The organism is Pleionea sp. CnH1-48, assembly GCF_024124665.1.
GTDB lineage: Bacteria > Pseudomonadota > Gammaproteobacteria > Enterobacterales > Kangiellaceae > JAMXSB01.
In genome coordinates this window covers 57672-115342 of the sequence record NZ_JAMXSB010000006.1, presented here as the reverse complement: position 1 = coordinate 115342, position 57671 = coordinate 57672, and the positions used below count along the sequence as shown (strand labels likewise).

The following is a 57671-nucleotide window of genomic DNA, read 5'->3' as shown; positions in this document are numbered from 1 at the left end:
GCGCCTTTTGATATTCGCCCCTTAAGAGGAAGCCATATTGTTATTAGTGCCGATCGACTAAAAGTACAAGGCTCGCTCACTCTGCTTCACGCCAAAGATAAACGTCCTTTTTATATTTTTCCATGGGAAGGCGCAACACTGGTGGGAACAACCGATTTAGATCACACACAAAATCTTAACGACGAAGCCTGTATTACCGAAGAAGAAATTCATTATATGTTGGCGGCTGTTAATGAACGCTTCCCTGATCTCAAGATAACGCAAGACGATGTTATCTCTTGTTTTAGTGGTGTTCGTCCGGTGATCAGCAGTGGTAAAAGTAAAGACCCGTCGGCGGAATGCCGAGAGCATATTTTGGTCAAAGAACCTGGATTGATCTCTATGTCTGGTGGCAAGCTCACCACTTTCCGTTTGATGGCAGAAGAAGCTTTAGATAAAGCAACATCGGATTTACCTGAGCGAAAACAATTCGCAGCTTTTATTAGCGAACCTGATATTAATGTTGAAGAGCTTGAACTTGATAACGCAACACAAGCACATCGTTTGTTAGGACACTATGGCTCTTATGCAAACGAGCTGCTTGAGGATGCACACGAAGAATACAAAAAGGAAATTGGTAAAACGGCATATTGTTTGGCTGAGTGTCGTTGGATCTTACGTAATGAGTCTGTGGTTCACTTAGATGACTTGTTGTTACGTCGCACTCGATTGGGTTTGTTGTTACCTGATGGTGCAAAAGAGTTGTTCAAAACTGTGCAAACATTATGTCAGCAAGAGCTGAGCTGGAGCCAACAGCGTTGGGAGCAGGAGTTAGAACGTTATCAACAGATATATCGCAATTATTATTCGATTTAGCAAGTCAGTTGTAATAGAGTAGTTGGCAACTAGAGGCCAATTTTCTCCAATGGTTAATGAATATTAATCTAAATGCTGCTGGCGCATCCTTGATTAGCGATGCTGTTTTGACTGCTCAAATTGAGTATTTAACAAAGGAACAACAGCTGGGAGGCTATCAGCTAGCAGAGCAGCACGCGGAAGATTGGCTTCTGTTGTATCAATTATCAGCGCAACTTATTCATGCGCAACCCCATCAAATCGCCTTGCAAGAGAGCGCCTCTCGTGGTCTGGTCAATGGCTTATTATCGATCCCCTGGCAATCCGGCGATGAAGTGATTGTCACCGAGCATGAGTATGGCGCTAACTATGTCGCCTTGCTACAGCTTCAACAGCGATACCAGTTGGTCCTTCGTATTGTCAGTTGCAACGAAGGGCAGGTTCGTGTCGAAGATGTCCTTGAGCATGTCAGTGATAAAACCCGTTTAGTATTGTTAACCTGGATACCATCGCACAATGGGGTGATAAATCCTGCGTACGAGCTCGGTGAGGCACTGAGTCGCGGCGGTTTTTCTGGTTATTATATGGTGGATGCTTGCCAGGCTGTCGGACATATTGATGTCGATGTTAAACGCCTTCATTGTGATTTTTTACCCGCAACGGGTCGCAAGTTTTTGCGTGCTCCCCGAGGTACCGGGTTTTTGTATGTCTCTCAAAAAGTATTGGATGATGGTTTGTTCCCTCAATGCAGTGATCATTTTGCCGCGCGTTTAGAGTCTCGTGAGCATTATGTATTACGAGATGATGCTCGTCGCTTTGAATTGTGGGAAGCAAACTGGGCGGCACGAATGGGGTTAAAGGTCGCCATAGAGAGACTCATTGAGCAGGGGCCTGAGCAGCAGTATCAGAAAATTGCGTTGTTAGCGGCAACCTGTCGGCAAACTCTTGCTGAGCTCGATGAGATTGAGTTATGTGATACAGGCATATCGAAATCAGGAATCATTACTTTCCGTCATAAAAACATTCATGCTAGAAATGTCTTCCTGCAACTGCTTAATGACAATGTGGTCACCAGCGTAGTCAATAAAGACTCGGGTTGGCTCGATATTGAGCGTCGCCAATTGCCAGAACTCAACCGAGTTTCTGTACACGTCTATAATAAGGTAGAGGATTTTGAACAATTGGCAGAAGGGTGTCGCAAGCTGAAAAAATAAGCGAAATGCCAAGCTTGTCAAAATTATTCAAGATTTCGGGTTATCATATAACCAATAGTTTGCAGGTCTGATTTCGATCCGCTTGCGGTTAAGGCTACAATGCTAAAAATTAGGTTAATTCACTGAATGGTAAAAGAAGATGCCATTGGGTGGTTCTCAATAAGCAAACAGGAAAAGGCTAAAAAGAAACTATGTCTGACCAAACTTCATCCAAGCGCCCGTTATACATTCCGTATGCTGGTTCTGCGTTATTGGAAACGCCTTTATTAAATAAAGGCAGCGCATTTACTGAGTTTGAACGCCAACAGTTTAACCTCGAAGGGCTATTACCGCGCACGATAGAGAGTATCGAAGAACAGATGGTCAGATGTTATCAGCAGCTACAACATTTTGACGATGATCTCGATAAGCATATTTATCTGCGAAATATTCAGGACACCAACGAAACGTTATTTTGTCGTTTGGTAACTCAATATACCGAAGAAATTATGCCGCTCATTTATACACCTACCGTTGGTGCTGCGTGTCAGGAGTTCTCTAAAATCTATCGACGCAAGCGGGGATTGTTTATTTCCTACCCTGATCGTGATCGCATTGAAGATATGCTACAAAATGCAACCAAGCATAATGTGAAAGTCATCGTAGTAACCGATGGTGAGCGTATTCTTGGTCTTGGTGATCAAGGCATCGGTGGCATGGGGATTCCGATTGGTAAGCTGTCACTTTATACCGCTTGCGGAGGGATTAGTCCCGCCTATACCTTACCTGTTGTACTCGACGTAGGCAGTAATAATCAAGAGCTGTTGGACGATCCAATGTATATGGGGTGGCGTCACGAGCGCATCAGCGGTGATGAATATTATGAATTTGTGGATCAGTTTATCCAGGCAGTAAAACGTCGTTGGCCAGAAGCGTTACTTCAGTTTGAAGATTTCGCAGCGACAAATGCAACGCCGTTACTCGAGAAATATCGAGATGAGCTTTGCTGTTTTAATGATGATATTCAAGGTACCGCATCGGTAACCGTGGGTACTTTGTTGGCGGCTTGTAAAAATTTAGATCAGCCTCTTAAAGATCAACGTGTATTGTTCTTAGGTGCCGGTTCTGCAGGTTGTGGTATTGCCGAGCAAATTATTGCGCAGATGAAGCGCGAAGGTTTGAGCGACAGCGAAGCTCGTGAGCGTATTGCCTTGATTGATAGCCGTGGGCTGTTAGTAGACGATCTGGACTATTTAAAGAGTTTTCAGTCTCCATTAGCGCAAAAAGCCGAACGAGTAAAAGATTGGCCAACCAATGACAAAGGTCGCATAGATTTTATGACCACGCTAAAACATGCTCGCCCAACGGTTCTGGTCGGGGTTTCTGGACAGCCAGATACCTTTAATGAAGAAGTCGTACGTACCATGAGTGAGTTTTGTGAGCGGCCTGTTATTTTGCCGTTATCGAACCCTACGTCTAAAGCAGAGGGGATTCCTGCTGATATTCTACGTTGGACGGACGGTAAAGCTATTGTGGCAACGGGCAGCCCATTTGAGCCTGTTGAGCTTAATGGTAAGCAGTATCCTATTGCACAATGCAATAACAGCTATATCTTCCCCGGTGTGGGTCTGGGCGTTATATCGGTTAAAGCACAGCGCGTAACAGACAACATGCTGATGGCAGCCAGTGAGGCTTTGGCACAATGTTCACCCTTGGCGACCACAGGTGAAGGCCCCTTATTACCTGCGCTCTCTACTATTCGTGAAGTGAGTAAGTTCATTGCTAAAGCCGTTGCCAAGCAGGCCATGGATGATGATGTGGCTGTGACGATTTCGGATGTTGCTCTGGAAGAAAAAATAAACAAGAACTTCTGGGAACCCAATTATCGCAATTATCGACGCACGTCATTTTAATGATGCAAAGGCTTTGAGAAATCAAAGCCTTTTTTCTTTCTCTTCATTTTATCTTTACTCTCTAGAAACGCTCCTTTTGCCTCAGTGGGCGAATCTGGCTTTTCCCGCCAAATGTGCTTAAATACTATAAAGCCATGCTAATTCCTTCTTTTTCAAGGGATTAGCATGGAGCAACCGAGGCGAGGCCATGAACAATGAGATAGAGGCGATTGACAGCGCGATGCTATACCCCATTGCAGAGTCTGTGTTTAAGCAGCTCTTTGATGTTGTGGTTATGCCTGAAGGATCAGCAGAACTGAATGCTGATGATCGCTTAATTGCTGTTATTGATGCCTCGGGTAGTGTTGATATGTGGGCTTTTCTGGCTGGAGCTAATTCGGTCATGGCTGAACTGGCGGCCCCTGTTTATGGCAAACCCGCAGAGTCGGTGAGTGAGACTGAATTTCAGGATATTTTTAAAGAAGCGCTCAATTTAATGTCTGGCGAATTGTTTAAAAAACTCAACGAACCTTACAAGCCAGGTATTCCTTATATTGAAGCTGCTCCCAAAACCATTAACGACGAGCCGTTAGCCGTTACCTGCTTTTATATTAATGAGCGGTGTTTTTCTTTTAGTGTGTATATAAAGAATTCAGATGGGTGATTAACTGTGAGATTTCTTATTGTTGATGATAGCTTGGCAATGCAGTCTATTGTAAAGAAAATTCTAATTCATGCTGGCTATCATGATTGTGAATACCAAGGTGCAGAGAACGGTCGGGTTGCTTTCGAAATAATTAAAGTCTGGAAGCCCGATCTGGTATTGTGTGATTGGCACATGCCAGAAATGACTGGCTTAGAGCTGTTGCAAAAGATACAACAGTGCGAGCTAGAAGTTAATATTGGTATGGTCACCACAGAAACTTCTGTTGATAATTTACAAGCAGCAAAAGAAGCCGGTGCTCTGTTTATTGTTAACAAGCCTTTTACATCTGCGTCACTTAAAGAAGCCATACTCCCAATTCTTGCTGGGCGTGAAAAAGAAGAAAAAATCGCTCCTATCTCTTTTCCTCAGCAATTAACATTGAATAAAATTTTTGGCGCTTTTATTAAAAATGATGTGGAGGTATTAGAGCAAGAAATCCAACCTTTGGATGAAGGTGCAATGCCATTTGCGGTTGGCTTGTTTTCTGATAACGACAAACGTATTCGTTGCGTCAGCCTGATCGACTTTCAAGCCGCGTGTCGCATCAGTGGAGCTTTTTTAGGCGTGTCTCCATCAAAAGTAGAAGCTGTTATTAAAACAGGTGAAGCTACGCCTCAGATGATAGATGCACTTGAACGCATTATGAATATATTTAGTACACTGATTGTTGATCCCGAAACAATGGACGAGATGTCTCTTTATCGATTTCAATTAGTGACTAAGTCCTTCCCTAAAATCACCAGCCTTAATAGCAAACCATCAAGCAAAAGGAAAAATTACTACATCGAAATTGATGAGTATGGAGGTGGTCAGTTTTTGTTTGAGGCGGATGTATAGGTCATTCGCTTTTTGCTTATTCCTAAGTAGTTTTAAATGCTTGTATGTTTTTTGTTTAGGAACTAACGATGTTCATCGTTAATAAAAATAATCAAGAACCAAAGATTCTAACTTATGGGCTTAGATACTTGACCTTGATATCTCAAAGGATATAATGTGAACAAATCGGTGGTTAGTTATTTTTTTAATCACTGAGCTTGATGGAGCAATGAATGCTCCCTTATTTAGCAGACTGATGATGAAGACAAACGGATTATTTTTCAGTCGGAATATTTAAATCGTTTTTTTGATTATTTAATTTTTTACAATTTTACAAAGAGAATTTATCTCCATGAATCGACGCATCCCCTCGATAATGCTATCGGGTGCTTTGCTGTTGTGCGCGAGTGTGCATGCTGCATCGCCATCCCCTGCCACCAATGTTTCCGTTCCCAGTTCCAGCACTTCTGGAAATTACACGGTCCAATGGACCGCGCCTAAAGTTGTTCCTCAGTTTTATCGCCTTTTTGAAAGTAAAGACAGTGCCGAGTTCACGGCGATTAATCAATGGGTGGGTCAAAACACTCAGTATTATTTAAGTAATCGCACCGCAGGCAGTTATCGTTATCGAGTGGCCAGTTGTAATGTGGAGTTTTTTAACAGTCAAACCGTGTGTGTGGATTCGGCTATTAGTAATACGATTGTTGTTGGGGCAGCTCCCGTTGCACCGGCCGTACCTTCAAAACCGACAGGACCTTCAACTTCGGATTCAGGGGGTTTCTCTATTAGTTGGACACAACCGTTAGGCACGGTGAATTATTATCGAGTGCAAGAGCAACAAGATGGCGGCGCCTGGGTGATGCTCGATGGCCATCGCACTTCAACCAGTGTTGCTTTAACCAATAAAGCCAATGGCGTGTATCAATATCGAGTGAGTGCCTGTAATACGGCATCCACTTGTTCGAACTACAGTGAAGCGTTGAGTGTCACCGTTGCCCGTTCCATGGAGCATTTAATTCCTGATGCGGTATTAAAAGCGGATGTGAAACCGACTCATGAAAACATCGGTGCCGTTGAGGGAGCAGCGGGTGTCTCCGGTGGTTCGGCAACCTATTCGATGCCGATTGCCATCGCACCTGGTCGGTTGGGGATGCAACCGAGTGTGTCGTTGAATTATTCCTCGCGTAACGGCAATGGCATTGCAGGGATGGGTTGGAGTCTTTCCGGTGGTTCATCGATTCATCGTTGTGGCAAGACTTTAGCCATTGATGGTGGTTATCGTTCAGTGACCTATTCGATGGAAGACCGTTTGTGTCTGGACGGTCAACGCTTGTTGAGTGTGTCGGGGGAAAATACTTACGGGTTATCCGGTACCTCGTATCGAACAGAGTTGGATGGGTTTGCACGCATTACTCAGTACGGTGGTCATCTTAAATGATGCCCCCGTCATTGGTTACTGCTTAACAACCAATGCGTGGAACGATTATGTGTCGAATGCTGAAATCTTATTGGATTCGAATCCTTACGACAGTTTTGGTGGTATTTATGCAGTGAGCTGGGATAATTCAGCGGACTTCACCGACCTGTCGTATTGTACGGGTGGTATTGCCAGTGATGGCGATTTGTTTGCCCGAGGCTTTGGTGCCGCCGATAGAAGTGTGTATTCAGTGAAAGTGTTTGAGTTCAGCTTAAACGCCAGCAAGCAGTTTGCCTTAAGTGTAAAAGACAACACGACCTATTTAAAAGCCAACAACGTACGTTGGAACAGTGATTTCAGTGGCGATGGCTTAACGGATTTATCCTTCCGTTTTGGTCATGCCAATGCGTTCACGCCTTTACAGACGTTACCAAGTAATGTCTCTGGTCTCGGCAGTTATTATTATCACAGCCGTGGTGCGAGCAGTACGGGCGCCATGAACCAGCCGGATGTGTTGAACAAAGTCACCAATGGTTTAGGTGTTATCAGTGAATGGGACTATGCGCCCTTATCAAGTAATGCCAATCGCAGCAGCAATGAACTGCCTTTTTACACTGCACAGGCGGTGGGTACTCCCGGTCGTTATGCGGACGATAACCACTTCCGGTTTACGTCCTCCATGTATGCGGTCTCTGATTTCCGACAAAGCAATGGCGTTGGTAGTTTAAACACCACCCGTTACAGTTATCGTGATGCGGTCTACAACAACAAGGGTCGAGGTTTCCAGGGATTCCGAACGGTGATTGTGGACACGCCCACGAGTTTGAATGCACAGAACGAGGTGAATGACTGGCTGCGTTCGGTCTTCACCTTCCATCAGTTCCATCCGTTGGCGGGTAAGATTGAAACCCTAAAGACTTGTTTAGCCAGTGACAACGATGCGTTATGTGACACCACGCCCTTATCAACAACAGAAGTGAAATACACTTCTGCCTACACCAATGTGAACACCAATCAGAAAGTCTTATGGGTATACCCTCACGAGTCGGTGGAAACTACGTTTGATTTAAACCAACGTGGCACACAGCTGTCCAAAACCACTTCCCGCATCACCAATGTGGACCACTTTGGGAATGTCTGGAACAGTGAGACGGAAGTGGATAATGGATTTGGGATTCACAAAACCGCGGTTGCAAACCTCTACGTACGAGACACCGCCAACTGGTGGGTGAATAAACTCACGTCAAGCACGACCACAACGGATTCTGTGGCTTCACGTATTAACACCGCGAACATTCCGGCTGGACTCGATTCAGAAAAAGTCGTGGAGGTCACGACCTCCTGGACCACAAGCCGTCAGCCTGATGTGATTACCACCAAAGCGATTACGGGCGGTGGTAAAACGGTCTCAATAGATACGGATTACAACGACAAAGGCTTACCTGAGAAAGTTTCGACCCTCAGTGCCGGTGAAACCACACGCTGGGTGGAGACCACTTACGATGGGGAGGCTTACTTTGTTGCCAGTACCAAAAATCAGAAAGGCCACGACACCCTGTCAAACATCTCGCCTTATCATGGTCAAGCACTGAGTGTGCGTGATACGAATCATCAACGGGTGGACAGTACCTATGACGCTTTTGGTCGACTCATTCAGGTGCAGACGCAAGGCCGTCTAAGCAGTGAAAAAGAGCCTGCGGCTTACACGGGCTATCAGTCCTGTGCCAGTGGCTGTCCCACCCATGCCGTTTATAAAGCCGTGACTCGTCAGGTGGGCTCACCCCGTATCATTCAATACAAAGACAAACTCAATCGCGTCATTAAAACTGAAACACAAGGTTTTGAAGGGACGGATTCCAATGCCAATACGATTGTGCAATGGGTGAAGTACGATGCCTTAGGACGAATCATCTATGAGTCCATTCCATCCTACACGGATACCTACAACAACATCGGAGCCAGCAAAGGGACTCAGTATCAAAGCTTTGATACCTTAGGGCGTTTAACGCAAAAGACGACCGACCAGGTACAGAATCAGAGTTTATCGATTACTTACAGCTACAGTGGTTTTGACACCGCGATTAATGCGGCGGGTTTATCCCTATCTCGTACGTACAGTGGTTCGGGTCAGTTGATGTCGACCACGGATGCCAAAAACGGTGTGACTCGTTATGCCTACGATGGCATGGGGAACCCCATTGTGCTCGAAGATGCGAACGGCAATCAAATCACGGCCACTTACAATGCCTTAGGTCAAAAGCTTTGGGTAGATGACCCTAACATGGGTAAGAAGACTTTCACCTACACAGGCTTTGGTGAAGTGAAAACAGAACTGGATGCCAATGGCAATACCACGACTTACACCTTTGATGAGTTAGGTCGATTAAAGCAACGCGATGTCAGTGGACCCAATGAAATCTCGACCTCAAGCTTCAACTTTGATAGACCCATTGGGGCCAATCAGGATGAATGTCAGGGTTTACCTTATCGTGAAGCCAAAGGCACCTTCACTAAAACCTATCACTACGATACCCGTTGTCGTCTGAAGGAAACCAAAACGACCATTGATGGTAAAACCTACACCATGAGTACCTATTGGGATAGCCATTATGGTCGACCCAAAGGCATGACTTATCCATCGGGTTTAACTTTGAAGTACGACTACGACACCACGGGCATTGTCAAAACGACTTCAAACGCATTAACCAATGAAACCTATCGCACCATTGATGAAATGGATGCCTTAGGGAACTGGACGGAAGCGAGTATTGGAACAGGTAATGTCAGCATCAGCCGTCAGTTTGATGTGACCACGGGTCAACTGCTGTTAAGTAGTCTGATGCAGAACACCACTCGTCAGCAGCAGTTGGCTTACACCGACTTTGATGAGTTCGGTAATCTGAAAAAACAAGGCGTTGAAAACCGACTCGGCGGTGGTCAGTACACCTCCTGGGAAAGCTATCAATACGACACCTTGCATCGTTTAACCAAGGCGACGCGTATCTATCACGACCAACAGCAAACGGTGGTGGATTACGACTACGACAGTGTGGGTAACTTTAAATACAAAACCGATTTCAGTACGCAAAGTGCCAGTGCGTATCAGTATGGTGCACAAGGCAAAGCGAATCCAAGCAACGCCGGACCCAATGCAGTTAAGAGCATAGCGCTTGCCAACAGCATTGGTACTCGCAGTTACTTCTACGACAACAACGGTAATCTGACGTTCGATGGCCTACGTAACATCAGCTACAACGGATTCAACAAGCCCAAAGTGATTGATTTAAATCCAGGCAATAAGCTGAATCCTTATGACCAGAGTACGACAGGTGATATCACTCTGCACTTTGACTACGGCCCAGACCAGATGCGCTACAAACAGGTCAAAGCCGGTGGACAAAGTGTGACCACGATTTACATTGGCAAAGCCTATGAAGAAATCATCACAGGCACCAAGGTTGAGAAGAAGAGCTACATCGGTGACATCGCCATTCATACGGAAACTACCGACAATGGCCAGAAAACCAACACGACTCATTACTTCCATCGTGACCGTTTAGGCTCTATGACGGCTATCTTCGATGACAATGGCACTATCATCGAGCGACACAGCTTTGATGCCTTTGGTAAACCCAGAGACGGGGAATACCGAGACCATGCTACGGCTATCATGAACTCGGCCATCACCACCCGAGGCTTCACGGACCATGAGCAACTGGATGACGCTCAACTTATCCACATGAACGGACGAGCGTACGACTACAACCTTGGGCGATTCCTGTCTGTAGACCCCTTTATACAGGAGCCGGGTAACAGTCAAAGCATGAATCCTTACAGTTACATTATGAATAATCCGCTGGCGGGGACTGATCCGAGTGGGTATGTCAGTGTGTGTAACAAAGGCGTTAAGCGCTCTAACTGTGGTTCTTATCGACCTGATAGTGTAATGAATGGCGCGACAGGACGTGTTGCTCGAACAAATGGAAAAGATTTAAAGACATCGGCTGGTATTTCGAATGGCGCTGAAAAGGCTGAAGATATCCTCAACGCTCCACAGCGTGGTGAAGCAGGATATCCTGGCAACCCCTACTGTGACCCTGATAATTGTGTTAGTCACTCTAAGGGGGAAAGTGGTGGAACTGGAGAAGTAGGTCTTGGTTCCAAATTAAAAGAAACATTCTTCCCTGCTATAACTAACTTCGGTGAAAATGGCGAAGAAGGAAGTCTCTTGGATGACATAAAGGGATTCTTTAAGGAAGGTTGGAATGTTTCTAGAAACACTATGGTTTATCTTCCTGGTATTGGGCCTGGCTGGCTTCTCGTTCCTGAGTTAGGGGTTAACTCTAAAGAAGCCCTTGGTGCTGCTACTTTTGAAGGTGCTTTTTTTATAGTCGGCGGGGCAGAAGTCGCCTTATCTAAAGCTGGTGGAAAAGCTGCAGCTGGAATAGTTAGGTTGCTAAATAAAGCTGGCACCAAGGGCACCACAAACATCCCGGTTATTAGAGTTGGTACATCGTCTAAAAGTGTAGTTGAAGTCCCATTAAGTGAAATTTTGCCATTGCATCCTGTTCCTAGACCTTCGATGCCAGAGAACCACATTGCGAATATAGCAAATAGTATTGGCTCTAATGGATATGATATTATGCATGCAATACCTATATTGAGATTACCTAGTGGTAAATTAGTGTCTGCTGGGGGGCACCATCGTGTGGCCGCAATGAAGTTATTGAATGAAGCATCAATCCCAGCGACTATTCGCGAGTGGTCTTCTCTTAGTTCTAAGGCGCAACAAAGAATGCTAGATAATAAAGTGTGGGGAGCAACTCTTAGAGGATATTTAAATGAATAAATGGTTTTCAATCGAAAGTGAAGATAAGTTGAGTTGCTGCAACTGTGGCGATGTGTTCCCTAAGAATATTGGCGGATTAGATCATCACCCTTCGATTTGTACTAAATGTGGAATAGAGTGTGTTCTATTTGAATGGAGCAAGTTGGTTCAAATCCACACTCAAGCTGCTCCCTCTCCTATTAGGCGCTTTATTCTATGGGCACAACATGAATTGGATGAGCTAGAGTTCATAGAGCTTCTCAGTAGCTTTGAGGAATTGGGAGAGGAAATTAGCAATAAATCTTAGTGTTGGGGCTTAACGAAGGTTTCTACTATATCTTTATAAAGAAGCTCCAAAAAATGAGGTTTGAAGCTTCTATCTTTCTTTATGATAAGTTTGCTCATATAGAAAGTGAAGAGTGGGCTTAAAAGTGAGCTAATAAGAACATTAAAACATTCGGAACTACTGGATGCGACCTTTGACCGAAAGCAAACTTTGTTAAAGAGAGCTTTCTGTTCATTTGACTTGCAAGATTTAATTCTCACAACGAAAGTAAGTGACTTCTATACAAGTTGAATCAGAAAAACTTGTAGTGATTTATGGAATGCTCTCAAGTTTATAGCATCAAAAAACAGTTAATTGATTTAATGTACCCGAAGTGATAAATCTTACCAGCAGCCTGCGCAGGGACTGCCGGTTTACTGCGCAGGTTACTTCGGCACAGTGCGCATTTTGGGTCAGCGCCTAACAGATCAAAGGCTAGAGTTGGGGCTTATCAGGATGGAGCATATGTTGAGCATGATGCGCCAAGCGGTCCAATTCCTACAAGAGGTATAGGAGGCGTTGGTACAAATACCGGGCAGCTCCCCAAATCAACTCCTTTGCCTTTAGATAACTTAAACCCTACCTTTGTGACAAGATCATGGTGGAGCAGGCTATTTGATGGGAGCTAATCGTGGATAAAGAATGTTTATCATACAATTTTAAAGTCGGACTATATGCTTATTTGGTGCAATGTGAGCGATCTGTACAACGCTCACATCATTCACCTTGGAATAACTTTATTAAGTATTCTAATGAAAACATACCAAGCCCTAGTATAATTATTGAGGCATTAAGGCAGGACGGAGGGATTAAAACTCTTGATTTAACAAGCGAGCTTCTTCTTGATATCGAAAATTATTTAAGAGAAAGGGCTTCAAAAAATATGGTTTTAAAATATGTTTACGGGATGCAAAGCAAATTACCACCATTAACTGAGGAAGAGATTGTTTATATTTCTAGCGCTCTAAAAGCACTTGAAGGAATATTAAATAGAGACCGTCCAAGTGTTGAAAAGATAATACAAGTTAGAAAAGGTTTGCTTTTAGCTTCTTTTATAATGCAATCAAAGTTTCTGCCTTTGTCAAAGGTGGTAGAGCGAGTCAATAAAGTGACACACTTTAATCAAAGCCTATACTTAGAATGTTTGACAATAAGAAATATAATAGGTGAAAAGTGGCTTTATTAGAGTAGTTAATAAAATAAGGAATAGACATATTGCAACTAAGGTTAGCCGGAGAAAAGCGTATGACGCTCAGGTTGAAGTAAAAAATTTGTGCCAATAAAAACAGACGCGGAGGATACAGGTGGAGCTATAGGTTCAGTTTTTAGAAGAGCACTTGTAGCATATGTAGGGTTTAAAGTATTGAAGTTATCGACCGTACCGACATATATAGGGCCAAGAAATACCGGTATCATTCGCTATGGTAAAGCTATCAAAATACCATTAGAAGGAATGAAAGCGACTTTCAATAAACAACCTTGGTGGGAAGGTTTATTTTAACCATGAAAAAAATTTACTTAGATAGAAAGTTCCTGTTTGGTTTATATTGCTATGTAATTCAGGTTCAGTTATCGATTGATAGGGCTCTACATGCAGACTGGGAATATTGGGTTCTTTACTTTTCAAAGAGAACTAGCGTTGAAGATGTACTGAAGAGTCTTGAGAGAAAAAGTACAGGTGAGCTTGACCCTGCTTCATTAGGTAGTCTAAATACAGCAGTTCATAGTTCCTTATTTTGTCGGTTAATGGCTATTTTCAACAAGGACTTTCTAACTAGTAGGGAGCTAGAGGCTATTTATTCAAGGCTTTATAAATTTAATGAGCTGTTAAAGATGCCTGAAGTACAAGATGAAAATACTTTGGTAAAATTAAGAATGGACTTATGCTTTATTGGGAAAGCTATCCAATACCATATTAGAAGCACTGACCTAAAGAAAATAAAGTATGTAGAGCACTTTAATCAAAATGAGATGTTTGATGAAAGAAATGTTTCTATTGAGAAGGTTGTTGGAGGTGAATGGTTAGAGTAATTCGAGCATTCAGTAATTAGCTGACAAGGAGCCTTCCTAGAAGTGGGAAGCTAATTAGCCAACAAATGAGAGTGTACAGACAGTAACTTATGAGCTAAAAAGCATCTATATGATCGATCTGGGGCTTGATATGCTAGGCTAGATAAAACTATGTTGAAGCTCATCCGAAAGATGAGCTTTTCTTGATCAGGCAGTACTGATTTAATTCTCTCAAGATAAGTACTTTGTGGGGCATTGAATATCGAAGAGTGACTCTCCTTTAGGATAAAAATATGAAGGTAAAAGTGAACTAAGATATGAGCAAATATTACTTCGAATGACGCTTTTTGTTGGGAGTTTGCCTTTATTTTCAACAAATAAGATTATCCCTTGATCGCTCTGGAGGTGAATGGGGGCATCTTGTTGATTATTTAGATAAGAGAACTAATCACAGTGATGTTATACATAAACTTCAAGAGAAAGTAGATAATATAAAGGAAGTTAACATCTATGAGTGTCAGAGTAACTCTAGTACGTCTACTTCTAAAAAATTAGGAGGCGTTGCAAGCTACCTAGATGAGAAAGATATTTCGTTTATGGTATCTTTAATTGACGAGTTGTTCTTTTATATGAATGAGGGCCACCAAAAAAGAGAAGTTAGTTGATGGTGAAGTGTATCCTAAGAAAGCTCGTGATTTAGGAAAAGCACTCCTTCATGCTATTGATATAATTGAAGATAAGTTTCTGTTTAGGTCTCGACTTAGAGCAAATGTAGAGCACTTTCACCAGTCAGAGCATGTGAATTGTCGTTCAATAGAGGAAATTGTTGGAGGCATTTGGCAAAAGTGACAAAGAATGAAGCTGGTAACTTTGAGCTGGGCTTGTACTGTTCGAATGTATCTTCCCAAAAAACACCCTTGTTTAGGCAATGAAAGTAGAGTCAAGGGTAGCACTATTTAACGGTTGCATTAGCTAGCTGCGATTGTGTGTTTATCTATATCAGTCATAATATTTGAGTTTAAACTCGAAAGCGAAGTGCTTATTCCCATAATACAGCTATGGATTTGTCTATGCTCTTCTCTTTACCTATTGTGTAACAACCTTAAAAAGTGAGTTAAGTGAAAATAAAAAGTAGCTTATCTAGAAGCTTGAATCGTGAGATCTGGTTTCGCTGCTCAAGCTACACCGATACGTAGGAAATCGAAGTTTAAGTTATTGGTGTATATAAAATTAGTTCCTTTATTACATCAAAATGGTGTGTTAGATGTAGGATAAGTAGTTTTGTCTGAGAGGTTCTGGAGAAGAGAACAGAATGGAAAATAAGCTTAATGTTTTTAAAATGACATTTTATCTTATTTATAAACATCAGATTCGGAAGTCAGAAGATGCTGTTTCCGCATCTGGATGGGCAATAGGTGTAATTGTACTGGCACTTGATTTGTATTTATTTTCTACACTGAGCATGTTAGAGCACTTCAACTTTCCTGGAATAGTGTATATAAATGATGTTTTCTTTGATGGCGAAAGCGGGAAGCTTTTTCTTTTAGTTGGAAATTTTATTCTTTTTCTCTACTTCTATTTTTCTTATAGTGCAAATGGAAAACTTGAGGAGTTATGCAAAACAGCCGAAAGTGAGTCTGTTGGTATGAAAAAAATAAAAAGGGTGTCACTCACCTTTTTAATTCTATCTCCTTTATGTCTATTAATATCAGGTTCTTTCTACCTATAGGCTTAACTTAATAGCTTGCATACTTCAACAAATACTAGGCGGACAAGAATGTTCTAGCGACAATGAAACAAATTAGCATATTGAAAATAATATTTTATTGCATCTATAAGTATCAAATGAGGAATACAGATGACCATGTGTCCGGAGCTGTTTGGGCAGCAATCCTCATTGCACTATCTATAGATTTATATTTCTTCTCAATCATAATGGCATTAGAGCATCTTGGTGTAAGTTTTATGGGGGAGTTTAATGATTTCTTTTTTGATGACGGTGGAAAGTTAATTGTTATTGTTGGAAACTTGTTTGTTGGACTAAAAATTCTGTTTTCCTACTGCCTGAATGGGAGGTTGGAAGCGTTATGTTCGCAAGTTGAAAGTAGCGGGGTTAATGAAATCTGGTGGAACAGAGCTACCTTAGCTTTCTTAGTCATGAGTTGCATTTTATTTATGATTGTGACTTATCTCTACTTTTGATTTGGTTTTAAAGCATTATTTATTGAATAAGAGATGAAGGCATACTTACAACATCGATACTAGAGCAGTGCTGTCGGTAGGCTTCACTACAAAACTTCCGTTCTATTTCTACCGCAGTGTTTGGCTTTATAGACGGCTTTGTCAGCGATATTGATTGCATCACTAATCTCTTGTTCCTTATTACATGCCGTGAGGCCTATACTGACTGTGATATTTAAGTCAGAGTTGTTTCTGAGGGAGTCGTGTATTCTATTAGCTATTTCTACTGCTGAGTCAATGGTAGAGTTGGGTAGATAAACAACAAACTCTTCTCCGCCGTAGCGACAAACCATATCACCGGCTCTAATGCTCTCCTGAATTGTCGAGGCTAGTGCTATCAATACTTTATCGCCATATTGATGGCCTTTTGTATCATTAACCTGTTTGAAGTGATCGGCATCGATAAACATGACTGTTGAGCTATCGTATTCAAAAAAAGAATCTGTTAGTGCTTCACCAAAAGCCTTTTTGTTTAAGCAGCCTGTTAAAGGATCCAGTTGGGTCTGCTTTTTGAGTGATTCTACATGATGCTGATGGGTATAGCGTTCTAGCTCAACAGCCGCTCTTGCCGAGACAAATTCTAATAGTGAAGAATAGAAAACTTCATCTTCGACTTTTTCAGGATCGAGCATGGCTACCAGACCTTGCAAGTTCTTTCCAATAATCGTAGGAGCGCCTATATAACTTTCTACACCCATGTCCACTAACATTTTATCTTCAGGAAACTGTTGTGCTACACCATCGGCATGGATACATACTCGCTTTCCGGTAAAAACATTGTGGCAGGGAGTGCCTTTGAGATCATATATAAAATTATCGGACAGCTCGCCATCGATAAGCACAACCACGGTTTGAATTTTCGTTTGCTCTGGTTTAATGGCATAGCCAATAAGTACGTACTTGAATTCAAATGCAGTGTATATATTGGTGGCAATTCGTTTTAAGTATTCTATGCCAAAATAATCAGGAGAAATGTCGAGTATGGTACTTGCGAGTTCAAAGGCGTCGGCTGTTGTATAGGTGTGCTTCATTCTACCTTCCATTTTAGAGTTATCACTCTGTGAACTAAAATGAGGGCTCAATATTATGTATGGAGGTTTAGCTCCAAAATCAGTACTTACACTATTAGACAAGTATTAGACAAGATTAGCCGAGATGAGGAAAAAATCAACCGTAATGCTTAGGCTTTGGTTAAGCTTAAGGTCAATATAACCCTACTTTTATAAGACTTATTTCGAATAATAGTAGGTGAGTTTAATGCCTATTTGTTCTTTTTCTCTGACAAAGTAACTTTTGAATTAATGTGAGCCGTTACTTATTTTATTCTTATTCCCTAGGTAAAGCTCTTCTACTTCTTCTGCTGGTAGAGGTTTACCAAAAAGATAGCCTTGATACTCTTCGCAAAGAGAGCTCCGTAAGAAGTCTAATTGATAGTTGTCTTCAATGCCTTCTGCTACAACTCTCAAGTCTAAGCTGTGAGCCATATTAATAATCGCTTGTGATAACTTTGCCGCTTTTGAAGAGTGCTCAAGTTGGGTGATGAAGGAACGATCGATTTTAAGTAGATCAATAGGAAACTGTTGTAAGTAAGCTAATGAAGAATACCCAGTCCCAAAGTCATCGAGTGCAATGCGAACTCCTAAGTTTTTTAACCGAATGAGCAGGCTTCGAGTTAGCTCAAGGTTTTCTATAAGAGTGCCTTCAGTAATTTCGAGCTCAAGCTGATCTCCGGGCAGCTGATATTTTTTTAAAACGGCTTTAACATCGGATGTCAGGTCACTTTGTTTAAATTGAAGTGCGGCTATATTAACGGAGATAGTTCCAGACCAGCCTTGTTGATGCCATATCGATGCTTGTTGGCATACGTCATTTAATACCCAATTACCAATCTCTAATATTTGCCCTGTTTCTTCAGCAACAGGAATAAAATCAGCAGGGGAGACCATGCCTTTTTCCGGGGAGAACCAGCGTATGAGTGCTTCAAAACCTAGTATTTTGTTGCTGTTTACACAGACTCTGGGTTGATAGTAAGTTTTAAACTCACTATTTTTTAACGCTTTCTCAAGCGCTTTTTCCATATCAAGACGTTTGACTAGCAGTGCGTTCATTTCTGGTTGGAAGAACCGGTAGTTCTTTTTACCCAGTCGCTTTGCTTCATACATCGCAATGTCCGCATGCTTTAAGAGATTGGCTGGCGTATCTCCATCGTCCGGGTAGAAAGCAACACCGATGCTGGTTGAAGTAATCGCTGTCTGGTTGATCAAGTGAAATGGGCGAGATAGATCCTCTATTACTCTTTCTACTTGTGGGACAACATTGTCTTTTTTACTTACCCTTTCGATAATAACTGTGAACTCATCACCACCCAGTCGTGCAACATTGTCTGTTCCTCTCAGGCACTTTTTAAGTCTTAATGCAACAGCCTGCAATAACTGGTCACCCACACCGTGTCCCATAGAGTCATTGATTAATTTAAAGCCATCAAGATCCAGAAACAATAGAGCAACTTTTTCATCATAACGGTTAGCGAGGTTGATAGCATGTTTCAGATGCTCCAGAAACATGGTTCTATTAGGTAGGCGAGTCAACTGATCATAGTTTGCCATACAGCGTAGTTGATCTTCAGTTTGTTTCAGTTCGCTGATGTCTTTGGTCGTCCCTGCTATTATTTGGGGCGCGTTGTTGGCGTCTCTTTCTACGATTCTTCCTTTGGACAACACCCATCGCCAAGCATTGTATTCTTTGCTAAGTATTCGATATTGCGCTTCACAGTATTGTTCTTTTCCTTTCAAGTAAGCTTCTACTGTTGCTTTGACCAGATCCTGATCTTCTGGGTGAATTCGAGAAAAAAGTTGCTTATAGCTTATAACACTTTCATTGGCAGTATCACCATGATTTACGTTGTTGGTTCTCCAAACCTTATTGGACTTAAGATCCCAACGCCATAGTTCGTCACCACTTCCCCAGAGTACATCTCTAAGACGGGATTCGCTGAGTTTGATAGCTTCAACGGATTTTCTTTCGTTTTCCTTTTTCTCTTTCACTGCTCTTAGATACATCCATAGAGCGGTAAGTATGAGAGCGATATACAGCGTATATGCATAACCACTTCGCCATATTGGAGGGTAGACTCTAACATCAATAGTCGCTTTGTTTTCGCTCCACTTTCCGTCTCGATTTGTTCCTTGAACAACGAAACTAAAGCGACCACTTGGCAGGTGGGTGTAAGTGGCATGATTTTCTGTACCCGGTGTCAGCCACTCTTTATCGACACCACGTAGTTGATAGCGGAATCTATTTTTTTCTGGAAAGGCATAATCCAAACTGGCAAATGATATTGTGACAAGGGTATCTTCCGGATAAAGCTCTAGCCGATGTGTAGAAGCAAGCGCTTTAAAATCTTTTACGGCTTTAAAAACACTCTGTATTCCAGTGATTTTAATGGGAGGAATATAGTCGCTTTCTTTAAGCGCTTCGGGCTTAAAGGTTCGCATTTGACTACCGCCTAGATAGACGTAGTCATTGTTTCCGTATAAAGCTGCACCGGGCGAGTAGGCTTCTGCTTGAGAGTTTAAGTTGTTGTAAACTTTTATCTCGCCCGTGTGTTTGTCCAGACGGCCGAAGTGGCTATTTGTTGTAAAGTAGAGGTAGGGCTCTGGTCCCATCAATAAGTTGGTGACTGTATTGGATGGTAAGCCCTTTGAACGGTCGTAAAAAGTGATTTGTGAGCGGTGGTTTTTATCTACTCTGATTTTATTGATACCTCCGGCCGCCGTCGCTACCCAGATATCACCGCTTTTATCTTCGAGTAGAGAATAGATAACATTACCACTTAATCGATTATCAAGGTTATTGGTAGAGTAGGTAATAATTGTTTTCTTCGTTAGATCGTAACGGTAGAGCCCCGTTGTACTTCCTAGCCACAAAGCGCCATCCTGACTGGGTAATATGGAATTAAAGTACTCAGACTCTCGGGTTTCAGCATGAGCTCTGGCATCAAAGATTAGCTCGGCTTCTTCGGTATGAGGTTCAAGAAGATGGATAGTCGAAGCATTACTAGCGACATATATTTTATTGCTTGATGCTTGAGCCATCGAGTAAAAAGCAACACTTAGTGATTTTCCTTCACTGGATTTTAAGTTGCGGATATGTCTTACCGCTTTAGACTCTATATCAAGAATATCAACGCCCTTGTCAGTCGCCAGGAGTAAGTGTTTTTCATCTATCTGCTTTATATTCCAGATAGTTCCTGCTGTTACGCTCGTATCGTCGCCAGGTTGATGGTAGTAATGGGTGATTGTATTGGTATCAGGCTTCCATTGCTCAAGGCCATCTTCTGTTCCTAACCACACTGTGCCATCAGGGCTTTGATGAATAGACCAGATATTGGAGTCGTTAATACTCTTCTCATTCGTCTTGGAGTGAGTCAGAGTAGTTATCAACAGGGTTTCTGGGTTAAACCATGCTGCCCCTCCTGTGGTTGCTATCCAAATAAGCCCTGAGTGATCGGCGGCAATTTCTTCTATCGAATTGCCCGGTAAACTATTGGGGTCATCTGGTTGACTGCTTAGTTGTCGCGTCATCTTTGTCTTCGGATCAAAAACCGACACGCCTTGGCTCCAATAGCCAATCCAGATAAGCTCTGAGTCGTCTTGAAAAAGTGCCCAGATATTATTACTTTTAAGGGCGATCTTACTCGTTTCTTTATTTTCGAAAACGATTTTTCGGGTTTGAGCGTCAACTCTATAGATGCCGCCACTGTCTGCGCCCAGCCATACTTCTCCTGACTTAGATACAAAGCCAGAGGTGAAGTATTTTTCTTCGGTAATTCCTTTTACTAAATTCAACTCCAGATTGTTGAGGTCAATGTAGTACAGGCCTGCAATGGTGCCAACCCAAATGCGCTGGTGATTGTCTTCAAGGATGACATTAATCTTATTAATATTGATTTCTTCTTCGATATTTACTGGTTGTGTGAAGTGTTTGAAGCTGTTTGTATCCGGGGTATATCGGCTGACACCACTTAAGGTCGCAAACCAAATGCTTCCCTGAGAGTCTTCAGTAATAAAGCGTACATTGTCATTTAATAAGCTATTGTTATTTTTGGGATCGTGGGAAACTTTGATCAGTTGAAAGTCACCTTTGACAATTTTGTACAATCCTAATGCCGTTGCAAACCATAAAGTGCCTCTTGAATCTTCATAGGTGAAGTAGACATAAGAGTTTAATGGGTTGAATATGTCATCTTCTGTCGATAAAACGGGAATAAAGCGGTAACCATCAAATAATCTAGCTCCGGCATTGGTACTAAATAAAATATACCCATTGCTGAGTGGCTCAATATGGCTGACAAACTCTGAAGGTATGTTGCTGTTTTTGGGGAGCTGCTTTAATAGAAGGTCATTAGCCAAGATTAACTGAATAGGCAGTAGGAAAATAATAAGTAATAGTCTTGGCAAAGTCATTGTTGATGCTTCTTTTGCTCAACTAAAACTAAGCTTTAATAAATGTATTTTGAGTAACTGGAACATTGTTTTCTCTCATTATTTTAATTCTAGCTGTCGTTTAAGTTAAGCTCTATTGCCTTCTTTTTTACTTACAACTTCAAGATAGTTTTCTTCTAGCATTTGATGTTCTAGAAGCAGTCTTCGATAAGCCTCTTCTTTTTCTTTTACTTCATCGTTCAGTTCGCTGACTTCCAGATATTGTTGCTCGAGCATGGCTTTTTCTAGTTCCAGTCGGCCCACCAGTAGTTTTTGTTCTTCATATTTCTTTTGCAGCTCAACAATAGAGTCAGACGATCCTCCGCCGGATTCTAGATCTCTTCTTAAAATGGCGGAAGTGTGTTTTTCTTTTGCTAACATTTTTTTGAGGTGTCGGTTGTCATCTTCTATTGCCATATTTTTGGCATAAAGCTCATTATTTTTAGATTTCAGTATGGTCGCTTTATCGACTTGTGCATCGTTATCTTGGGCTGAGTCGACAAGGTTGTTCAGTTGTTTTTTCGTTTCTTCCAGTTCACTTTGCAGGGTGTCCATGCAGATTTCTGATTCTTTAAGGATATAGTTCATCTCCTGCATTTTTTTGCGATACTCGTCTTCGCTGAGTGCTTGCTGCTCTTCTAGTTGACGCTCTAAAGCTTCTCTTTGACTGGTGATCATCTGCTTGAGCTTTTGAATTTCTTGCTCAGCTGACTCAGTTGAGGATAAATCTATATCGGGCTGAGCTTTGGATGATGAAGAGCCTTCTTCTAATTCATCTTCGCCAATGGTATTTCCTAGTAAAGCAAATTTCTGTCCTAGTTCTTCCATAAGAGCTTGGTGCTCCTCCGACAATGGGGAGTCTGAGCTCGACATTTGAGATAGTAACTCTGTGCCTGATTGGTAGTGCTCACTTGCCGATGAAAGAATACGCTGAAAGGACTGTTTAAATTCAGACAAGGCTTCTATTTCTTTAACCAACTTTTCATTTTGGGCAAGAATGGACTGATACTTTTGGTCAGCATTTTTGCTGTTGGAGTTACCCGAAATGGGAGTGGCAAAAAAACGTTCTAGAATGGGATGAAGCGCTTCGGTTGCATGATCACAGACAGAAGATTGTTCGTTATTGAGTTCTAGAGCTTTGTATTCAGCTTGAAGATATTTAAAGCGCATTAACAGAGATAGCCTTTCAAGCGCTTGGGCGTATTCGAGTTGATTCACAGGCTGGGAACCAAATTTCTCTGCAAACCGTTTGCGGGTGGTTTCCATGCACTGTTTTAAATAACCATGGATATCATTGGATTCCAACGACCGAAGCTTTGCGGTGGTCTCGCCCAGTTGATGGGTTAGCTGAGAGATATTCTTTTTTAGTCGAGCAATGGTTCGGCTTTGTTGCTCATTTTCATCTTTGAGCTCTTTGAAGTGAGTTTTTATTCCATAACCAAGTAATCCTAGAGCCATCAGCGCAATAAAGAGCAGCTCTAATACCAATGTTAATTCGAGTTGATCTTGACCCATGTAAAGTGCGCCAGTGGTTACCTTTGGGGTTTCTCAAGTCATGTTTGGGCGGAGGGTAAATGCTGAATCGACAAAGCTCTATGATGGTCAGATAAACGCTCAACCAGCTAAACGATGATGAGTAATAACCAAATGCTATAAAATTTCTTCTGTGAGACTAGTATAGATTATAATTTGGCGGGTTGCTGTGGATCTGGGGAGCAATAAGGTGCCTGGTTTGCACCTTACATAAAGGAAAGGCTATGACTGCTGTTTGTTGAACTGCTCAAGTTGTTCCGGGGAGGCGGGTTTTTGATACTGCTCTTTCCATTCGTTATAAGGCATGCCATATACCTTTTCGCGAGCTTGATCGTAGTCTAGTTCAACCTGTTGCTCCGATGCGGCTGCGACCATCCATTTAGACAGACAATTACGGCAAAAGCCTGCGAGGTTCATCAGGTCGATATTTTGAACATCTTTGCGGCTATCAAGATGCTCCAATAAGCGTCTGAAGACGGCTGCCTCTATCTCTGTTTGAGACTTCATAAGCGTGCTTCTCGTGGTTAGATTGAAGAGCAAGAGAGCTTGATGATGCTCTCTTGCGATAGGGATTATTCTGTGCGGTCAGTGACTTCCAAAAGGTGGAAACCGAACTGAGTTTTTACCGGACCTTGAACTTCATTAACCGGCGCACTAAAAACAACTTCGTCGAACTCTTTTACCATCATGCCACGGCCAAACTGACCCAGATCACCGCCATTTTGTCCTGATGGGCAAGATGAGTGTTGTTGAGCCAAAGCGGCAAAGTCAGCACCGTCAATAATTTGTTGCTTAAGTTCGTTGCATTGTTCTTCGCTGCTGACCAGAATGTGACGTGCGGTGGCTTGTACCATGGTATTCTCCAAATAAGATTAAGTGGACGCCTGAGGCGTTTGGGCAACCCATGTCTGCACACGGGCTACCATTGATTTTAAACGGGCATTATAACCCTCTTTGGTAAACTTTTTTACCTGCGATCCAGGTTTCATCGACCTTAATTTGCCAAAGCTTGTCTGGCGCGATGGCAAAGATATCGGGTTCAATCAATATGAAGTCGGCCCACTTTCCTGATTCCAGACTACCCAGAGTTTTTTCTTGGTGGGCAGCATAAGCTGCGTCCAGAGTAAAGCTGCGCAAGGCTTGAGTCAGCGTCATTTTTTGATCAGGTTTCCAGCCGCCAGCGGGTAGTTGCTGATGGTCTTGTCGTGTGACGGCGGCATGAAGGCCATGGAAGGGGTTGGCCAGCTCAACAGGAAAATCCGAACCGGAGGCAATAATAGTGCCCTGTTGTAAGAAGCGTTGCCACGCGTAGGCACCTTTAATACGGTGAGCACCCACACGATCTTCGGCCATATTCATATCACTGGTAGCGTGGGTGGGCTGCATGGAGGCAATGATGTTAAGGCTTTTAAAACGTGGGATATCATCAAGATGAACCACTTGCGCATGTTCTATACGATGTCGCAGGTTTTCGCCGCCCACGTTTTTGTAGGCTTTTTCGAGCGAGTCGAGTACCAGTCGATTACCGTGGTCGCCAATGGCGTGAATGTTAGCCTGAAAACCATATTTAAGAACTTGGGCTATGGTTTGGTAAAGAGCACTGGGTTCAGTCACTAACAAACCTTTGGTATCGCCCGCATCGGAGTAGGGAGCCAGTAAGGCGGCTCCACGGCTGCCCAAAGCACCGTCAGAGTAAAGCTTAACACTACGGATGGAGAGGCGGTCTTTATCATCTTTAACATGGCCTTTTTTCAGCCAGTTTTCTAACTGTGGAGCGCTGCCACTCAACATGGCATACACTCGCAGAGGCAGCTGCTTACGAGCCAATCGGCTTTGATAGACTTCGTATAGGTTCTGATTGATACCCGCATCATGAACGCTAGTGATACCCAGACTCAACAAATGTGCAAAGGCTTTGTCTAATGCGTAGTTCAACTCTAACGTCGAGGTTTTGGGAATATGCTGACTGACCAGATATTCGGCGTTGTCTATCAATAACCCAGTAGGATTTCCTTTGGCATCCTTTACTATTTGGCCACCGTCGGGATCTTGAGTGTCGGCGGTAATGCCTGCGATCTCTAACGCTTTTGAATTGGCCCAGGAGGCATGGCCATCAATGCGACGTAAGAGTATTGGTTTATTAATTTGCAGAGCGTCCAGAGAAGCACGGGAAGGAAAACGCTTGTTAAGCCACAGAACCTGATTCCAGCCCCGGCCAACAATCCAGCGCAAATGTTTATTCTGTTGAGCATAATCTGCGACACGCTGTGCCGCTTCTTGTTCAGATTTTGTGCCGCGCAAATCGACTCGTTGTAAGCTGGTTCCAAGACCTAGAATGTGTCCGTGAGCATCAATTAATCCTGGCAGCAGAGTTTTGCCTTTTCCATTCAGTTTCTCGGCCTTCGGGTATTTTTTAAGCGCCTCTTTATGCTCTCCAATGTAAAGTACTTTGCCGTTTTCGAACACCAAAGCATCAAAACGTTTTAATTTGGCTGATGAACCAGCAGAACCAGTCATCGTGTAGCCTTGGACATTGTGGATAAGAGTGGGTTGGGCCGCTGTTAACTGGGTTAGTATCAGTGTGATGAAAGCCAGCCAGTATTTCATTTGTTTGTTCCATTTGTTTTTTTGTGCAGTGTAACGGGTTCAATTATGTGTGTCATCCTGACAGGAGATTTTTGCCAGTGTATATCTCTTAGATACGATGATTTGACTATTACCAGCTTCTCATTTTGAAATTTCTATTGTCAAAATGGTGAGCAATCAACGTTTGAATTTTGGAGGTGATTGGTTGTGAAGAATTGAAGTTGAACGGAGTCTTTTAAGTGTTAACAAGAGAAGGGAGATTCTTGAATAAATATTTATCAACTTATCGATTAAGCGATAATCAAATCTTTTTAATCACAATTAAACATTAATTAACTGACGCCCGGATTGTATTTGACTAGGGGATACGGTTGTATAAATCGCGTTCATAAACGGACCTATCAATACTTAAAAAATAAAGATCAAGACAAGAGGGCAAAGTATGAGATCAACACCCAACCGGATAAGGAATGCGGTCAAGCTGGCTATTATTTGTGGCATGGGATCTGGGTTAGTTACACCGATGGCTTACGCTGAAGATGACAGCGAAGAAGGTGAAAAACTCGTTATTACCGGTTCAAGTATTAAGCGTACAGACTTCGAAGGCGCTTTACCTGTACAGACCATTGATCGCGAGGCGATTGATCGTTCTGGTGTCAGCAGTGTGGCTGAGTTAGTACAATTGTTGCCAGTGATGCAAGGTTTTGCCCATGCTGCAGACAGCGTAGGTGGTGATGGTAAGGGAGTGTCGGCTGCTTCTATTCACGATTTGGGCGATACTTATACACTGGTTTTATTGAATGGCCGACGTCTGGCACCCAGTGGTGATGGTAATCGTATCGATCTAAATTCATTGCCTTTGGCCGCTATCGAGCGCATAGAAATTTTGACTGATGGTTCGTCTGCTATCTATGGTTCTGATGCTATTGCGGGTGTTGTGAATTTTATTCTGAAAGATGATTACCAAGAATCTATGGCCAGCGTGCGCTATTCATCGCCACAACAAGAAGGTGGTGGCAGTTGGAGTGCTAATTTTACGACGGGCTTTGGTGACATCGATGGTGATGGCTACAATGTTATTTTGTCATTCTCTCATGACAGTCAAGAACAGTTGAAAGGCGTTGATCGAGAATGGGCAAAAACCGGGATTATTTCGTTTGAACATCAAGGACGTGATCTGTATTTCTTTAATGGCTCCGGTAATTCGATTCCAGGTAACGCGCGTGTACGTTGGACTAATCCAAATACTGGTGAAGTCGAAGAGCAGATATTTAATCCTTATTTGTCACAAAGCGGTTCATGCCCGCAACAAACGTCACAAATTGGACAGGAGTGTTGGTTCGATTACACCAGTACGATAGAAATTTTTCCAGAAAACGAACGCAACAATTTTCTGGCTCAAGGGCAGTTTAAAATTAATGACGATATAACTGCTTTTGCCGAAGCTATGTATTCTGATTTTACTTTGACTGCACGTATTGCACCCTTTCCTACAGGATGGGTTCGATTGCCAAATAGCGCTGGTATTGTGACTGACGAAGTATTACCGCAATTGACTCAGGAACAAAGAGACAACTTAGTCTCTGTGGATGGACGATGGCGAGCATTACCCGCTGGTAACCGAACAACAGAATGGAATACCAAATCAACCCATCTTGTTGCAGGTGTTAAAGGTGTTGTTGGTGACGAAGTGGATTTTGAAGCCAGTTTGATTCACTCTGTTAATGATACCGAACAAAACTATACCGATGGTTGGTTATTAGCAACACCGTTTATTAATGCGTTAGGAGCCGGCAGTATTAATATTTTTGCACCTCAAGGGACTGTGACTGGTGCTGAGTTTGATGGTTTGATGTATGTGGGGAACTGGGATGTCGAAAAAACCACATTGGATATGATTAAGTTCAACGCATCGAAACCTATTTTTGAAATGGATGGCGGCGCGGCTTATTTTGGTGGTGGTTTTGACTATCGCGCGACTCAGTATGATCGCACTGTGTCGACAGCCAATCGCACTGAAGCTGTTTTATTTACTTCGGCAGATCCTGAGTTTGATTTGGACCGGGATGCTTATGGGGTGTTTGGTGAAATCATCCTGCCTTTTTCATCCGACTTCGAAATGACAGCCGCTTTGCGTTATGACCGCATAGGAGCAGTTAAAGGTAATAATGGGTCTGTTAATGAAGCAGAAGGCGACACGACTTATAAAATCAGTGCCTCTTGGGATGCAACCGATGAGTTATTATTCCGTGCATCTATCGGAACTGGTTTCAAAGCGCCTGATTTACAACAAATTGCGCGTCCTAGAAGTGATGATGGCGTGACCAGTGGAAACTTTGCTTGTCCGTTCCCACAAGGTGATCCCTTAGAGCAGTTTTGTTTAACAGGGAACTCTCAGTATGCCGTTTTTCTTGAGGGTAATCCGGATCTAAAACCTGAGCGTTCAGAACAAAAAACCGTGGGTATGGTGTATGCACCATCAAAGGATACAACCATTCGTTTAGACTACTGGTCAGTTGAAATGGAAGATCAGGTCAATACTTTAACCGAAGCCCAGATCTTTAATGATCCTGTGACCTATCGCGATCTGTTTACTACGCGATTGAACAATGCCACAGGTGAACAAGAGCTGGCTATCGTACAGGCGAATGTGAATATTGGTCAGGTTAAAAACACGGGGCTTGATTGGGAGTTCGCATTTGCTCATGACTTTTCTTTTGGACGTTTAAGCACTCAGTTAGCAGGAACCTATATTATCGATAGCCAATATACCTTGCCTGGGACCGATGATGTGTGGGTGACCAGTTTAGGACGTTTTGGTTCTAACAATCAGGTGACCTTCCGCAACATTGCCAAGCTTTCATCTACGCTGAGTCATGATCGTTTTAACCATACCTTGAGTTTGCATTATCGTTCTGGTTATGCGGATCAGTTCCAGAGTAAAGAGGCGTGTTCTGTCACCTTGGTAGATGCAACAGGCGATTGTGTTGAAGTTCAGTTACGAGTGTCAGCGTATACTAAGCTGGACTACTTAACTCAATACGAAGTCAATGATGATTTACGACTCAGCTTTGGTATTAACAACTTGCTTGATCGAGAACCCGATCTGTCATTACGTTCGGGCGGTGCAGGCCATCAGGTTGGATATGACCCTCGTTATGTAGATGTGTTTGGTCGTACCTTCTATGTGTCGGCAGATTATCGTTTCTAAAACGATAATGTATCCCCAGGCAACGCGGCATTGCCTGGGGACTGCTTACACATAATCGTTAAGCATTCGTTTCGATAAAGATGTCTTTGTAAGCAACAAACATTAAAGCGAACATCATCGGTGCTAATACTAAAGCACCCAGGCCGAGCGTGATGACCGCGACAATAGTGAACAGAATACTCACCAAAATTAAACACAATATAATGGTGACAATGTTTTTTAGTGAACCCATAAAACTTAGTTTTAAAGCTTGAATTAAGGACACGTCATTTAACACCATAAGAGCAGGGGCAAAGTAGATTGCCATAGTCACTGGCAGCATGATCAACATAGCAATGACAAAGGAACCTGCTAAGGCCATTGGATTTGAGAAGGCTTCTTGGGTTTGGGCGTCCATCTGTGTGGGATCACCCATCATCATAAGTTGAAGAAAAAGAGGTCCAACAGTTACAACCATTACGAGAATATTGATGCCTGTCGCTAATAAAGACAGACCAATGAGTGGGCCTACTTTACTTTTAAAGCCTGCAAATAAATGATCGATCTTGAGTTCTTGCCCATCATGCAAGGCTTTGCACCCAAGCATTAGCCCACCTATCCAAACATAGGTGGTACCCATCATAAAGAGTTGCCCAATGATAGGGATAAAACTCACGACCATCATCACCACAAAACCAATGATGCAAATCAGTATCCAGGACAATGGACTCTGCTTAAAGTAACCAAAACTATCGCCAATCCATCCTGCGCAGCGACCGATGCTGACAGCTCGTGGAGTGGTTAAGGCAAAAGGCGTTTTTGATTCGCCATGTAACTCAGATTCTGGCGCTTGATAAGGATTGCTTTCTGTCATTATTGTTCCTTATTATCGAGGAGTGTAGGGCTTGCTCAGTCTATCGACAAACCCAAGAGGGTACAAGAATCATACATGATAAGTGGCAACAGGATGATGGGTGGTATGATTTGTTGAGTAAGGTGATTTTTGTGAGATGGGAGGGCTTGTGAGTTTGAATCAAAGCAAAATAGACTGGATAGAATCTCAATTGCTTGAGCCCGTGACGGGGTTTTCTGGAGTTTCAGGAGGGTGTATTAGCCAGGCCTATAAAGTTGAACTTGAAAGCGGGAAAACTGTTTTTGTTAAGACGTCAGAACAATCGCCTGCTGACATGTTTTATTGTGAAGCTGCAGGATTGAAAGCTATCAACCAGACGTTGCCTGGTTTTGCTCCAGAAGTACTTGCAGTTGATGATGGAATATTAGCGCTGACGTTCTTGCCTGCTATTTCTAGTCATGGGGGCGGTGCCCAAAAACTCGGGGTGAAGTTGGCGGCAATGCATGCTCAAACGACGAGCGTCTTTGGTTTTGAAGCGGACAATTATTGTGGTGCAACACGACAGGTGAATACCTGGTGTGAAGATGGCTTTGAGTTTTTTGCCGAACACCGTTTGCAGTTTCAGGCGCGTTTGGCTTATGACCAGAAGTACTTGTCCCGTGAGCACATCAAGTGGCTTGAGAAACTGGCCGACCGCTTGCCTTCATTGTTGCCGGAGCAGCCCCCGGTATTGCTTCATGGTGACTTATGGTCGGGTAATTACTTATGTTCAGAAAATGAGGTCTGGTTGATTGATCCTGCCTGTTATTACGGATGGGCAGAGGCAGACATGGCCATGACTACACTCTTTGGCGGTTTTGATGAATCTTTTTATCGTGCTTACGAAGAGCATGGCCAAATAGCATCCGACTGGCGCAGTCGGTGTTCCATTTATAACTTGTACCATCTGTTAAATCATTTGAACCTGTTTGGAGAGAGCTATCTGTCGTCCGTTGTTTCTATATTGCGCCGTTATGGGTAGTTTTGGCCCTCTGACGCTATGCCTGCAATAGAAAACCCATGAAAATGTACGCTTTACTTTGTCTGCGAGATTATTCTGGATTAAAATTAGCTCCTGACCTTAAAAGTTATATTGTCTGTTGAGAATTACCTGAATGGATAAAAAATTAAAACTTCACGGTTTTAATAACCTGACCAAATCCCTAAGTTTCAATATTTACGATGTAAATTACGCTAAAAGTCCTGAACATCGCAACGAATACATTAGCTATATTGATGAGCAGTATAATGCTGAGAGATTAACCAAAATACTCACTGATGTGACCGACATTATCGGCGCTCATGTGCTTAATATAGCTCGTCAAGATTATGAGCCTCATGGCGCTTCTGTCACCATGTTGATTGCAGAGCATGCCATAGAGCCTAAACAAGATCAGATAGATGAAACACCTGGGCCTTTGCCTGATGCTATTGTCGCTCATCTGGATAAAAGTCACATCACGGTTCATACCTACCCAGAAAGTCATCCGGACGGTGGGATCAGTACCTTCCGAGCGGATATTGACGTATCAACCTGCGGCGTTATCTCACCATTGAAAGCTCTGAATTACCTAATCCATAGTTTTGAATCGGATATCGTGACTATTGATTATCGAGTGCGTGGTTTTACACGGGATGTTGATGGCCATAAGCATTATATCGATCACGAAATCAATTCGATTCAGAACTATCTATCGGAAGATTCTCAAGATGCTTACCAGATGCTTGATGTAAACATCTATCAAGAAAATACCTTCCATACCAAAATGTTGCTAAAAGATTTTGAGCTGGATAACTATCTGTTTGGTAGTGGTGTGGAGGAGTTTTCTGAGTCTGAACAAGAGCGCATTGGCAAGCGCTTACAGAAGGAAATGTTAGAGATCTTTTACTCTAAAAATATGCCCTAGCATGATTGCCCCTATTTAAAAAAGAGGCTGTTTTAGCCTCTTTTTTTTGCTTCAGTTATTTCATTGATTATTTTATCCAGTGACGGCATCTGCTCTATATCCAGCTGATAATGCCGCTGCTTATTGTGGATGGGGCACTCAAATGCGAGCTGACATGCCGTCAGTTGAAGATCGAAAGGTCTTGCCTCATGGCCATACAAACGATCGCCTGCAATAGGGTATCCTGCTGACGACAGATGGCGACGAATCTGATGTTTACGGCCAGTTTCTATATCAATCTCCACCAAAGACAGGGCCGGTGTAGCGCTTTTTTCTTTTAGGGCAACATGGCTGACGGCGGGTTTATCGTCAATGGCTTCATCAAGAGTCATCGAGGGAGTATTCTGATCGAGTTCGGCTTCGACTATCGCGCGATAAACTTTGCGAATTTTTCGTTGCTGGAACAGGTTCGATAACTTGGCTGCGGCCGTTTTTGTATGTGCTAGCATAATGAGCCCACTGGCGGCGCGGTCCAATCGATGAACCACAAAAGACACCCGTTGTGGTTGTAGCTTCTGTTCAGCCCAACGCGATATCGTACAATGGTCACCCCATTTCGATCCTTGTGACAGCATTCCTGAAGGTTTGTACCACACACTGTAGTCGCGTTCATCGGCTATCAATGTGGGTTCTGGTGGCTCCCGTTCTAAGACACTGTCATCGTAATAGATGTGCAGGGTTTGTCCTGCTCTAAGTTCCTTGGTGGCACGACGTAGGCGTTGGGTGGTTTTGCCCTTGGTTAACCACACACAACCTTTTGCCATAGCTTGCTTGAGCTTCTGTTTTGACAGTGAAGTGTGCGTTTTGAGCAGCTCGATAGCTTTAATATTATTTTCTTCTACGAGAAGGTGGAGCTCGAAACGAGGGGCTGGCGATGTCATGGTAGGCTGAGCCAATCTAAGTAAGGAAGCGGGATTATAATGGAAATTGTCAGGCGCCTACAGCCGCAGATAGCTTAAAAAAACACTACTGAAAATGAGGATTAATAGCATTTTCATCTTAGCTAGCACATAGAGTTCTAGATAGTCTTTATAACAATCTGTTTTTTAAAGAAAAATAACTTTTGTTTGAGCAGACTAAAAAAGTGCCCTTGCAATTATCCTTAAACATTGTGCATTTTTTCATACACTGAAAAGTGACGATTAAACTGAGGATCTAGCCGTTGAATGATTTGATTGAGCGACGTTCGGCGTCCCGTTTCAATGTACGATTACCTGCAACACTGAAGACCGCCTGTGGAGATATATGCACTGGCGAGGTTTCTAATATTTCGTTGTCGGGAATGCAGCTGGTGGTTTGTCATGAATACATGCCGCTATTGTTGCCTAATGTGCGACGAGAATATGTGGTGGACACAGTTCACTACGAAATCGTGGTCGATCTTCCATCGCCTTTTAGGGCTGTGATCATTATGGGAGGCGTGGTTTATGTTAATCGACGCTCGATGAATCAGATTGCGGTCGGGTGTCGATTTGAAGAATTTATGAACGAGAGTGCCAATGAGCTGGGAAATTTTATTATGTCTCTGGAAGCTCAAAATATCGCCTCTGCGTGAGTTGGTTTGCTGATAATTTAGTCATATTCCTTATGAAGTTTAGGTGAACTCATGATGAGAGGGGGTTTATCCGGTGTTAAGTTTACTAGAAAAACAAAATATTTAGTTATTATAAATCAATGAGTTATCTTTCATTACTTTTTCATTAGATTTCAATTAAGCCGATTCTATTTCTATTTTATGCGGCTTTGGTTACCTTGGTGACCTACACACAAAACGAATACTTAATGAGTATTAAGCAAGTATTCGAATAACAATAAAAGTCGCAATATCGGAGATGAAAAAATGAAAGCAAAACATGTATTAATGATCTTGATGCTGGGTTTTTTATCAAATGCGCAAGCGTCTACTATTCTTGATTGGCAGCTCATCATCTACAAAAAAATTATTGGAGTGGGCGGAGGAAAAGGCGGAACTGGTACAGGTTCTGGGGATGAGCAACCACCAACAGAGCCGCCATCGGATCCATTTTGTCAAATGTATCCCACCGCGTGCGAGGGCGATGATCCTGATGGCGATGATAAGCCTGATCCCGATAAATTCCCTTTCCCAGAGGCCTAAATTCAATGGCTTCCTGGTTCGAGCAGGATAATAGACGATTCGCTCTTTAGAATCTTCGGATAAATAAACCACTGCTCATCGGCTGAAATAGAGAAATGTTTGATTTCCGGTGGCATAGGGAGTAGCAACTCGCTCTCTGTGCCATCAAACGCTTTAAAACGCACTCCGCCAGACTGTTTATTATTGGAAATATAATAAACACCAGATTCAGTGACCTTCCAACCGTTAGAACTGAATACATCGATGTCTTCTAATACTCTGGTCTCTTCACCATTTTCTATTTTCCATAACCCTGGCTCATGGTACTTCAAATAATAAACACAACCACCTTGTGGACACTCCTGAGCACTGTAACCACCTTGGCGCGTAACAGCTTCAATTTGATTTGGCTGATCAACGGAGACCTGATAAATCTGCCAGTCGCCTTCCGTTGAAGACGAAAAATAAATACTCAGACCATTGTTAGACCAGCTAGCCGTCTCGATATTATCCCAATGCTCTGGCGTTTCGAGTTTATGATATGCACCGGTTTCTGCATTAATAATAAGCAACTTATCTTTTCGGTGCGTCAACAAATGCTTATCGTCAGGAGACCAACGTAAACGACGTATTGGATGACTGCGAGAAAATTGAGTGAGAGGGAACTCTTCGCCATTCGCTTTGCGTAGCCATACCTGTAATTTTCCGGTTCGCTTAGAGACAAAGGCAATGTCTTCACTGTTGTTAGCATAAATTGGATAAAACTCTGGGATACTTGATATAACGATAGGCATATCTTCTGGTGCAGCCTTCCGCGTGTTGGCCGAGCGCCAGATATCCAATGCACCTTGGCCGGAGACGACAGCCAGCTGATCTTTATGAGGTGCAAAAGCGGGCACACGGATGGGCTGACTATTGGTAGCGATTGGATAACTCTTTTGATTATCTAACGAGTAAGCTTTGATACTATTTTTGGCGCCGCTGTAAATAATATGACGACTGTCTTTTGACCAAGAAATGGCTTTTTTCATACCGTTAAGGGCGAAGAGCTTGTGACTGCTTTGATCGCTCAGATTCATCAGGTGAACTTCTGTATCACCCCAGTTTGTGTCTCTGACAAATGCTAAAGATTTTCCATCAGGCGATAGAGCGATGCTGACTTCACCTTTTGATTTACCTGGTGATGGGTTCGTTAATGGTTCTTTTTGCTGAGTTTCGGTAGACCAGGCAAATAGTCGATAGGGATCAATGTAGGAACGAGAACTGGTGAAGTAAAGAATTTTTCCGTCTTTGCTCCACTGCATTGAATTACCGTGTATGGTGCCAAAACACTCGAGCAGGCGACTGACTTCAGGCACGGTTTCTGTCAAAGTTGCCTGCATGATAAAGCACTTATCATCTTGATAGCGAAAAAACACCAGGGACTTTCCATCTGGGGCCCATTCTGGTGATAGATCGTTTGCTGCTGACTGAGTAATTTGTTGCAGCAGGTGGCCATCCAGAGATTGAGTATAAATGTCCCAGGAGTTTGAGTTGTAGGCTTTGTGGCTAAATGCCAAGGTTGAGCCATCATGGGAATAACTGGGATCTTGTTCTTCGCCAGATAAATTACTAAAGGATTTGAAGCGAGTAAATTGAGGCAGTGTATTGTCCGATGACCAGAATTGGGAAGTCCCCACAAAAAATAAAACAATAAGCGCTAAAAAAACAAATGCAATTCCCGTCTTTTTTGTGGCGTTATTTGATGGTTGACGAAATGGCTCTTGCGCTGCTGGTCTTTCGATATCCGCATCAGGTTCTTGAGCTTCGGGCTGGCCTGAGTCTTCTTCTTTGGTTAGCTTTGTTGTTTCACGTTCGGGTTGAGATTCTGTGCAAGGCTCAATCGGTTGCAGCCATTGATAACCTTTTTTCCTTATCGTTGTTATAAAAGGTTCTTCAGAATGCTGCTCAAAGATTTTGCGTAATTGGTTAATAATTCGATAGATCGCATGATCGCCAACGATTTTTCCTTTCCATACCTGTTCGATAAGTTCGTCTCGGCTAATCACTTCTCCCTGCCGGTGCGAAAGATAGAGCAAAACTTCCATGGCTAGCGGCTCAATAGAGTAGTGTTCTTCTTGATAACTTATTTTGTTTTCAGAAGGTTTAACTAACCATTGGTTCGTTCGAAAATCAGATTTGGGCATCTTGCTTTGAGATTTGTATGTCTTTTTTTCTTTCTTAGTATAAGGAAAAGCGTCCCTTAAATAAAAGTTAAGTTTTCATAACGTAAATATCGACTAATAATTACCCGCAATATTACCAAATCCCCCATAGTTCGTTCCCAACAGCATTCCATGTTGTCACAGCAACTTTTTGACTTATTTGATTTAGATATAACCAACTAGGAACTTACTATGAAAAAGCAAACATTATTTGCGTTCAGTTCCATGGCACTGGCGATTGCCGCAAGTGGCCTGGTAAATGCGCAAGAAAAAGAAATGGCTCTCGCAGAAGTAACGACTGAGCAACGATTGATTGAACCTTGCTTGCAAGAGAGAAGAGCGGTTGATGGTAATGAGCGTAACTTTATTGAGCCCATTCCTATTGACGACGACTGTGGCGGCGGTGGTGGTGGCAACACTGGCCCTTATGTTAAGCCCGGTACGCCAGCCTCTATTGATTATGCTTCTTATGCTCGTGGTACTTTTAAAGTCAGTTGGGGAGCGAGTAATGGCTATGGCTACCCTGTTAACTATAAATTATACGAGCGCAAGAATTCAGGTGCCTGGACACAAATTTACAGCGGTTACGGAACCAGTCGTTTGTTAAGCAATAAAACCGATGGCAGCTACTCATATCGAGTATCAGGATGTAATGTTAAAGGATGTAGCACTTATAAAACGGGTTTCACCATGAAGGTCAAAAACCTTCCTGCTGCGCCAAACTACTCAAGCATGTATCCTGGACTAGAAGCATCTAGAGTTGGCGATTCTACTTTTATCGCTGGCAACAAATCTTATCGTGATGTGACTCGAGGTGCTTACTCGGGTGGTACAGCATTAAAAGGCGCTACAGGTGCAAAAACAACCAGCTTTGGTTTCCACCTGGGTAAAGGCTTCGGTTTGACCGAAGGTGATTACGCGCCAGAAGAAATGTGTTTAAAAACTGATGATTTGTCTGTCACGACTACTCCTGTTAATCAAGACCAGTTGATTTTCTCACAGGTTCAAAATTCTCAAGACTTGTACAGTAAATTAGATCTGGATATCTCTGCTGACCTTTCTTTATCGATTGGTGCTTTTGGATTAGATGCCGATGGAAAATACGAGCTATTTCGCGAATCAAAAATGAAGCAGGATAATTCTCGCGTCTTGATCAAGTGGCAACGCAAAGCCGAGCGTTTAGATCTGGTTTCTTCTACACCGTTTAAATTGAAAAACTACTGGAAGAGCAACTACATCAACCCTACCGATGGTTCTGATGTGAGCGAAACTCACTTCCGTAACCAGTGTGGTGATCAGTATGTTAAATCGGTAACAACCGGTGCTCGACTTTACGTATTGCTAGAAATTGGTAATGAAGAACTCAGTACGACAGAAATGGAAACCACGTCTTACAACGCTAAACTGAAAATTGCATCTATCTTTAATGCAAGTTCTTCTGGAACCATCAGTTCAGAAACTCGACAGTTCTTTGAGAAGCACAGCATTCAGTTAAAAGTTTATACCGAAGGCGGTTCTTCTGTTAATGCCAGTGTTCAAAACGTTTCTCTTGATAATGTAAAAGCGTTTGCTGATAACTTTATTGCTGGTGTAACAAGTGCAGGTCATGTTGCCTTAGATAAAGATTTGGCTTACTACCCAGTACCTGTTGAGTACAATCACTTAACGCATTTTAATGTGTACAAAGATTATCGCCCTGCACGTGATAATATGCGTCGCTGGTTATCTTTGGACCATCAAGTGAATGGACGTTGCGAAAACTTGACTCGAGTAGATGCTCAAGCCGGTCAAAGTAAATACAGAAGTCGTTGTCATGCTGCACGAGTGAACATGGGGACACACACAGAGTACTGTGCGGTTGGACAGCAGTGGGGAGATTGTAACAACCCTTACAACGCTTATGGCTCTATTAACGGCAGCACGGTTTCTTTGATGCCTTACTTGAACGTTAACATCCCAAGCATCTATAGCACTGCGTCACAAGAAAGCAACAGTGTTAACATTCCTTACTTCTACGTAAGTAACTGTGGCGCTTTCTGTGGCGGTCGCTCAGGTACTCGTACAACTCAGGTTTGCTTAAGCAACAAAGAATGTTTGGTTGACGAAAGCCGCAACTACACAACACCAGCTGCTGTAAACAAGTTATACAATCACGGTAATGTCGCTCCTATTGGTGCAGAAGTTCATGTAACTCGAATGAATTCTCCTCGTACTGGTGGCGCTTCGCAAAAAATCAATCGTGTAAGTGGTGTTCCATGTCTTGACTCTACCGTTACTGTTAAGAGTAAAGGATGGTGGGGCGGTGGTGCCTGGTACGAAGGTAGCCAGAGCATCCATGGTCGTTGCCCAGTTCAAGAGAATATTCTTCTTCCTTAAATTGTTAGCTCCGGTATTTATCTGTCTAATTGACCAGCCCTTAGGGCTGGTCTTTTTTTGTTTTAAAATTACTGCTTAGTCACAGTACAGGTGTAATCTCTCCACTGAGGATCAGGATTGGTTGACCATAGTGTATGCGTACTGCCAGAACAGCTGTTAACGTTGTAGCTCCACCAAGTGATTGCAGTACCACCATCCGCTGTTGTTACATAACGTCCTGAACTGTCTTTTTTCCAAAAGTTATGTGCGCCCCAGTGCAAGCTTTTACCTACGAGTCGAGGCATCAGATCATCACAAACCTCTGGGTTATCGGGATTTGCTCTAATGCAACGCAAGTAAGCCTGAAAACTACCTTCACGCTCAGCTTCAACATGTCCTGGTTGAATGTTAGTGAAAGTATTTCCTGTACTGGACCGACAGACTAACTTCCAATCTCCGTCACAAACATCAATTGCTAATGCGCTTCCTGATGCGGTCAACATAGTACCTGCTGCCAATGCCATTAACTTTTTATTCATTTTTGCTTTCTCCTTTGATTTTAAAACGTGAGTGCGATATCAACACTTAACGATAACGCCCGATTGATTATGAAAAGGCAGAGGTAAAATACAAAATCAGAAAGCTTTAATTTTTATCGATAAAAATCTCGTAAAAATAATATTATTAGTGGTTGAAATACTATTTGATATTTAGTGGATGAAAATCTGAGAAGTGTTTTAAATTGTTTCTGGCAGTTAAATAAAAATAAATATCAAAGTTTTCTTTAAAAGTTACGTGAGGGTATCAAAAGGATGGCTTGTGAATATTGAACACAAGCCATGAAGGAAAGCTTAACTTAAAAGAGGACTGTCTTTGGGAAGTTGCTTGGATATCCATGTGACTAATCTTAAGCGCATTGCCTGTGTAGATTCTTGATCTTCTGGCAATGCCTGAATCAGTTTATCTTGTGCGAGTAGCCGATAAACACATTCAACCTTATGTTTTAATGAGGTCCCGTTGGAGATGTTTCCGTAACCACGTTTCTTTGCGTAGATAAGCCCAACTTCAATCGCTTTTTGAACAAGTGCGGATTCATTTTTAAATTTTTTCATGGCTGATATCCTTACTGTACCTGCAATGGGTAATTCAGTGTCTAATGGATCTGGTTGCTCTGTCAATAGACATCTGGCTTGGAATAGAGTTTCCTTAGCAGTGATGCAGCTATTTATTGAGGGCAAAAAAAAAGGCTGACAATGTCAGCCTTTTTTCTTGCTACTTAAACAGTTGTTCTACGTTCACTGTTTTTACATTCTTCTTTTTTATCTTCAAGGGGTAGTCTTGAATGATTTTATCCTCTTTCTGGATATCTTCACCCTTTGGACTGTTGTATTTGAGCGGAGAAGTTTGCTCTGATACCAGACGCTTTTTCATATCTTTTGCATCGGCAGTAATAAACACAAACTGGATATTGTCCATTTGCAGATGCTTTTTGATGATACGGTTTACTTCGTCTTTGGTCAGTGACTTGAGCTGCTTGCGAACATAGTCCACAAAGCTATCTGTGCCATAGAAGCGACTGTCGAGCTCATAACCCAGCTGCTTGCTCTGGTTACCTACCAATTGCGGAGCAAAGTTGTAGAGGAAGTTACGAGTGGACTCAAATTGTTCTTCGGTCAGCCCGTTGTTAATCATTTTTTCTAACTCAACCATTGCGGTACGGGTAGCGAAGTGTGCATCGTTATTGCTACGTAATGGACGCAACCAGATTTGGAAGATTTGCTCGCTACGACCCAGATTGGCATCAGGCTTTTGTTGGAACATACCGCGTGGGAAGTACTCAACATAAGCGTAATCACCATAGTTCATACCGCGAGCGGCACGAATACGCTGATACAGGTGAGAGTTACTGTTACGGTGTTCGCCCAACCAAGAACGCATTAACCACAGTGCGGTCCAGTCTTTGTCTTTGCGAGTCACTTCGATAGGGAAACCAAAAGATACTGCAGTCGAAATGGCTGAATCTTTTTGTACTAGAGTCACTTTGCGGCCTTTTAACTTAGGAGCGTCGGCAATCTTTGTTGTGGCAGATTTGCCTGGATTCAAAGTGGCCAAATCTTTTTTCAGAGATTTTTTGAAGCTCTCTGGGATATTTCCAGATACACCCAAAGTTAAACGCTTTTGCGTCAAGAAACCATTGTAGAAGAATTTAAGATCGTCCAGGGTAAGTGCTTTTAAGTCATCTGTTGCACCTAAGTTATAAGATGCGTAAGGATGAGAATGGTATAGCTCAGAATACAGGACTTCTTTTCCTAACTCTTCATCATTGCTGGCTTTAAGACCACTATCGATACCGCTGATAAGGCTGTTTTTAACTCGATCAAAGTCTTCTTCTCTCCAGCCTGGATTAAATAACATATCGCGAACAATGCTATACCAGGCGTCTAAGTTATCTTTATGTACGCGACCACGGAACACCAACATTTCTTTATCAATCTGATACGAAAACTGACCGGCAATTGGGAACATCGCTTTCTGAATATCGGCGTAGCCTTTAGTTGCTGAGCCGCCATTAGTGATCATGGCTGCGGTTAATGCCGCTAATCCTTTTTTACCTTTGGGATCGTTGGCAGCACCCGTGTTGAATAAGAAGGAGACATCCACCAAATCTGATTGGTTGGCAAGCTCCAGCCACTTGAAGTGTGTCTGAGGCTGATGACCTTTCTGTTGCTTAACGGCATAGTCAACACTAATGTCATTAGCAAACTTAAAGTCGTCTGAGTTACTTAAGGTAACTGTCACACGATTGCTGTCGATCATGTATTGGTTGGCGTAGTGACGAATGTCTTCGGCAGTAATGCTATCTAATGAACGATAGAGGCGATTGATTAACTCAGGATCACGTTGGAAGTGAACAAAAGACGCTAAGGTACCTGCGATAGACGAAGTGCTGTCCATGGCATTGGCAAAGTTGTACTTTAAGTTAGATTTAAGAGCATTTAATCGCTGGCTGTCTACCAGTTCAGTACGCGCTTTTACTAAGGTATCAGCGATCGCTTTGTTCACCTGGTTTGCGTATTCAGGCTTCTTCAAACGCGCAAAAACATGAAACAAAGTAGAGTCTTTACGATTGGGATAGTAAGTAAAGAACTGATCAACCAACTGACGTTGAACCACTAAGTCTTGATACAAGTCTGATGTTGCCGAGAAATAAACCGTATCCATTAAGTCCAGCGCTTGCTTATCTTTTTTGGTGTCGTCTAGACGAGGCGCATGATAGCTGACCAACAGATGGCTTTTGGGCAGACCGTCCACTTTAACGTGTTTGTATTTTGACTTTTGCTGCTTGGGCTCCTGTGGCACCACAACGTTATTTTCGCTGCGCTTCCAGTTACCCCAGTACTTTTTGACTAACTCGAGCGTTTTGCTGTTGTCGATATCACCCACCAAAATAACGGTAGCTAGCTGTGGGGTGTACCAGCGCTTAAAGAACTCTTTAGAGTACTCAAGCTGGTTAGGCATGTCTTCGATATCACGTAGATAGCCCATGGTGGTGTGTTTGTAGGTGTGAACGTCATAAGCCAGGTCGCGTACTTCTTCTAATGCTTTGCGAATAGGATTCGCGTTGTTCTTTAGGTACTCACCTTTTACTGCCAGAGCTTCTGTTCGGAACTCAGCTTCCGTATAAGTAAGATTCTGAAAACGATCAGCTTCTAGTTTAATGACTGTTTCCAGGTGCTCTTTAGGGAAGGTCAGATGATAGTTGGTCAAGTCATCACTGGTGTAAGCGTTGCCATCGGCACCTGCGTTTTTCAGCGTGTTCTCGTAGACCATACGGGGAGTACTTTCGGTACCTTTGAACATCATGTGTTCAAAGAAATGAGCAAATCCTGACTTACCTTTTTCGACTTCATTACGTGAGCCTGTTTGCATCGGAATCTGAATTGATACCAGATCAGGATAATCGGTTTTAACCAGAATAACCTTTAAGCCATTATCCAGCTCGGTCATGGTATAGGGTAAATTGAAGACCTTATCGGCAGCAGGTGCTTCTGAGGCTTTAGATTCCGCTGTACGGGCGCTAGGGGCTGCGCAGCTAGCCATCAACACGGTGAGTGCTGAGGCTGCGATGATTCGCTTAAAGGATGTCATGCATTTCCTCGTAGTTTTCTTAAATACCTTTGTCGCTCTGCCGACGTCATGGCTTGCTATCCCGATGTCGTTAGAAAAACTTGGGTATAGATAGACAAATTTGGCTGTTTTTTTACTTCATTTTGCCCATGAAAGCGAGCGAAAACTGTAACGAGGCGTTTAAGGGAGGTGTGACGGTGGTTTTTATGGCGTGTAATGGCCCGTCTCAAGAGCGCTCCAGCTTGCGAAACCAGCGGGGCTCGCGTACCATTAGCCACCATTTTTATGATCAAAATTTCACGTATTTAAGCAGGAATCTGTATGCGCAGCCATTATTGTGGAGAGTTACCTTCGTTAGCCGAAGGATCCGAAGTTTCAATCGCCGGATGGGTACACCGTCGTCGTGACTTGGGTGGGTTAATTTTTCTTCAGATCCGTGACCGAGAGGGTATTGTCCAGGTTACTATTGAGCCCGATCAGGGCGCCGTCTTCGAAGCTGCTGATCAACTGCGCAGTGAGTACGTTGTGGCAATTAAAGGCCGTTTACGTAACCGCCCAGAAAATATGATAAATAAAGATATGGCAACGGGTCATATCGAAGTGGTCGCCGACTCGATTGAGTTGCTTAATCGCTCAGAAACCCCTGCGATTTTGATCGACGGACATGAAGAAGTGTCTGAAGAAACCCGCCTTAAATATCGCTATCTGGATTTACGTCGTCCAGAGATGGCACATAACCTGATTTTCCGTACCAAAGTGGCTCAGTCGTTAAGACGCTATCTGGATGACAGTGGCTTTTTGGAAATGGAAACCCCGATTCTTACCAAAGCGACTCCAGAGGGGGCTCGTGACTATCTGGTGCCGAGCCGTACTCACAAAGGTTCATTCTTTGCCTTACCTCAATCACCTCAGTTGTTTAAGCAACTGTTGATGATGAGTGGTTTTGATCGCTACTACCAAATTGTGCGCTGCTTCCGTGATGAAGACTTGCGAGCTGACCGTCAACCAGAATTTACCCAGCTGGATATCGAGACATCTTTTGTTGATGAAGAATCCCTCATGTCGATGATGGAAACCATGATCCGTGGTGTTTACAAAGATCTGCTAGACGTTGAACTGGCCAATCCTTTCCCGCGTATGTCCTATGCCGAAGCGATGGAAAAATACGGTAGCGATAAGCCGGATCTGCGCGTTGATATGCCATTGGTAACTTTGGACGACATTATGCAGTCGGTTGATTTTAAAGTCTTCAACGGACCAGCTAATGATGACAATGGTCGTGTTGCTGCTATCAAGTTGACCGGCGGTGCAGACAAAGTTAGCCGTAAGATGATTGACGAATACACCAAATTCGTTGGCGTTTATGGCGCTAAAGGCATGGCCTTTATCAAGGTCAATGATCGTGCGGCCGGGCTGGAAGGTTTGCAATCGCCTATCGTTAAATTCTTGTCCGCAGAATCTGCCGAAGCCATTCTAGAGCGCATGGGCGCAGAAAGCGGCGATATCCTGTTCTTCGGCTCTGATACGTCAAAAGTTGTTGCCGATGCGTTAGGCGCCTTGCGCTTAAAACTGGCTAATGACTTTGAGTTAATGAGCAGCGAGTGGAAGCCGCTATGGGTTGTGGACTTCCCGATGTTTGAAGAGATTGATGGTCACATGCACGCATTACACCATCCTTTCACGTCACCTCGAGAGCTTGATCCTGCTGCATTAAAAGCAGACCCAACCGGCACGGTGTCTCGTGCCTATGATATGGTTATCAATGGTACCGAAGTGGGCGGTGGGTCCATTCGTATTCACGATACTCACTTGCAATCTGCGGTATTCGATATCTTAGGTATCGGCGAAGAAGAAGCCACAGAGAAGTTTGGTTTCTTGTTAGATGCATTGAAGTTTGGTTGCCCTCCTCACGGTGGGATCGCCTTCGGTCTGGATCGTCTGGTGATGTTGATGGTAGAAGCCGCGTCTATTCGCGACGTGATTGCTTTCCCAAAAACAACTACAGCGAGCTGTCCGTTGACCTCTGCGCCCGCAAAAGTCTCTGAAGCGCAGTTGAAAGAGTTGAACATTGCACTTACTGCAAAAAAAGAAGCCGAATAAAAAATAAACCGGTATCGGCCAACTGGCCGAGCCGGAAAATAATAAGAGAATTTGGGAGTTAAACATGGCAGGACATAGTAAATGGGCCAATATCAAACACCGCAAAGCGGCCCAGGATGCAAAACGAGGAAAAGTTTTTACCAAGGTGATTCGCGAGTTGGTGGTTGCCGCCAAAGCCGGTGGACCTAACGTAGAAGATAACCCACGATTGCGTGCCGTTGTTGATAAAGCTCTAGGCGCTAATATGAAGCGCGATACTATCGATAAAGCCATTGCTCGTGGCGCGGGTAATGCCGATGGTGACAACTATGACGAGTTAACCTACGAAGGCTATGGTCCTGGCGGTGTTGCGGTATTAGCGGAGTGCATGACAGATAACAAAAACCGTACGGTTGCAGAAGTTCGTCACGCATTTACCAAACATGGCGGTAATCTGGGCACTTCGGGCTCAGTTGCCTATCTGTTTGATAAAAAAGGCCAGATGATTTTTGGTGATGACATCGAAGAAGACGCACTAATGGAAGCCGCACTAGAGGCAGGTGCTGATGATGTTGTGACTCACGAAGACGGTAGCTTCGAAGTGTTAACACAACCCGACGAGTTTATGGATGTAAAAGATGCGTTGGTCGCCGCTGGCTTTGAACCTGCGAATGCCGATGTTGCCATGTTGCCATCAACGTCTGCTGAGCTGGATGCCGAAACAGGTGCGAAAGTATTGCGGTTGATTGAACGCCTGGAAGATCTGGACGATACACAAAACGTGTATACCAATGCGGATATTCCTGCCGAGTCATACGAACTGCTTTAGAGTTGTGGCTAAAAGGGCATGACTCCTCGCGCCGTAATTGACATCGTTTTAGACACAACATAGATATTCAATCAAAGATGGTCACATCCTCTGCTCTATCATTGCCGTCTCAAATCTGATGGGCGGCAATTTTCCTACCTGAATGAGTAGATATTTTTGCGCTCAGTCCTAACAATCAAGTAAGATAAGTTTGCTTAAGAATACTAAGGCCTGTTGCCTTTTCTTTAAGCAACTCGATGTATGCCTGTGGCCTTAATTTTTGGGTGTATATAAGAAAGCCAACATCATTCGGCGGAGTTACATTTGTCCATCATTTTGGGAATAGATCCCGGTTCACGTATAACTGGTTTTGGTCTTATTAAGTCACAAGGCCAGAAATATCAGTATGTTACCAGCGGCTGCATTCGAGTTCAGCCGGGAACCTTGTCTGAACGTCTGCAGCAGATTTTTGATGGTTTGTCAGAAGTCATCCGCCAATACAATCCCGATGAAGCGGCCATTGAACAGGTTTTTATGTCAAAGAACGCCGATTCGGCATTAAAGCTGGGTCAGGCTCGAGGGGTTGCTATTGTGGCGGCGTCTCATCACGCTCTGGATGTGGCTGAGTATTCGGCGCGACAAATTAAGCAGGCTGCCGTGGGACACGGAGCAGCAGATAAACGTCAGGTACAACACATGGTGATGACCTTGTTAGGTCTGTCGGCGATGCCACAATCGGACGCTGCGGACGGTTTGGCTGTGGCCATTTGTCATGCGAATACCATGCAAAGTATGGTAACCCAGCTGGGTGCTAACAAAAGAAGAAGAGGAAGAGTTAGGTGATTGGTCGTTTAAAAGGCACTTTGATAGAGAAGTCGCCCCCAGATTTATTAATTGATGTACAAGGCGTTGGCTACGAAGTTCATGCACCAATGACGACCATTTTTAACTTGCCAGAAGTTGGGCGAGAGGTGGTTTTATATACGCATTTGTCGGTTAGTGAGAATCTACATTCTTTGTATGCTTTTGGTAGCAAAAAAGAAAAGCAGTTGTTCCGTGAGTTGATTAAAGTGAATGGGGTGGGGCCTAAATTGGCTCTGGCTATTCTCTCGGGCATGACCGCCGATGAGTTTGTGCGCTGTGTTCACGATGGTGATGCCGCTGTGCTGGTTAAGCTGCCAGGGGTTGGCAAAAAGACGGCAGAAAGGCTGATCATTGAAATGCGTGACCGCTTGAAGGACTGGGGCACCAGTGCTTCCGATACATCCCCCGAAGCCTTTGAGCTAGTAGCAGGTCAGGGCGGTGGCGATTCGGTGCAAGAGGCAACCAGTGCCTTGGTCGCGTTAGGATACAAACCGCAAGATGCCAGCAAAGCCATTAACAAAGTGAAGAAAGACGCTAACACCAGCGAAGATCTTATTCGACTGGCACTCAAGAATATGGGAAAATAGTAATCATACGAGTAGCCTTTTTGCGAGGCTACAAAACAACATGTAAAAGGTTGAAGACATCACATGATAGAAGAAGATCGTTTGATCGCGACGCAAACTCAGGGCATTGAAGAAGAGCGATTCGATCGCGCGATTCGTCCAACACGATTAGAAGATTACGTTGGCCAGCCTCAGGTGCGTGAACAGATGGAGATTTTTCTACAGGCGGCTCGTTCTCGTAAGGACGCCCTCGATCATGTGTTGATATTTGGACCTCCTGGTTTAGGAAAAACCACGCTGGCGAATATTATTGCTAACGAAATGGATGTGAGTATCAAATTCACTTCCGGCCCAGTCCTGGAAAAAGCCGGTGATCTTGCCGCCTTGTTAACCAATCTAGAAGAAAATGATGTGCTGTTTATCGATGAGATTCATCGTCTGAGTCCAATGGTAGAAGAGATCCTTTATCCAGCCATGGAAGATTATCAAATCGATATCATGATTGGTGAGGGCCCTGCTGCACGTTCCATTAAACTGGATCTGCCTCCTTTTACATTGGTGGGCGCAACTACTCGAGCTGGCTTGTTGACTTCTCCACTGCGTGATCGCTTTGGTATTGTTCAACGACTCGAGTTTTACAGCGTGGAAGATTTATCCAGCATTGTCAGTCGTTCTGCGGGTATTTTAGGGCTCGAATCTGACGAAGAAGGTGCGACCGAAGTCGCTCGTCGTTCTCGAGGTACACCGCGTATCGCTAATCGTTTATTACGTCGAGTTCGTGACTATGCCGAAGTCAAAAGTGATGGCACCATCAATAAAGACAGCGCTGAAAAAGCGCTGGATATGCTCAGTGTCGATGATAAAGGTTTCGACACCATGGATCGCAAGTTGCTGTTAGCCATAATCGATAAATTCGAAGGTGGCCCAGTTGGGTTAGATTCGTTGGCCGCAGCCATTGGCGAAGAGCGTGATACCATTGATGAGGTGTTGGAGCCATTTTTGATTCAGCAAGGCTATATTCATCGTACTCCCCGTGGTCGCGTTGCCACTCGACTGGCCTATCAGCATTTTGGCCTGGTGATGAAAGAGGATTAGGTTTGTTTATATCCGTCGCCTTTCAAGTTGCAATGGTGTTGGCTGCACCTTGAAATACTTTGGGTATATTGTTGGTTGATGGGCTTAAGTCTTATTATTCGACACCTATCGTTGCACACTTCGCGGTAGCGTGATAGAACACACATTCTGAAAACATATCAATCTTAATAACATCATAAAAGTTCGCTATAGTGCGAGCATAAGTCACGAGTAACAGATTTGAATTCTATGGAATTTATTTTCCCCGTCAGAGTCTACTATGAAGACACCGATGTCGCTGGTGTGGTTTACTACGCAAATTACCTCAAGTTTATGGAACGAGGTCGAACCGAGTGGCTCCGTCATTTGGGCATGGATCAAGATTTATTGATTGAGCAGGACGTCGCATTTGCTGTTGCTCATGTCGAAGCCAGTTATTTAAAACCTGCTCGATTTAATGATGCGCTGGATATAGTTACCCGTGTGGTGAAGCATAGTGGGGCCAGCGTTGTATTTGAACAAAAAATATGCAAACAAGGTCAACACGATCACGTTTATTGCCAAGGTACTGTGAAAGTTGTATGTGTGACATTAAGCACCATGAAACCCCGAGCAATACCGCTGCAACTAGTGGAGGAAATGCGCAGTGAGTCCTGAACCTTTATCGGTCATCGATTTATTTATAAAAGCCAGCTTATTAGTCCAGCTCGTTATGATCAGTCTGATGGTTATTTCTATTATCAGCTGGGGCATGATTGTCGAGCGTACCCGCTCATTGAAGTTGGCAGTTAAATCAGGCAACTCGTTTGAAGAAAAGTTCTGGTCGGGTGTTGATCTGAGCAAGCTCTATAACGATTTAGGAGCTCGTCGTTTAGCGCCTACAGGGATGGAATTAATCTTCATGGCAGGATATCGCGAATTCGCTCGTCTACGTAATCAAAACGGAACGACAGCGGATGCGGTGATGGAAGGTACACAGCGTTCAATGCGAGTGGCCCATTCGCGCGAAGTCGACAAGCTCGAAACGCATTTATCCTTCTTGGCAACCGTCGGTTCTACCACACCTTATATTGGTCTGTTTGGCACCGTATGGGGAATCATGAATTCCTTTATCGCACTGGGTGCCGTTAAGCAGGCGACATTAGCCATGGTAGCCCCTGGTATTGCAGAAGCGCTTATTGCAACGGCAATGGGTTTGTTTGCTGCGATCCCTGCGGTTATTGCGTATAACCGCTTTAGTCACTCGGTTCAACGTATCGAAAACCAGTACGCCAACTTTGTCGAAGAATTTTCAGGTATTCTTCATCGCAAAGCGCACAGTTCTTAAGCTAAGAGTACTTGTTGCATGAAACCCGTACGCAGAAGACCTATTGCTGAAATTAACGTGGTGCCTTACATCGACGTTATGTTGGTGTTGTTGGTGATCTTTATGATCACGGCACCATTAATTACAGCGGGTGTTAATGTGGATTTGCCCGAGGCATCCGCAGAACCTATGCCTGCTGACGAAGAGCCGCCATTGATCGCCAGTATTGATGCCAGCGGTAATTATTATCTCTCTATTGGTGACAGCCGTGACGAAGCCTTAGAAGCCAGACAACTGGTGGCTTTGGTTTTAGCTCACAAAGAACTGAATCCAGAAGTAAAAGTCATGATCAATGGTGACAGGGCCGTACCCTATGATCGCGTGGTTAAATTAATGGTGTTGCTACAGCAGGAAGCAGGCATAGAAAGCGTGGGTCTGATGACAGATCCAAGTGAGAGTTTGTAGGGGGCCACTTGAGTCAGCGGTTAGTTATTTCGCTTGTTTTTTCTCTGATTGGGCATTTGCTGATCTTGGTATTGATGTTAGTGAATTTTCATTTTAGCCAGATTGAGTTGCCCAAACAGCAGACAGCCGCACCTCAAATCAAAGCGACGGCGATTAATTCTCAAGATGTTCAAAAATATGTAAAGAAACTACAGGATGATAAGCGTCGCCAAGAGCGAAGTGAGAAAGCGCGACAAGACAAATTAAAGCGTGAAGCCGAAGCAGCAAAAAAGAAGCGCTTAGACGAAGAACGTAAGGCAAGAGAAGCTAAAAAGCGTCAGGCTGACGCCGAAAAGAAGCGCAAAGCCGAAGAAAAGAAACGCAACGACGCGATTAAGAAGCGCAAAGAAGAAGAGAAAAAAGCCAAAGCCGCTGCTGATAAGCGGAAAAAAGAAGAAGCTGACCGCAAAAAACGAGCGGAAGAAGAGCGTAAGAAAAAAGCTGCTGAAGAGAAGCGCCGCAAAGAGGAAGAAGCACGCAAAAAACGCGAAGCCGAAGAAAAGCGCAAGCGCGAAGAAGAAGAACGCAAACAGCGTGAAGAAGAAGAGCGGCTTATGCAAGAGGCTTTAGAGCAGCAAATGGCTGAGCAGCTGGAAGCCGAGCAAGCGGCCATGGCAGCAAAACGTCAGGCTGTGATGAGTGAAGTCAATATATATAAGATTCGTATTCAAGAAAAGATCCAAGGTAATTTGATATACCATGAGCAAAACGTCTTTTGTCAGATTCGATTGAAACTAGCCCCCGGTGGATTGGTAATAGATACGTCAGAAGTGGGCGGTGATCCTAATTTTTGCCGTGCTGTGAAGGTGGCGATAGAAAAGTCAGAACCTTTGCCAGTGTCAAGAGATCTCGACGTATTTGATGAAATCAGAAACATCACGCTCACGCTGGATTCTGAACTCTAAGCGCAAGTGAGTATCAAATTAGATAAATTACTCGAACAAAGAAAAGCAGGTAGTAATGATTAAACGTAAATTAAAGTGCTGGCTGGCCGTTTTACTGGTTGCAGTCACCTCCACCAGTCGGGCAGAAATTGAGATCGTCATCACCGATTGGTTAAATGACGCTCGACCTATTGCTGTAGTGCCTTTTGCCTGGCAAGGGACCTCTGCCCAACCGCCTTTTGATATGTCCGCTATTATTGCGGCTGATTTACGCCGTAGTGGGCGATTTGATCCCATGGCTTTTAACGAGATGCCACAAACTCCAACTCATCATAGCGATGTGGATCTGGATATGTGGAAAAAGAAAGGCATTGAAGCCGTGGTTGTCGGTAAAGTGCAAGAGACATCCGTCGGTCAGTATACGGTCAGCTATGCGCTGATCGATGTATTCAAATCCAAGCAGGTTTTAGAGGGTGGCGAATTAATCACCAATAACGATTATCTGATGCTGAATCGAGTTGGACGCACGACACGCCCTAGTTTTCGTTTTTACACCCATCAGGTAGCCGACAATATCTATCAGGCGTTAACCGGTGAGCGTGGCGCTTTCGCTACCCGTATTGCTTATGTGACCGTTGATCGTTCTGTTAAAAAATCCTTCCAGTTATTTATTGCGGATTCTGATGGCTATGATCCCAAGCGATTGTTCAGTAGTGAAGAAGCTATTATGTCTCCTACCTGGGCACCCGACGGACGTTCGTTAGCTTATGTTTCTTTTGAAAATGGCCGCTCAGAAATCTATCATCAAAAAATTTACACGGGTGAGCGTAATTTGATCGCTGCGTTTCCGGGGATTAACAGTGCGCCAGTTTTTTCACCAGACGGTAACAAATTGGCATTAACACTCTCAAAAGATGGTAATCCAGAAATTTATATTCTGGATTTGCAAACCCGTCGTTATAAGCGCATGACCAACAGCCCTTATTCTATTGAAACAGAGCCAGAGTGGTCACCTGATGGTCAATCTTTGCTCTTTACTTCGGATCGCGGTGGCAGACCACAGCTTTATCGAGTTCCGATAACTGGCGGACGTCCTGAACGCGTGACTTTTTCTGGCGAATATAATGCGAGTGGAAACTTCACTCCTGATGGAAAAAGTCTTATCCTCGTGAACCGAACCAACGGCGTCTATCACATTGCAAAGCAAGATATTGCTTCTGGTGATATGCAAATATTAACGGATACTCATTTAGATGAGTCTCCTAGTTTAGCTCCGAACGGAAGCATGGTAATCTATGCTACTATTCATCGGGGACGTCAGGTTTTAGCGGCTGTGTCAGCCGATGGGCGTTTCAAAATCAAGCTTCCGGCTACTCGCGGAGAAGTGCGAGCGCCAGCTTGGTCACCTTATTTGGTTCAATAGGGTCGACCAGCTAAACAATAAAAAAATTTACTAAATCGATAACAATAGGAGCAACACCAATGTCAATCAAACAGCTGGGGAAAAGCCTCATTCTGACTTTGCCTGCCTTATTCATGGTAGCTTGTAGTACTACTAATGATGGTGCGGAAGACAGCCAGCAAAATACTGAGACTTCAACAGAAACTACCGTTGAAACTCCAGTAGATACTACTCCTCAAGAAACTGAAGCAGATCGTTTAGAGCGTATCAATGCTGAAACTCGTGCACAGCGTACTGTTTACTTTGAGTTTGATGATTCAACCGTTTCTACCTCTTCACAAGATCTATTAAAAGCGCACGCTTGGTTCCTAAGTAAAAACCCTGGTATCAGTGTTGTTGTTGAAGGTCACTGTGACGAGCGTGGTACGCCTGAGTACAACCTGGCACTAGGTGAGCGTCGTGGTAAGTCTGTAAAAGACGTTTTGATCAGCTACGGTGTTAACGCTTCTCAGGTTCGTGTTGTTAGCTACGGTGAAGAAAAGCCTGCTAACCCAGCGCACACTGAATCTGCATGGTCTAAAAACCGTCGTGCCGTATTAGACTATGAAGGCTAATATGACGTCGATTTTGACTAAGACAGCACTGGTTTCAGTGCTGTCTGCGTTTTCAGTTACAGGTTTTTCGGCAGAGTCGGTCGAAGACAGAGTTCGTCGCCTTGAACAGATGGCGGAATCTCGCGGTCAGCTTCAAGCCGATTTGGTGTTTCAGCTCAATTCGTTGCAACAAGAAGTGCAGCAGTTGCGCGGCATGATCGAAGAGCACGATTTCAAGCTTAAACAACTGCAAGAGCGTCAGCGCGATCTTTATCGCGATATTGAGCGTCGCTTATCCAAGATTTCTTCGACGGATAACAATACTTCAGTACAGCCTGATACCATGGCGAGTACGAACAGCGGTAGAAACGCCTCCAATCAAACTTCATCAACACCTAAGAGTGTGGTTGCCTCTGGTGACGAGCACGCCGAGTACCAGACGATCTTTCCTATGGTTCGCGCGCGCAAATATGATGAAGCCATTACTCTTTATAAAGCTTTCCTGAAAAAATACCCATCGGGTAAGTACACGGCTAATGCTCATTATTGGTTAGGGCAGGTGTATTTTGTTAAAAATCAGGTAAGTAATGCCCAAAAGCAGTTCGAAACGGTGATTAACCAGTTTTCTAACTCATCAAAAGTCTCTGACGCCATGCTTAAACTCGCCCAGCTTCATGAGAAGCAAGGCCAGTGGAAAAAGGCTCGAGACATGTTCCAGTCAGTCATTGATAAGTTTGACGGCACTTCGGAACAGTTAGCAACACAAGGCCTCCAGCGCCTTAAAAAAGCAGGTCATTAGATTTTTATTTCAAGCTTCGAGAGTTTTGATTCTGGAAGCTTGAGACCCTGCCCATCTATTTTTCCCTAATTATGTCTCTCTTGTGTGCGATCACGGCACGAATGTCTTTACCTTCATAACGCCTGTCATTAGAATGTGCGCCCTATTTGGTTAATATCTAGACGCACCGTGACTCGACTACGACTAACAGAAGTTTTTTATTCCCTCCAGGGCGAAACCCGCACTCTGGGTCTACCCACCGTATTTGTACGCCTGACTGGATGCCCATTACGCTGCGTGTATTGTGATACCGAGTACGCATTTACCGGTGGCGAATATCACCAGTTAGAAGACGTTGTAGAGCAAGTAAGTGGTTACAATCCTCGCTACGTAACGGTAACTGGAGGTGAGCCACTGGCACAGAAGCAGCCTTGTGAAGAATTGCTGACAGCCTTGTGCGATAAAGGTTACGAGGTATCTCTGGAGACCAGCGGCGCTATGGATATCGCGGGTGTTGATCCTCGAGTCGTTAAAGTCATGGACCTCAAGACACCAGATTCTGGTGAGCTGGATAAGAATCGTTTAGAAAACCTAGAGCATATTGATAGTAAGGACCAACTTAAGTTTGTTCTTTGTTCGCGCAAGGATTATGACTGGGCACGTATGATGTTGGATCAGTATCAATTAGCTGAACGCTGCGAGATTCTGTTCTCGCCAAGTTATGGCCAGCTTAACGCAACTGAGTTAGCTGACTGGATTGTTGAGGACAACTTACCCGTGCGTTTTCAGGTGCAATTGCATAAATTACTGTGGAATGATGAGCCTGGTCACTAGAAGAGAGTTTAAGACATGACAAAAAAAGCCATTGTATTACTGTCTGGCGGGTTGGATTCTGCCACCTGTATGGCGATTGCTCAGGAGCAGGGTTATGAAGTGTACGCGCTGAGTTTTCAGTATGGTCAAAAGCACAGTGCCGAGCTGCAAGCAGCGAAAAATCTCGCTGCGCACTTTAAGGCTCATGAGCATCGTATCATTCCACTGGATTTGGGCGGCTTTGGCGGCTCAGCGTTAACCGATGACTCTATTGAAGTGCCAATGGAAGAGACGACTGGCATTCCTGCTACTTATGTACCTGCCCGTAATACCGTATTCTTGTCCATCGCTCTGGCCTGGGCTGAGGTGGTAGAAGCTGAAGCTATTTTTGCTGGGGTGAATGCGGTGGATTACTCTGGCTATCCGGATTGCCGACCTGAATATATCGATGCATTTCAACAAATGGCTGATCTGGCTACCAAAGCCGGTATTGAAGGCAAAGGCCCTCAAATTCAAGTGCCGTTGATCCATAAAACAAAAACCGAAATTATTGAGTGGGGACAGTCTCTCGGCGTTGATTACTCCAAGACCGTTTCCTGCTATCAGGCCAATTTAGACGGCGAAGCTTGTGGTGAGTGTGATAGCTGCCGAATTCGAGCGGCGGCGTTTATAGATGGTGGAATGGCCGATCCAACCCGTTATGTAGCCTAGAGTCTTATAAGACTGCACTTGAGCGTCTCCTTTCTGGCGCTGTTATCAATCTTTGTGCTGGCACTATCTACGGTAGGTTTTTTACACACAGCAATGTATAATGGCGCGCCGAATTTTCTGGGGTAGTGGCGGCTAGCAGCTTTCGAAAGAGGTTGGCTTATATTCAGAGTCATCGAATAGCTGAGTTTTCACTGCCTCTGTTTTGCGTCTTAGGGTTGTGTATTGCGACATGTCACGCACCCTGAGCAAGACTCAGAACGAATACCAGTGAGTTTGAAGGCATGCTTCAAACTCAATAAATTTTATTAAAATCAATGCTTTTTGGAGTTTTCAATGGCTATCGAACGTACTTTTTCTATCGTAAAACCTGACGCAGTTGCAAAAAACGTAATTGGCGAAATCTACACTCGTTTTGAGCGTGCTGGTCTAAGCATCGTTGCATCTAAAATGATCCACATGAGCAAAGAGCAGGCAGAAGGTTTCTACGCAGAACACAAAGAGCGTCCTTTCTTTAATGACTTAGTAAGCTTCATGACTTCTGGTCCAGTAATGGTTCAGGCGTTAGAAGGCGAAAATGCAATCAAAGCTAACCGTGAAATCATGGGTGCAACTAACCCAGCTGAAGCTTTACGCGGTACTTTACGTGCAGACTTCGCTAACTCTATCGACGAAAATGCAGTTCACGGTTCTGACAGCCCAGAATCTGCTGCTCGCGAAATCGCTTACTTCTTCTCTGACGAAGAAGTGTGTGCGCGTACTCGCTAATTAGCTGATCGGCTATTCAGGCTGGTTCTCTGGCCTGAATAGCGCTAAAGACTTTTTCATATTGGTCGATATTCAAGTTGGATTTGTATAAAATTTGGCCATGTATGAATAAATGCTTATCCCCTCATTTTTATTCTTAACAACTCGCATTAATTAAGGTGAATGTAATGAGTAACGAAAAAGTGAATTTACTCAACCTGAATCGCGAAGGTCTTACCCAGTTTTTTGCTGAAATTGGTGAAAAGTCATTCCGCGCTACCCAAGTACTTAAGTGGATACATCAGTTTGGTGTTGACGACTTTGACGAAATGACCAATTTGAGCAAAGCACTGCGTACCAAGTTAAAGGAAACTGCTGTTGTTCAAGGGCCTGATGTGGTCTCTGAGCAGATCTCTGAAGACGGAACTATTAAGTGGGCTTTGAGTCTAAATGGCGGACAGGCCATCGAAGCCGTATTTATTCCAGAAAACAGCCGAGGTACTCTGTGTATCTCTTCTCAGGTAGGTTGTGCTTTGGACTGTAGTTTTTGTTCTACAGCGCAACAGGGTTTTAATCGAAACCTGTCGGTGGCAGAAATTATCGGTCAGTTGTGGTTTGCGGTGAAAAAGCTAGGCAATCAGCAAATGACCGGTGAACGTCGAGTATCTAACGTTGTGATGATGGGTATGGGCGAACCCTTACTCAACTTTGATAACGTATGTAATGCTCTGGATATGATGCTGGATGATTGTGCTTATGGCTTATCCAAGCGTCGAGTGACCATCAGTACATCTGGTGTGGTGCCTGCATTGAAGCGCCTGTCTGAGCGATTGGACGTGGCTTTAGCCTTGTCGTTGCACGCGGCTGACGATGACTTACGTGATATTTTGGTTCCGATTAATAAAAAGTATCCGCTAGATGTATTGCTGCCTGCGGTGAAAGATTATTTAGAGCATTCTAACGCTAGCAGCATGGTCACCATTGAATACGTAATGCTCAAAGGTGTGAACGATACACCAGAGCATGCGTTTGCATTAGCTAAGTTATTGAAAGATATCCCGAGTAAGGTAAACTTAATTCCGTTTAACCCATTCCCGGATACACAATACGAGACATCGACAGACAAAGTGATTGACGAGTTTACTCGCATTTTAACCAATAAAGGTTATATCGTGATTACTCGCCGTACCCGTGGGGATGATATCGATGCCGCATGCGGCCAATTGGTCGGTAAAGTGAATGATAAGACGAAGCGAAAAGAGCGTCGCACGATACCGGTCCAGCAAATAACAGCGTGAAGATAATGATACGATCGATTCAGTTAGTTCCATTGGCCTTGCTTGTTATCTTGGCAAGCGGGTGTCAAACCCAGTCTTCAACCAAAATATCTAACTTAGGTAGCGGCAGCCAAATTGTCGAGTCTAACTACGACAGAGAAAACGCAGCGAGTAAGCGCGTGTCTGCGGCTTTAGCTTACCTGCAAAGACAAGATCTAAAACGCGCAAAATACCATCTTGATAAAGCCCAACACCATAAAGAAGACTACGCACCACTGCATTATGCATTAGGGTTCTATTATCAATTGTCCAAAGATGTTGCGGCATCAAAAAAGCACTTTGTGAGATCACTAAGGTTGGACGATGATAATCCTGATTACATGAATGCCTATGCTCAATTGTTATGCTCTGTGGGGGATTATGAAAAAGCAGAGGATTATTTTTCGCAAGCGATAGATGTCCCTACATATAGCAACATCGCCGCGGCCTATTTAAACGCTGGTAATTGTGCTATGCGCCAAAAGAAAACCGAGCAAGCATCGCAGTATTACCGTAGAGCACTCAACATCAATGCCAAATTACCTGGGCCTTTGT

At 43.6% G+C, this 57671-nt stretch carries 48 protein-coding genes (2 of these 48 cut by a window edge); 36 read left to right on the top strand and 12 right to left on the bottom strand.

Translation table 11 applies throughout. The features are described 5' to 3' along the window. The 13 genes from NH399_RS10920 to NH399_RS10860 form a co-directional block, all read left to right on the top strand. Positions 1-855 carry the 3' portion of a glycerol-3-phosphate dehydrogenase/oxidase gene (locus tag NH399_RS10920; RefSeq protein WP_253040264.1) on the top strand. Its footprint begins 735 nt before the window's first position, so 855 of the gene's 1590 nt are visible here — the last part of the coding sequence; the start codon falls outside the window, past its left edge; the stop codon is at positions 853-855. Positions 856-911: 56 nt separating this feature from the next. Continuing rightward, on the top strand, positions 912-2048 hold the full coding sequence (locus tag NH399_RS10915) for an aminotransferase class V-fold PLP-dependent enzyme (protein WP_253040263.1): 1137 nt from the start codon (positions 912-914) through the stop codon (positions 2046-2048). A 191-nt stretch (positions 2049-2239) separates the two neighbouring features. Beyond that, entirely contained in the window at positions 2240-3940 is a 1701-nt protein-coding gene (locus tag NH399_RS10910; RefSeq protein WP_253040262.1) for an NAD-dependent malic enzyme, read from the top strand. A gap of 187 nt (positions 3941-4127) precedes the next feature. Next, positions 4128-4583, top strand: coding sequence for a hypothetical protein (locus NH399_RS10905; RefSeq protein WP_253040261.1), 456 nt, complete (start codon positions 4128-4130; stop codon positions 4581-4583). A 6-nt stretch (positions 4584-4589) separates the two neighbouring features. Next, a complete protein-coding gene (locus NH399_RS10900) occupies positions 4590-5462 on the top strand; it encodes a response regulator (RefSeq protein ID WP_253040260.1) in 873 nt (290 codons plus the stop codon). 331 nt (positions 5463-5793) lie between these two features. Further along, entirely contained in the window at positions 5794-6879 is a 1086-nt protein-coding gene (locus tag NH399_RS10895; protein WP_253040259.1) for a SpvB/TcaC N-terminal domain-containing protein, read from the top strand. Then, positions 6836-11707, top strand: a complete 4872-nt coding sequence (locus NH399_RS10890; RefSeq protein WP_253040258.1) for an RHS repeat-associated core domain-containing protein — start codon at positions 6836-6838, stop codon at positions 11705-11707. Before NH399_RS10895 ends, NH399_RS10890 begins: the two co-directional genes overlap by 44 nt. Continuing rightward, on the top strand, positions 11700-11993 hold the full coding sequence (locus tag NH399_RS10885; RefSeq protein WP_253040257.1) for a hypothetical protein: 294 nt from the start codon (positions 11700-11702) through the stop codon (positions 11991-11993). Before NH399_RS10890 ends, NH399_RS10885 begins: the two co-directional genes overlap by 8 nt. Before the next feature lie 649 nt (positions 11994-12642). After that, complete coding sequence (locus NH399_RS10880; RefSeq protein ID WP_253040256.1) at positions 12643-13197, top strand: hypothetical protein; 555 nt, start codon at positions 12643-12645, stop codon at positions 13195-13197. Between the two features lie 87 nt (positions 13198-13284). Then, entirely contained in the window at positions 13285-13512 is a 228-nt protein-coding gene (locus NH399_RS10875) for a hypothetical protein (protein ID WP_253040255.1), read from the top strand. A 2-nt stretch (positions 13513-13514) separates the two neighbouring features. Beyond that, positions 13515-14042 (top strand): hypothetical protein, encoded by a 528-nt coding sequence (locus tag NH399_RS10870; RefSeq protein WP_253040254.1) that lies wholly within the window; start codon positions 13515-13517, stop codon positions 14040-14042. A 1291-nt stretch (positions 14043-15333) separates the two neighbouring features. Next, a complete protein-coding gene (locus NH399_RS10865; protein WP_253040253.1) occupies positions 15334-15750 on the top strand; it encodes a hypothetical protein in 417 nt (138 codons plus the stop codon). Positions 15751-15866: 116 nt separating this feature from the next. After that, positions 15867-16223, top strand: coding sequence for a hypothetical protein (locus NH399_RS10860; RefSeq protein ID WP_253040252.1), 357 nt, complete (start codon positions 15867-15869; stop codon positions 16221-16223). Positions 16224-16309: 86 nt separating this feature from the next. On the opposite strand, the gene NH399_RS10855 is transcribed toward NH399_RS10860, so the two are convergent. The 6 genes from NH399_RS10855 to NH399_RS10830 form a co-directional block, all read right to left on the bottom strand. Then, entirely contained in the window at positions 16310-17293 is a 984-nt protein-coding gene (locus NH399_RS10855; RefSeq protein WP_253040251.1) for a sensor domain-containing diguanylate cyclase, read from the bottom strand. 267 nt (positions 17294-17560) lie between these two features. Then, positions 17561-21727: an EAL domain-containing protein gene (locus tag NH399_RS10850; RefSeq protein WP_253040250.1), complete on the bottom strand. Its 4167-nt coding sequence runs from the start codon at positions 21725-21727 to the stop codon at positions 17561-17563. A 105-nt stretch (positions 21728-21832) separates the two neighbouring features. Then, a complete protein-coding gene (locus tag NH399_RS10845) occupies positions 21833-23260 on the bottom strand; it encodes a hypothetical protein (RefSeq protein WP_253040249.1) in 1428 nt (475 codons plus the stop codon). 240 nt (positions 23261-23500) lie between these two features. Then, positions 23501-23785 (bottom strand): DUF1244 domain-containing protein, encoded by a 285-nt coding sequence (locus tag NH399_RS10840; RefSeq protein ID WP_253040248.1) that lies wholly within the window; start codon positions 23783-23785, stop codon positions 23501-23503. Positions 23786-23850: 65 nt separating this feature from the next. Next, positions 23851-24132 carry a peptidylprolyl isomerase gene (locus NH399_RS10835; protein WP_253040247.1) on the bottom strand — a complete coding sequence of 94 codons (282 nt, stop codon included), beginning with the start codon at positions 24130-24132 and terminating at the stop codon, positions 23851-23853. Positions 24133-24220: 88 nt separating this feature from the next. Further along, positions 24221-25885, bottom strand: a complete 1665-nt coding sequence (locus tag NH399_RS10830) for an amidohydrolase (protein WP_253040246.1) — start codon at positions 25883-25885, stop codon at positions 24221-24223. Positions 25886-26306: 421 nt separating this feature from the next. Here NH399_RS10830 and NH399_RS10825 point away from each other — a divergent pair, with 421 nt between their 5' ends. Further along, positions 26307-29075, top strand: a complete 2769-nt coding sequence (locus NH399_RS10825) for a TonB-dependent receptor (protein WP_253040245.1) — start codon at positions 26307-26309, stop codon at positions 29073-29075. Between the two features lie 58 nt (positions 29076-29133). On the opposite strand, the gene NH399_RS10820 is transcribed toward NH399_RS10825, so the two are convergent. Beyond that, complete coding sequence (locus tag NH399_RS10820) at positions 29134-29928, bottom strand: BPSS1780 family membrane protein (RefSeq protein WP_253040244.1); 795 nt, start codon at positions 29926-29928, stop codon at positions 29134-29136. Between the two features lie 148 nt (positions 29929-30076). Here NH399_RS10820 and NH399_RS10815 point away from each other — a divergent pair, with 148 nt between their 5' ends. Continuing rightward, complete coding sequence (locus NH399_RS10815) at positions 30077-30928, top strand: fructosamine kinase family protein (RefSeq protein ID WP_253040243.1); 852 nt, start codon at positions 30077-30079, stop codon at positions 30926-30928. A gap of 133 nt (positions 30929-31061) precedes the next feature. After that, complete coding sequence (speD, locus tag NH399_RS10810) at positions 31062-31853, top strand: adenosylmethionine decarboxylase (protein ID WP_253040242.1); 792 nt, start codon at positions 31062-31064, stop codon at positions 31851-31853. 32 nt (positions 31854-31885) lie between these two features. Here speD and NH399_RS10805 read toward each other — a convergent pair whose 3' ends face one another. Beyond that, positions 31886-32773 carry an RluA family pseudouridine synthase gene (locus tag NH399_RS10805; RefSeq protein WP_253040241.1) on the bottom strand — a complete coding sequence of 296 codons (888 nt, stop codon included), beginning with the start codon at positions 32771-32773 and terminating at the stop codon, positions 31886-31888. Between the two features lie 281 nt (positions 32774-33054). Between NH399_RS10805 and NH399_RS10800 the strand changes: the two genes are divergently transcribed. Continuing rightward, positions 33055-33447 carry a PilZ domain-containing protein gene (locus NH399_RS10800; protein ID WP_253040240.1) on the top strand — a complete coding sequence of 131 codons (393 nt, stop codon included), beginning with the start codon at positions 33055-33057 and terminating at the stop codon, positions 33445-33447. Positions 33448-33732: 285 nt separating this feature from the next. Next, positions 33733-34008: a hypothetical protein gene (locus NH399_RS10795; protein WP_253040239.1), complete on the top strand. Its 276-nt coding sequence runs from the start codon at positions 33733-33735 to the stop codon at positions 34006-34008. A 2-nt stretch (positions 34009-34010) separates the two neighbouring features. Here the strand turns inward: NH399_RS10795 and NH399_RS10790 are convergent, their stop codons facing one another. Continuing rightward, a complete protein-coding gene (locus tag NH399_RS10790; protein ID WP_253040238.1) occupies positions 34011-36173 on the bottom strand; it encodes a winged helix-turn-helix domain-containing protein in 2163 nt (720 codons plus the stop codon). Positions 36174-36383: 210 nt separating this feature from the next. Here NH399_RS10790 and NH399_RS10785 point away from each other — a divergent pair, with 210 nt between their 5' ends. Further along, positions 36384-38567 carry a hypothetical protein gene (locus NH399_RS10785; protein WP_253040237.1) on the top strand — a complete coding sequence of 728 codons (2184 nt, stop codon included), beginning with the start codon at positions 36384-36386 and terminating at the stop codon, positions 38565-38567. A gap of 68 nt (positions 38568-38635) precedes the next feature. Here NH399_RS10785 and NH399_RS10780 read toward each other — a convergent pair whose 3' ends face one another. The 3 genes from NH399_RS10780 to NH399_RS10770 form a co-directional block, all read right to left on the bottom strand. Further along, a complete protein-coding gene (locus tag NH399_RS10780) occupies positions 38636-39085 on the bottom strand; it encodes a hypothetical protein (protein WP_253040236.1) in 450 nt (149 codons plus the stop codon). 312 nt (positions 39086-39397) lie between these two features. Further along, a complete protein-coding gene (locus NH399_RS10775; protein ID WP_253040235.1) occupies positions 39398-39658 on the bottom strand; it encodes a DUF5062 family protein in 261 nt (86 codons plus the stop codon). Between the two features lie 160 nt (positions 39659-39818). Continuing rightward, positions 39819-42695 carry a pitrilysin family protein gene (locus tag NH399_RS10770; RefSeq protein ID WP_253040234.1) on the bottom strand — a complete coding sequence of 959 codons (2877 nt, stop codon included), beginning with the start codon at positions 42693-42695 and terminating at the stop codon, positions 39819-39821. A 300-nt stretch (positions 42696-42995) separates the two neighbouring features. Between NH399_RS10770 and aspS the strand changes: the two genes are divergently transcribed. The 17 genes from aspS to pilW form a co-directional block, all read left to right on the top strand. Then, positions 42996-44774, top strand: coding sequence for an aspartate--tRNA ligase (gene aspS, locus NH399_RS10765; RefSeq protein ID WP_253040233.1), 1779 nt, complete (start codon positions 42996-42998; stop codon positions 44772-44774). A 64-nt stretch (positions 44775-44838) separates the two neighbouring features. Further along, the gene (locus NH399_RS10760) at positions 44839-45582 is read left to right on the top strand and encodes a YebC/PmpR family DNA-binding transcriptional regulator (protein ID WP_253040232.1); all 744 of its coding nucleotides are present in this window, start codon (positions 44839-44841) and stop codon (positions 45580-45582) included. A 303-nt stretch (positions 45583-45885) separates the two neighbouring features. Further along, positions 45886-46404: a crossover junction endodeoxyribonuclease RuvC gene (gene ruvC, locus NH399_RS10755; RefSeq protein ID WP_253040231.1), complete on the top strand. Its 519-nt coding sequence runs from the start codon at positions 45886-45888 to the stop codon at positions 46402-46404. Beyond that, on the top strand, positions 46401-47012 hold the full coding sequence (gene ruvA, locus NH399_RS10750) for a Holliday junction branch migration protein RuvA (RefSeq protein ID WP_253040230.1): 612 nt from the start codon (positions 46401-46403) through the stop codon (positions 47010-47012). The genes ruvC and ruvA overlap by 4 nt, the downstream gene beginning before the upstream one ends. A 63-nt stretch (positions 47013-47075) precedes the next feature. Further along, a complete protein-coding gene (gene ruvB / locus NH399_RS10745; protein WP_253040229.1) occupies positions 47076-48086 on the top strand; it encodes a Holliday junction branch migration DNA helicase RuvB in 1011 nt (336 codons plus the stop codon). Between the two features lie 228 nt (positions 48087-48314). Next, a complete protein-coding gene (ybgC, locus tag NH399_RS10740) occupies positions 48315-48722 on the top strand; it encodes a tol-pal system-associated acyl-CoA thioesterase (protein ID WP_253040228.1) in 408 nt (135 codons plus the stop codon). Continuing rightward, a complete protein-coding gene (gene tolQ / locus NH399_RS10735) occupies positions 48712-49392 on the top strand; it encodes a protein TolQ (RefSeq protein ID WP_371876074.1) in 681 nt (226 codons plus the stop codon). Before ybgC ends, tolQ begins: the two co-directional genes overlap by 11 nt. An 18-nt stretch (positions 49393-49410) precedes the next feature. Beyond that, positions 49411-49836 (top strand): protein TolR, encoded by a 426-nt coding sequence (tolR, locus tag NH399_RS10730; protein ID WP_253040227.1) that lies wholly within the window; start codon positions 49411-49413, stop codon positions 49834-49836. Between the two features lie 8 nt (positions 49837-49844). After that, positions 49845-50780 carry a cell envelope integrity protein TolA gene (gene tolA / locus NH399_RS10725; protein WP_253040226.1) on the top strand — a complete coding sequence of 312 codons (936 nt, stop codon included), beginning with the start codon at positions 49845-49847 and terminating at the stop codon, positions 50778-50780. 55 nt (positions 50781-50835) lie between these two features. After that, positions 50836-52182 carry a Tol-Pal system beta propeller repeat protein TolB gene (tolB, locus tag NH399_RS10720; protein WP_253040225.1) on the top strand — a complete coding sequence of 449 codons (1347 nt, stop codon included), beginning with the start codon at positions 50836-50838 and terminating at the stop codon, positions 52180-52182. 59 nt (positions 52183-52241) lie between these two features. Then, a complete protein-coding gene (gene pal, locus NH399_RS10715) occupies positions 52242-52775 on the top strand; it encodes a peptidoglycan-associated lipoprotein Pal (RefSeq protein ID WP_253040224.1) in 534 nt (177 codons plus the stop codon). A gap of 1 nt (position 52776) precedes the next feature. Continuing rightward, the gene (gene ybgF, locus NH399_RS10710) at positions 52777-53553 is read left to right on the top strand and encodes a tol-pal system protein YbgF (protein WP_253040223.1); all 777 of its coding nucleotides are present in this window, start codon (positions 52777-52779) and stop codon (positions 53551-53553) included. Positions 53554-53721: 168 nt separating this feature from the next. After that, a complete protein-coding gene (gene queE, locus NH399_RS10705) occupies positions 53722-54366 on the top strand; it encodes a 7-carboxy-7-deazaguanine synthase QueE (RefSeq protein WP_253040222.1) in 645 nt (214 codons plus the stop codon). A 15-nt stretch (positions 54367-54381) separates the two neighbouring features. After that, the gene (gene queC / locus NH399_RS10700; protein ID WP_253040221.1) at positions 54382-55056 is read left to right on the top strand and encodes a 7-cyano-7-deazaguanine synthase QueC; all 675 of its coding nucleotides are present in this window, start codon (positions 54382-54384) and stop codon (positions 55054-55056) included. Between the two features lie 333 nt (positions 55057-55389). Then, on the top strand, positions 55390-55821 hold the full coding sequence (ndk, locus tag NH399_RS10695; protein WP_253040220.1) for a nucleoside-diphosphate kinase: 432 nt from the start codon (positions 55390-55392) through the stop codon (positions 55819-55821). A gap of 167 nt (positions 55822-55988) precedes the next feature. Next, entirely contained in the window at positions 55989-57098 is a 1110-nt protein-coding gene (rlmN, locus tag NH399_RS10690) for a 23S rRNA (adenine(2503)-C(2))-methyltransferase RlmN (RefSeq protein WP_253040219.1), read from the top strand. A gap of 5 nt (positions 57099-57103) precedes the next feature. Next, on the top strand, positions 57104-57671 hold the 5' portion of the coding sequence (gene pilW, locus NH399_RS10685; RefSeq protein WP_253040217.1) for a type IV pilus biogenesis/stability protein PilW. 236 nt of this gene lie beyond the right edge of the window; only the first 568 of its 804 coding nucleotides appear in the window; it begins with the start codon at positions 57104-57106; the stop codon falls past the right edge of the window.

What these genes read in the sequence shown, in the direction of transcription:
- NH399_RS10915 (WP_253040263.1), top strand. Translation starts at nt 912, where the DNA reads ATGAATATTAATCTAAATGCTGCTGGCGCATCCTTGATTAGCGATGCT.
- NH399_RS10910 (WP_253040262.1), top strand. Translation starts at nt 2,240, where the DNA reads ATGTCTGACCAAACTTCATCCAAGCGCCCGTTATACATTCCGTATGCT.
- NH399_RS10905 (WP_253040261.1), top strand. Translation starts at nt 4,128, where the DNA reads ATGAACAATGAGATAGAGGCGATTGACAGCGCGATGCTATACCCCATT.
- NH399_RS10895 (WP_253040259.1), top strand. Translation starts at nt 5,794, where the DNA reads ATGAATCGACGCATCCCCTCGATAATGCTATCGGGTGCTTTGCTGTTG.
- NH399_RS10890 (WP_253040258.1), top strand. Translation starts at nt 6,836, where the DNA reads ATGGGTTTGCACGCATTACTCAGTACGGTGGTCATCTTAAATGATGCC.
- NH399_RS10885 (WP_253040257.1), top strand. Translation starts at nt 11,700, where the DNA reads ATGAATAAATGGTTTTCAATCGAAAGTGAAGATAAGTTGAGTTGCTGC.
- NH399_RS10870 (WP_253040254.1), top strand. Translation starts at nt 13,515, where the DNA reads ATGAAAAAAATTTACTTAGATAGAAAGTTCCTGTTTGGTTTATATTGC.
- NH399_RS10865 (WP_253040253.1), top strand. Translation starts at nt 15,334, where the DNA reads ATGGAAAATAAGCTTAATGTTTTTAAAATGACATTTTATCTTATTTAT.
- NH399_RS10860 (WP_253040252.1), top strand. Translation starts at nt 15,867, where the DNA reads ATGAGGAATACAGATGACCATGTGTCCGGAGCTGTTTGGGCAGCAATC.
- NH399_RS10855 (WP_253040251.1), bottom strand. Translation starts at nt 17,293, where the DNA reads ATGAAGCACACCTATACAACAGCCGACGCCTTTGAACTCGCAAGTACC.
- NH399_RS10850 (WP_253040250.1), bottom strand. Translation starts at nt 21,727, where the DNA reads ATGACTTTGCCAAGACTATTACTTATTATTTTCCTACTGCCTATTCAG.
- NH399_RS10845 (WP_253040249.1), bottom strand. Translation starts at nt 23,260, where the DNA reads ATGGGTCAAGATCAACTCGAATTAACATTGGTATTAGAGCTGCTCTTT.
- NH399_RS10840 (WP_253040248.1), bottom strand. Translation starts at nt 23,785, where the DNA reads ATGAAGTCTCAAACAGAGATAGAGGCAGCCGTCTTCAGACGCTTATTG.
- NH399_RS10835 (WP_253040247.1), bottom strand. Translation starts at nt 24,132, where the DNA reads ATGGTACAAGCCACCGCACGTCACATTCTGGTCAGCAGCGAAGAACAA.
- NH399_RS10830 (WP_253040246.1), bottom strand. Translation starts at nt 25,885, where the DNA reads ATGAAATACTGGCTGGCTTTCATCACACTGATACTAACCCAGTTAACA.
- NH399_RS10825 (WP_253040245.1), top strand. Translation starts at nt 26,307, where the DNA reads ATGAGATCAACACCCAACCGGATAAGGAATGCGGTCAAGCTGGCTATT.
- NH399_RS10820 (WP_253040244.1), bottom strand. Translation starts at nt 29,928, where the DNA reads ATGACAGAAAGCAATCCTTATCAAGCGCCAGAATCTGAGTTACATGGC.
- speD (WP_253040242.1), top strand. Translation starts at nt 31,062, where the DNA reads ATGGATAAAAAATTAAAACTTCACGGTTTTAATAACCTGACCAAATCC.
- NH399_RS10805 (WP_253040241.1), bottom strand. Translation starts at nt 32,773, where the DNA reads ATGACATCGCCAGCCCCTCGTTTCGAGCTCCACCTTCTCGTAGAAGAA.
- NH399_RS10795 (WP_253040239.1), top strand. Translation starts at nt 33,733, where the DNA reads ATGAAAGCAAAACATGTATTAATGATCTTGATGCTGGGTTTTTTATCA.
- NH399_RS10790 (WP_253040238.1), bottom strand. Translation starts at nt 36,173, where the DNA reads ATGCCCAAATCTGATTTTCGAACGAACCAATGGTTAGTTAAACCTTCT.
- NH399_RS10785 (WP_253040237.1), top strand. Translation starts at nt 36,384, where the DNA reads ATGAAAAAGCAAACATTATTTGCGTTCAGTTCCATGGCACTGGCGATT.
- NH399_RS10780 (WP_253040236.1), bottom strand. Translation starts at nt 39,085, where the DNA reads ATGAATAAAAAGTTAATGGCATTGGCAGCAGGTACTATGTTGACCGCA.
- NH399_RS10775 (WP_253040235.1), bottom strand. Translation starts at nt 39,658, where the DNA reads ATGAAAAAATTTAAAAATGAATCCGCACTTGTTCAAAAAGCGATTGAA.
- NH399_RS10770 (WP_253040234.1), bottom strand. Translation starts at nt 42,695, where the DNA reads ATGACATCCTTTAAGCGAATCATCGCAGCCTCAGCACTCACCGTGTTG.
- aspS (WP_253040233.1), top strand. Translation starts at nt 42,996, where the DNA reads ATGCGCAGCCATTATTGTGGAGAGTTACCTTCGTTAGCCGAAGGATCC.
- NH399_RS10760 (WP_253040232.1), top strand. Translation starts at nt 44,839, where the DNA reads ATGGCAGGACATAGTAAATGGGCCAATATCAAACACCGCAAAGCGGCC.
- ruvB (WP_253040229.1), top strand. Translation starts at nt 47,076, where the DNA reads ATGATAGAAGAAGATCGTTTGATCGCGACGCAAACTCAGGGCATTGAA.
- ybgC (WP_253040228.1), top strand. Translation starts at nt 48,315, where the DNA reads ATGGAATTTATTTTCCCCGTCAGAGTCTACTATGAAGACACCGATGTC.
- tolR (WP_253040227.1), top strand. Translation starts at nt 49,411, where the DNA reads ATGAAACCCGTACGCAGAAGACCTATTGCTGAAATTAACGTGGTGCCT.
- tolB (WP_253040225.1), top strand. Translation starts at nt 50,836, where the DNA reads ATGATTAAACGTAAATTAAAGTGCTGGCTGGCCGTTTTACTGGTTGCA.
- pal (WP_253040224.1), top strand. Translation starts at nt 52,242, where the DNA reads ATGTCAATCAAACAGCTGGGGAAAAGCCTCATTCTGACTTTGCCTGCC.
- ybgF (WP_253040223.1), top strand. Translation starts at nt 52,777, where the DNA reads ATGACGTCGATTTTGACTAAGACAGCACTGGTTTCAGTGCTGTCTGCG.
- queC (WP_253040221.1), top strand. Translation starts at nt 54,382, where the DNA reads ATGACAAAAAAAGCCATTGTATTACTGTCTGGCGGGTTGGATTCTGCC.
- ndk (WP_253040220.1), top strand. Translation starts at nt 55,390, where the DNA reads ATGGCTATCGAACGTACTTTTTCTATCGTAAAACCTGACGCAGTTGCA.
- rlmN (WP_253040219.1), top strand. Translation starts at nt 55,989, where the DNA reads ATGAGTAACGAAAAAGTGAATTTACTCAACCTGAATCGCGAAGGTCTT.